The sequence below is a fragment of the Geobacillus sp. CAMR5420 genome (assembly GCF_000691465.1).
GTDB lineage: Bacteria > Bacillota > Bacilli > Bacillales > Anoxybacillaceae > Geobacillus > Geobacillus thermoleovorans.
Genome location: NZ_JHUS01000054.1, coordinates 1 through 57,671 on the forward strand (window position 1 = coordinate 1; position 57,671 = coordinate 57,671).

A 57,671-nucleotide genomic window follows, 5' to 3' on the forward strand; every position below is an offset into this window, starting at 1 on the left:
CTCTTTGCGGCTCTAGGGCTGGAACCTCCTCCGAAGATCCTAGGCATCCATCCTCGCCCCTAGATACACGCCCGAAGTGTGCTCAAATGCCTCCCTTCCCTTTTGTATCAAGGGTCGAGAGGCATTTTGTTTGCCTAGTCACTGTCGAACTCGGGTGGCTGCATCGCCATATGTTTTTTATAGCCAGCGCTCGCCGAAGTTTTCGGTCCGGGGCATCCAGCGAATGATCGAAAGCTACAGCCTGCCGAATAAAAAACTGACGCCCCATATGTTCCGGCATACGTTTTGTAAGTGGATGCTAAAGGCGACGAACAATGATATCGAGAAAGTGCGGAGGTTTGCTGGGCATAGTAATATTGCCACTACGTCTCGATACTTAAAAGACAGTTATAGTGATTTGGCTGATGCTATGGAGACGTTGCCAAAATTTTAACAGAGTTTGTTGTGCTTAGGCGTCACCGATAACAATTTGGATAGTCCAGTACGGCCATGGCATCTTTGAATCCTTCTTCGAGGATTGCCATGGCCTTTGGCGTTTTCATCCCAATTTAACCGGCACTTACTCCAGCCAAAGACGGTCAAATCTCCCTCTGCTTAATTAAAAACAAGAGGTAATTCTTTGATGCGAAGATAATTCACAAAAAACAAAACATAGTGCATGAATTTCCTGCTAACTTACGGATGATGAGGAGATATGGATGATCTCAGGATGATGATGTTTTTATTTGGACAAATTTCTTTGATCAACAAAACAACAACTTCTTTTATCTTACTTTAGGAATTCCGTCTATCATTGCAGTTTGCAGTAATTTTATTTATGGTGATTTTTTTTGCCCTCTTGAAAAAGAGGGGTTTTTTATGTATAAGACACTTCTCAACGGAATCTACTATGATATAATGAAATGTAATAGAATTCTAGAAAATGTAAGAAGGACGTGTAGTGGAGTGTCTCAGTTCCAGGGATCTCGGTTTGTGGTTCAGTTTAAAGACGAGAAACGATTGACCATTGACGAAATTATTGTTTTGGAAAAGCGTCAAATTGAGCAAATTCGTAAAATTGCCGCTGAATACACTATGGAAGAACTTCAAGAATTCGAAGAATACGGAAAAGACCTTGAATACTTAACGGATGAACAAAAACAAACCGTCTTGGATGTTAAAAATTCAATCGTCGGAGGTATCCCGTCTGAACAATTGTACAAAAATAAAGTGGTGAGACCGGGAAGGCATTCGCTGAAAAGAATGTTTGAGAGGGTTGGTTCTGATTCCGTAGAAATCATCATAAGTATTATTGATAAAATAAAGGAAGCGGATACCGTCCAAAAAGCACAATGGAAGGGGTTTCCTCAGCTATCTTATACCCTCAGAAAAAATGCCGATCCAGAGCAGTATAAAATATCTTTAGGATTTGCAGCTGTTAACAATCAACGACGAATCATAATCGTCACTGTCAGCAAGCCTTCAAGCGAATCTTCACCACCAAGGATGGAACAAAGACTGGGTAATAATCCACATCTTGCAGAAAAGTTGAAAATGGCGAAGAAACTGATGAAGGAACGATTAAACAAACGTTGAATATAAAAAGTAACAAAAAGGTACAAGACATAAAAAGGGACGACGTTTAAAAAAACCACAAAAGGGAAAAATGGTAGGTAAAAAAAGTAAAAGGGAGTGACCAAGGGTGAGTGTTATGGCCACTACAATCGGGGAGGTACCCGTAATGAATGAAAAAACCGAAAAAATCGTTAGAAAAGAGTTTGCGTGGACTATTGATGGCGAAAAGTATAAAGTCCTTAACGTCCCTTTTTATAAAATGAACGCTGAAGAAAAAGAATATGTCGATTTTGAAACAGCATTAAAATTATCTTTAATCCGGGATTTAATGGTGGCTAACGAAATTCCTCAAATTGTCGATTTTGAAGAAGTTGCTGATATCGAAATATGATGTATTGTACTTTTCGTTGTTTTTTCTTGTCACATAATATATGATATACACTTCAACCTTTAATAATACCATTAACAAAAAAATTCGATGTAAAAAAGAGGGATGGCTTTTTATGGCTCCCTCTTAATTTATTTGTTTTGGAGTAAACATACGTTGTAATTCGATGAATCTGTTTTCTGTTTCAATTATATTTCTTACCCTTTCCAGAATTCTGTCTACTTTCACCCAAAGTTCAATATTTGTATCCTCGACATTCTCAATTGCTTCTTTTAGTTTGTCTTCTCCGAGTCTTTCGAGTTCCACTAAAATCAATGCTTTTCATTTTTTGGTTCTATATAAGTTGAAACTTTGTTTTACATCCAGTAGAGCGCCCACCGCATTCTATCAAAATGACTTGTTATGAAGGAAAACAGAATCGAACAATCGGAAAATCTTTATTGCAACTTATATAGATGCAATTTAAAGCTTTAACATTTTTCGTCTTTGCCGGTCATTGCATCCGACTGTCGAGTGACCGAACAGCGCCGCTTCCAGACCCATGAATGGGTCTGTGAAGCGGCGTTGTTCGGTCTTCCGTCACGCTAAGGCGTGACGGAGGCAAGCCACACGCTTGCCGACTACGGCAGAAAAGCTAGGAATAGGACGATGTCAACTGGTTTTTAATGGTTAATCAACACATCTGAGCCACTTTTTTCTTAGGCGCTTTGCTGCTGCAACTCAGCGATGTATTGTTTTCCTTGTTCTTCGTTATATTGCCCTTCCCATTTCGACATCACAACCGCCGCCAGCGAGTTGCCGATGACGTTGACCACTGTGCGCGCCATGTCCAAAAGGCGGTCGATGCCGGCGATAAACGCCAATCCTTCAACTGGAATGCCAACCGTGCCAAGCGTCGCCAATAAGACGACAAACGATACGCCTGGGACGCCGGCAATCCCTTTGGACGTCACCATTAAAACGAGCACAAGCGAGATTTGCTGCGAAATCGGCATGTCGATGCCGTACAGTTGAGCGATAAAGACAGCCGCCAGCGCCTGATAGAGCGTCGACCCATCCAAGTTGAACGAATAGCCGGTCGGAACGACAAAGGATGTTACAGCCTTTGAACAACCGAATTTCTCCATTTTTTCCATAACCTTAGGCAACACGGTTTCCGAGCTCGACGTGCTATAGGCAAGCACTAATTCATCCTTTAAGATTTTTATAATATGGAAAATATTTGTACCTACCAATTTGGCCACAGCGCCAAGCACCACCAACACGAAGAACGCCATGACCGCATAAACGAGCACAACAAGCTTGCTGAGCGGAAGGAGCGAAGCGACGCCGAATTTCGACACCGTCACGCCGATCAAGGCGAAAACGCCAAACGGCGCAAACTTCATCACTTGGTTCGTCACATAAAACATCGCTTCCGCTGTGCCTTGGAAAAAGCGAAGCACCGGTTTCCCTTTTTCACCGATCGCGGCTACGCCCAACCCGAACATCACCGAGAAGAAGATGATCGGCAGCATATTCCCGGTCGACAGCGCTTCAAACACGTTTTTCGGCACGATGTTGACAAATGTTTCAACCATCGAATGGTGCTGCACTTCGTTCGTCGTATCGACATACGACTGGATATCCGTTTTCTCAAGCGACTTCATATTGACGCCGACGCCTGGTTGGAAAATGTTCGCTGCCAAGAGGCCGACGATAATGGCAATCGTCGTAATGATCTCAAAATAAAGGATCGTTTTGCCGCCCAACTTTCCGAGCTTTTTCACATCACCGACGTTGGCGACGCCGACAATCAAGCTCGAGACGACGATCGGGATGACGATCATCTTAATTAAACGGAGAAAAACATCTCCGATCGGCTGCAAATACGTCGCTACTTTAGGGCTTCCGTAAAAAATGGCCCCAACCATAATCCCGAGAATAAGGCCGATGAAAATTTGCCATGCCAAGCCGATCTTGCGCATGATGCTTTTTCGCCTCCTTTAGACAAATTTAGACAAAAGACGACAAAATTATTTTACTTTTAAAAATAAAATCTGTCAATATTTTTGATTGAAATCGCTTCATCAAAGGATATAAATGAAAGAATTCAGTTTTTTAAAATAATTTCTATTCTTCCACTACTGAAAAAGCGGGTCGCTGCACCAGCAACCCGCTTTTGTTATGACCGCCGTTTTTCTTTTTCCTGCCGATAAAACTCGTGAAACATTTTCATTAATGCCCGTTTTTCAATGCGCGAGACATAGCTTCTCGAGATGCCGAGCTCTTTGGCGATTTCACGCTGCGTTTTTTCCCGCTGCCGACCGAGGCCAAAGCGATTGATGATCACCTCTTTTTCCCGCTCATCAAGCACGCTGATATATTGTTTGACTTGTTCGAGCTCCATGTTCAAGTGGATTTCATCGACGATGTCTTCGCCTTCGGCTTTTAAAATATCAAGCAGGCTGATTTCGTTTCCTTCTTTGTCCTGGCCGATTGGCTCATGCAACGAGACGTCTTTGCGCGTTTTTTTTAATGAACGCAGGTGCATCAGGATTTCGTTCTCGATACATCGAGCCGCATACGTTGCCAGCTTCGTTCCTTTGCCCGGCGAATAGCTTTCAATCGCCTTGATCAAGCCGATCGTGCCAATGGAGATTAAATCCTCGACCTCTTCTCCCGTATTTTCAAACTTTTTCACAATGTGGGCAACAAGGCGCAAGTTGTGTTCGATGAGCCGGTTGCGGGCTTGCTCGTCGCCTTTTGCCATCAGCGCCAAATACTTTTCCTCTTCTTGAGCGCTTAACGGCTGGGGAAACGCATTGTTTTTAATATACGAGACAAGAAACGTCAGCTCTTTCAACAGAAACGTAAACGCCGTGAAAATGCCGGACATGCTCTCACCCCCGCCTGCTGTCATCGGCGGAAACCGCCTATCGTTATGTATATGCAGGGGCGATGTTGTCCGTGTCTTTACGACAAAAATAGACCGGCCCGAAATGAGCCGGCAATGACCTGACCAATCAAAAACGATTGATGCCAACGTTCTGCTGATGCGGTCCGCCTGCTTATCCCCCTCCCGATGCAGAAGAACCGCCGTGCTTACGCTCTTGCCTCAACGCTGACTTCCGCGGCGACAACAAGCGCAATCGACGCGGTAATGATGATCGACATGACAATGGCGAACATCCCCGTTCCCTCCTTGACCTTCTCTTCTAGATTTTATTTTACCAAAGAAGACAAGGAGCGCTTCCGCCACATTTTGAACAATTCGTGAAATTCGACCGTCAACAACAGCACGCGGAGCACCGATATCCCCCCTTTAGCCTGAGTCAAGTCGAGTCTCCCGTCTGTTTCATCCACATCACAAGCCATACTGGTACAATTGACATGAATCTTCTCCCCTTTCATCTCCATTGTTTTAAAACAACCGTTGATGAGCGGAACATTTGCGGTCAAGCAACTCCTCCTCAGCTGCACGCGCGAACCGCTCCTCTTCGATGTTCCGTTGCCGCGGCTTTCTCCGCTCAATCGTGATCGTGATAAAAAACAAATGGATCGTCATACCCCCTCACCTCCTTTCCATGCAAAAAAACCGCAGAAGGAAGGCGTTTCTGCGGCTAAGCGTACAAAAAGGCCGCAGAAAGCGAGACTACTCCCCTTCTGCGGCCTGATCGCTGTTTTTCGTCATCGGTGCACGTTCATTCCCGGTCGGCGGAAGGTCGAATAGCCGTTTGATAGAATGGATGCGTTACTGTTGTCCACATCATCATTGTCATTGTCTTCGACCTCCCTTTGGAAATGATGCTACGTAGGCAATTATATCCAAAATTATTTCCATTGTAAACCGTTTTTTTGCAAAATAGGCAAAAAGCTTGCTTTCCCTTGAATGCCAGCATGGTGGCTAAACAAAAACCCGCCTTTCGGCCAAAAGGCAGGTTTACGGTTCGAACCGCTTTTCTTCTTCCTCAAGACGGCGGGCATAGCGGGCGGCTTGGCGCAAACAGGAAAGCGACGCGGTAAAACAGACGGCGACTGCCAATAGGGCGAACGGCTTTTTCGCTGTCTCAACCGCTCCTGGGATGATCGTTCCGAAATAGAGAAACGCTCCAAACGCGAACAAGACGAGACTGTATGTTTTAAAGTCGCCCGCCTTGGCCCGCAGCTCGTTTCGTTGCTGCTCGTTCAAGCCCGATCCCTCCTCTCCCCTTTCACTGTATCATACATGGACAGAAGGGGGGAGCGGCAATTTCAGCCAAGCGCCTTCGCCAAATCGTCAAGCAGATCGTTGACATCTTCAAGCCCGACCGACAAACGGATCAGGTCATCGGTAATGCCGAGCTGTTCGCGCCGTTCCTTCGGGATCGAGGCGTGCGTCATTTTCCCTGGCAACGAAATTAAACTTTCGACCGCCCCTAAGCTTTCGGCAAGCGTAAAGTAGCGCACGCGCGACAGCACTTTCTCGGCGCGCTCCAAGCTGCCGACATCAAACGAAATCATGCCGCCAAATCCGCGCATTTGCTTTTTCGCCAACTCGTGGTTCGGATGATCCGGAAGACCTGGATAATGGACGCGCTTGACCGCCTTGTGTTCAGCCAAAAAAACAGCGATTTGGCGCGCATTTTCTTCATGTTCCTCCATCCGCACGGCGAGCGTTTTCATCCCGCGCATCAATAGCCATGAATCTTGCGGCCCGAGCACGCCGCCGGTTGAATTTTGCACGTAATGGAGCCGCTCGGCAAGCTCCGGCGTGCGGACAACCGCCAACCCAGCGACGACGTCGCTATGGCCGCCTAAATATTTCGTCGCGCTATGGATGACGATATCGGCGCCAAGCTCAAGCGGCGTCTGAAAGTACGGAGTGGAAAACGTGTTATCGACGATCAATAGCAGCCCATGCGCACGGGCAATGGCGGCGGCGGCTTGCAAGTCAGTGATTTTCAACAGCGGGTTCGTCGGCGTTTCAATATAGATGGCTTTCGTATTCGGCCGGATGTGCGCCTCGATGTTGGCGACATCGCTCGTATCGACGAACGTCGCCTCAAGCCCGAACCGATTCAGCACGTTCGTCATGACGCGATACGTGCCGCCGTACACATCGTCAGTGAGCACTAGATGGTCGCCGCTTTGAAACAACATCATGACGGCCGTAATTGCCGCCATACCGGAAGCGAACGCAAAGCCGGCTTCGCCGCCCTCGAGATCAGCGATCAGCTTCTCAAGCGCCGCGCGCGTCGGGTTGCCGGTGCGCGAGTATTCAAACCCTTTATGCTTTCCAACTTCTTCTTGCTTATACGTACTCACTTGATAAATCGGGACCGACACCGCTCCAGTATGCGGATCCCCCGGAATGCCGCCATGAATGAGCATTGTTTTCCGCCTCATCGTTACCTCCCACCTTCATAAATGTGTTTGCTTAAATAGCGTTCGCTCCCGTCCGGAAAAATGACGACGATATTCGTCCCTGGCTTTGCCTTCTCTGCTTCCATCAAGGCGGCATGAAACGCGGCGCCGGACGAACTGCCGACCAAAAGCCCCTCCTGTCTCGCGAGTTCGCTGACGCGCCGGAACGCGTCATCGTCCGCGATCGTGTAGATGGCATCAAAATAATCCGGATCCATAAACGGCGGCAAAAACTCCATGCCGATCCCTTCCGTCCGATGCGGACCCGGCTTGCCGCCGCCTAAAATCGAGCCTTCCGGTTCCACGATGACCGTTTTAATGGCCGGGTTTTTTTCTTTTAAAAACGTCGCTGTCCCCATAAACGTGCCGCCGGAGCCGGCGCCGGCGACAAAAATGTCGATCTGTCCGTCCAAATCGTCCCACAGCTCCGGACCGAGCGTCTTGTAATACGTCCTTGGATTGGCCGGGTTTTGGAACTGCTGGGGGCAATAGGCGCCTGGAATCGTGCGGGCGAGCTCCTCCGCTTTGCGGATTGCTCCTTCCATTCCCTCTTCAGTCGGTGTATGAACGATTTGCGCCCCGAGCGCCTTCATCAGCTGTTGTTTTTCGATGCTGAATTTTTCCGGCACACAAAAAATGATGTTCACGTTTTTGCCGATCGCCGCCAGCGCCAGACCGATGCCGGTGTTGCCGGCCGTCGGCTCGATGATCGTGCCCCCCTCTTTCAGTTTTCCTGATGCAAACGCCTCGCGCAACAGCTCTTGTCCGAGCCGGTCTTTAATGCTTCCGCCAGGATTGAAGTATTCAAGCTTGGCGAACAGCCGAACGCCTTCCGGGAGGGGGAAGCGCGTAATTTCGACAACCGGCGTATGGCCGATCAACTCATGGATGCTTTTTGCTACGCGCATACAAGTCACTCCGTTTCTTCACGCTCAGTTTAGCAGCAAAACGGCGGTGTTCTGTTGTCTATATATAGATGCAATTTAAAGCTTTAACATTTTTCGTTTTTGCCGATCATTTCATCCGACTGTCGAGTGACCGAACAACACTGCTTAAAGACCCATTCATGGGTCTTTAAGCGAGTCGTTGTTCGGTCTTCCGTCACGCCTTAGTGTGACGGAGGCAAGCCATAGGCTTGCCTTCGACAGTCGAGAAAATAGACAAGCTGCTTTTTCGCTGCATCTTAATAGCGCTTCTGTTTCATAACGGAAAGCATCGACAAGACAAGTTCAGCCGAATGTTTCGCCGCCGTCTCCAAAAACTGTTCAAACGACACGTCCGACTCCTCACCAGCAATATCAGACAACGCCCGGATGATGACAAACGGCGTTCCAAATTGCACGCACACTTGGGCGATCGCCGCCGCTTCCATTTCGACGGCGCACAATTCCGGAAACTGACCGCGCACAAATTCGACTCGTTTTGGATCGTTCATAAACGAATCGCCGGTGGCGATCAAGCCGGTCACTGCCTGCAGGCCATCAAGCCGCGCCGCCGCCTGCTTGGCCGCCTCAACAAGCGCCTCATCCGCCCGGTAGCGCGCCGGCAGGCCAGGCACTTGCCCGTAAGCGTAGCCGAACGCGGTCACATCGACGTCATGATGGACGACTTCCTCGGAAATGACAAGATCTCCGACACGAAGCGAAGGCAAAAATCCGCCGGCCGAACCGGTATTGATCACGAAATCAGGGCGAAAGTGATCAAGCAGAAGCGTCGTTCCCATGGCGGCGTTCACTTTGCCGATCCCGGATTTCAACAACACCGCCTCCACGCCGTCAAGGCGCCCTTTGGAAAATTCGCACCCGGCGATGACCGTTTCCTCGCGCCCTTCCATGCGCGAACGCAAAATCGCCACTTCCTCTTCCATGGCTCCAATAATGGCTGCTTTCATCGTTCTCCCTCTTTCTATGTCGTTTGTTTCACCGCCTCCATCACCCAGACGAACGCGTTTTGCTGCGCAAAGGAGGCGGAAAAGCCATGCTTGGAAAACAGTGATGCCAATACGTCAAGCGTCGTATAATATTCGCGTTCCAAATCGTCGGCCAAATCGTGGAAGCCGCGCGCTCGGGCTTCCTCAATCGCCTGGCGGAACGCCTCTTTGTCGCGAAACGCCGTATCGGCAAACACTATTTTACCACCCGGATGGAGCAATTGACTATATTTGGCCAGCGCTTCGTCTTTTTCCGCATCCGTCAAATGATGAAACGCATACGTGCTGGCGATCGTGTCGATCGGCTCCGGCGGTGTCGGAAATTGCAAAAAATCGCCGTCCAGAATGACCGCTCGCCCGCTGAGCTTTTCCGCCGCTTTTTTCCTCATCGGCGCCGATGGCTCGATCCCGTACACCTGCTTGCCGCGCTCAAGCAGCTTTTTCGTCAAGTTGCCTGTGCCGACGCCAAACTCGAGCACGACTTGGCCGGCTTTGTCGGCGACCGTGCTTAAAATGCGGTCATAACCGGCAAACACGTCTCGATATTGCTCATCGTATCCTTCGACCGATCGGTCATACGATTCCGCCCATTGCTCAAACAAGTCAAGAAACTCTCTGCCCATATGGTCACACCCCAAAAAAGTTTATAATTCCTATAAATATAGTATGTTTTTTTCGTATTGCCTGCTCTTACTGTAGCATATGTTTTTCCCTTGTTCAACGATCATGTTCGTTCGTATTGTTCCCCCTTGTACTCCGGTGGATGAGGGCGGGAAAATTTGCTACACTGACAATGGAAAGGAGGAAGAACGATGCCGAACATTTCTCTTGATTTGATCGAGGACAAAATCGAATTTTTTGAAGCGGACGACTTGCGGACGCTCGAGAAAAAAATCAACGAACAAATTGAACATAACAAGGCGCTCTTGCTTTCCGTCCATCATGTATCCCATCAAATGCACGTCATGGAAAACGGAAAGCGGTGGTACAGCGCAGTCGTTCATTTCAAAGCGAAAAAATAACAGGCGCCCTTCGTTTTTGGGCGCCTGTGTATTTTTCCGCCGCTAATGAACCGCCATTGTTTCACTGATGCCGCCAAAGTTTCGAATATCTCCGCTTCCCCTCATCATGCCGCTTATGGCTTTTGCTTCAACTTTTGCACTTTCGTCGGCTTCCAGCCTTCGTTCGTCACCCATTCAATGTACACTTTGTAATGGGCGGTTTGATCTTTCGTCGAAATCGTCGCGACTGCTTTGTTCGGCCCGTTGTTGCCGATGAACCAAACGATCATCTCCTCCGGGGCGATGCCGGTCGCATAGCTGACGGCATCGAGCATTTCCTTCCAGTCGACCGAATCTTTCTTAAACACCGTTTCATGCGGCTCCGTTTGCGTCGTACCGATCGGCTGCCATGCCGGGTTGACGATTTCTTTTTCAACGTTGGACCCCGGCGGGCCCGGCGTTTCTGTCATGCCCGCTTCGCTCGTTTCATCGGTGGAAGCAGCATCTTCTTCCTCGGCGGGCGTTTCGGCTTCCGCCGGCGCCGCCGCTTCGCCTGTTTCCACTTCCACCCGCTTCGCATTGGCCGCTTCTGTTTTGGCTTCGCGATCAACCGCCTTCTCGCTCGGCTGATCGCCAAACAGCAAGTTCCCGCCGACAATCAAAATGAGCAGCACGACAACGGCAATGGCTCCATTGAGCCAACGGTTGATTCTCCGCCGCTTGGCGCGGGCGGCAAAGCGTGTCCCCATTTGCGCCACCGTCTCCTCTCCCTTCTTTGGATGATGTTCGTGCTGGAAACATGGATTCCCCTTACATTTGGTTCGTCACTTCACTTCATTTTTGGCGTGGTCATAAGCATAAAGCGCCTCGACTGCGGCGGCGAACACATCATTCGTCGAGGCCCGCCCGCTCGGGCAGTCGAGCTCAACGACAGCGAGGGCGTATTTCGGGCGGTCGGCTGGAAAATAGCCAGCAAACCATTTATTAATGAATTCAGCACCGCCGTCCATTTTTCCTGTCTCCGCCGTCCCGGATTTGCCGGCGACCGGATACGGCAGCGAACGGAAGCGGCGGCCGGTGCCATCCTCTTTGGTGACAACGCTGCGCAAAAGCCGCTGCAGCTCTTCGGCCGTCTGCGGCGCGATCGGCGCCATGTCTGAAGCCGGTTGAGGCGGAAACGAAAAGAGGGTCGCACCGTTTTTATACAGCACTTTGTCAACGGCCCGCACCTGAAGCGCTTCGCCGCCGCGGGCGATGGTCGCCATCATGTTGGCGACGCCAAGCGGCGAGACGCGTACATTTTTTTGCCCGATCGCCGTTTGCGCCACCGCAAGCGGCACCCTCTTGTCGCGCGGATCATGCCAAATCGTTCCTTTCTGCTCCTCCGGGAACTGACGGAAATGCTCTTCATGGTACACCGCCCCTTCCCAGCCGGCCGTCGGATACAGCCCAAGCTTTCTCGCATACGTTTCAAACGCATCGGGATCGTGCTCGATCAACTGCTTGCCGAGCGTGGCGAAAGCATTGTTGCAACTGACGGCAAAGCTGTCCGCTAAATCAAGCATGCCGTAATCATGCTCCTCATCGCGGGTTTTGCCGTCAATTTTTCGGCTGCAGTCAAACGTTGTCTCAAGCGAGGCGAGCCCCTCATCAAGCGCCGCGGCCGCAATGACTGTTTTAAAAATCGAGCCAGGGATTTGCGGCAACACTATTTGGTTTTCCGCCCCGCGGTTTTTGTACGGATCACGCGGATCCATGTTTGGGCGGCTGACCATGGCGAGCACACTGTTTGTGTCAATATCCAGCAAAACGAGACCGCCTTTTTTCAACCCGTATCGGTCAACGATCTGCTCCATCTCTTGCTGCAAGTCACGGTCAAGCGTCGTTTGCACGGTGACGGGATAAAACGGGTTGCCCGTATCGCTGTATTTGACATCGAGCCCAAACAGCGGCCGCCCTTCGGCGTCAACGTGATAAAGCAGCTTCGTTTCGCCGTCGGCGAGCAAAAACTCATCAAACGCCTTCTCAAGTCCTTGAATGCCCACTTCGGTCTTTGGCGGCAGCGGCCGTTTTGGATAACGCTTCTTGATGAGCTCCTGATCTGGGCGGGTGAAGCCAAGCAAATGCGGAGCGTACACCACCTCAAGAGAGTATTGTTTATTGACAGCTAAGACGCCCGGAATGCGCAAATCGTTAATTTGCTTCATTTGCTGGGCGCTCAAGGCGAGCGGCTCTCCATCCTTCTCTAAGACGAACGGACCGTCCGCCTGCCCAAGCTGGCGGCGGATCTCTTCTTTAGAGACGCCGGTGATGCGGGCGACTTGTTCCATCGGCCATTTCATCGTCGTTAAAAACGGGAATAAGACAAGCGACGGCACGTATCGCTTCGTGAGCGGCGCGCCATTTCGGTCGACGAACGAGCCGCGCCCGTCGTCAATGATCAGTTCTTGTGTCCGCTGGGCGACGCTTTCGGCAATTAAATTATGATTGGCGAACGACTCGGCGTCAATCAGCTGGATCTGCGCCAATCGCCCGACAAGCAACAACAAGCCCAGTTGAATGAGGGCGAGCATGGCAAGCGTTCGTTTTTTCCACATAAAGAAAACACCTCATCATCAGTGTTGACGAGGTGTTTCCGTTTGAAACGTCAAGCGGCGGCAATTTTCTTCGCTTCGCACACCGCCGCTTGTTCAGGTCGGCCGCCTCCTGCTTCTTATTTCACAGCCACGATTTTCACAAGCATTTCCCCGCCCGGCGTTTGCACCGTCACCTCATCGCCGACGCGGCGGCCGAGAAGCGATTTCGCAATCGGCGAGTCGTTGGAAATTTTCCCTTCAAACGGATCGGCTTCAGCGCTGCCGACGATCGTATACGTCTCTTCCTCGCCGTCTGGAAGTTCAATGAACGTGACCGACTTGCCGAGCGAGACGACGTCCGGGTTTTCTTTGTCTTCTTCAATGATGACGGCGTTGCGGATCATGTTTTCAAGCATTTGGATGCGCGATTCGACAAACGCCTGCTCATCTTTGGCAGCATCGTACTCCGAGTTTTCCGACAAATCCCCGAACCCGCGCGCAATCTTAATGCGCTCCACCACTTCTTTCCGCTTGACCGTTTTTAAGTACTCAAGCTCTTGTTCCAGTTTCTCTTTTCCCTCTTTCGTCATCGGATACTGCTTTTCGTTCGCCATTCATCTCACTCCTCTATATATTCTGCATTATGTAAAACGTACGAACAGCAAAAACGGCTGTTCGTACGCTTACTTGTTATATAATATATTGTTTTGTCTCTGTTATGTTATTACAAAACCGCTTTTTGTTCAAGAACTGTGCGAATTTTTGCCACCATTAAATCGATGGCGACGACGTTCTGTCCGCCTTCCGGAATGATCACATCCGCGTAGCGCTTCGTCGGTTCGACAAACTGGTTGTGCATCGGCCGGACGACGGACAAATATTGCTCGATGACCGAATCGAACGTGCGGCCGCGCTCTTTAATATCGCGGATGAGACGGCGGATGATGCGGATGTCCGGGTCGGTGTCGACATATACTTTAATGTCCATTAAATTGCGGAGTCGCTCATCCTCCAAGACAAGAATGCCCTCCACGATGATGACATCCTTTGGCTCCACGCGAATGACGTCGCTTGAGCGAGTGTGCAGCGTATAATCGTACACCGGCTTGTCAATCGGCTCATAGCGAAGCAGCTTATGAATATGCTCAATCAACAAATCGTTGTCAAACGCCAGCGGATGGTCATAGTTCGTCTTCAGCCGCTCTTCAAACGGAAGATGGCTTTGATCTTTATAGTAAAAGTCTTGCTCCAAAACAAGGATCGAGCGGTCGCCGAAATGGTCGTAAATCGCGCGGGCGACGCTCGTCTTCCCCGAGCCGGAGCCGCCGGCGACGCCGATGACAACGGGCTTCTTCCCCATCTTAATTCTCCTTTCTCATCATGTTGTACGGGAAGAGAGGGCGCTTGACCTTAAACTTCACGATTTGCAGCGGATGGCGCGCCGCATCAAGCTCGTTGCCGTCTTCGTCCCAAATTTTCTCAATCACTTGGGTGAAGTTTTCAATTTCCGGACCGAAAAATTCGACTTCATCGCCCGGGCGGAAATGGTTGCGCTGCTGGACGGTGGCGATGCCCGTCTCCGGGTCATAGCCAAGCACCAAACCGGCGAATTCATGAGTCGTTTTCCGGCTGTGCGTCCCGTACATATGGTTCGTATAATCCGGGAAGCCGTCAAAGAACGACGGCGCCGTCTCGCGGTTGGCGCATTTCTCCAGCTCCCGCACCCACTCTTCGCGGATCGTGAAATGGTCTGGGTCAGCGCAGTAGGCATCAATGACTTTCCGGTAGACACTGACAACCGTCGCCACGTAATGGATCGATTTCATCCGCCCTTCAATTTTCAAGCTATCCACACCCAATTCGATCATCACCGGAATGGCGCGGATTAAGTTCAAATCTTTCGCGCTCATCGCAAACGGAGCGTCCCCTTTTTCAAACAACGGAATTTCCCGGCCGTCCGAGAGCTGATACAAATCGTAATCCCAGCGGCACGACTGGCAGCATCCGCCGCGGTTTGAGTCGCGCGCCGTCATATGGTTGCTCAATACACAGCGGCCGGAGTAGGCGGAACACATCGCCCCATGGATGAACGCCTCGATTTCAATATCGACTTTCTCTTTGATCTGCCGGATTTCTTCTGCGCCCACTTCACGAGCGAGCACAACCCGCTCGAGCCCTTCCTCTTTCCAAAATTGGACCGCTTTCCAGTTGGTAAGCGATTGCTGCGTGCTTAAATGCACTTCAAGCTTCGGCGCCACCCGGCGCGCCGTTTCGATGATGAGCGGGTCGGCGACGATGATGCCGCAAACACCGGCATCTTCAAGCGCCCGCAAATAGTCATCAAGGCCAGGGATGTTTTCGTTATGGGCGTAAATATTGGCCGTTACGTATACTTTGGCTCCGTATCGATTGGCAAATTCGACCCCTTCGCGAATTTCCTCGATCGTAAAGTTGTCGGCGTTGGCGCGCAAGCTGTACTCTTGGCCTCCGATAAAGACGGCGTCTGCGCCGTAATGGACGGCGATTTTCAGTTTTTCCAAGTTGCCGGCCGGGGCGAGCAGCTCTGGCTTTTTCACAATGACGCGCTTGCCGTCAATGATTTCGGAGATGCGATCATTTTTTAAAAGCATGCTGCTTCCCTCCTTTTCTCAATAAATGGTCTCTTTGAAGAAAAATCCGGTGTCGATGCGGCGATGCGGCGGCTGAAGCGCTTCAACGGCCGCAAGCAGCTCCTCTTTTTCCCGTTCGTACCGCTCGCGGTCATCCGCGCATAAATCGATGGCGCGGCGGTACAGCTTCGTCACTTCGGTAATGTAGCGCGGCTCGTGCAAAATCCCGTCAATTTTAAAGCTGTCGATGCCGGCCTCGACCATGTCGCCGAGCTCATCGATCATGCAAACATCGTTCGGGCTCATAATATGCGTGCCGTTTTCGTCTTCAAAAATCGGATATTTGTTGTCGCGCTCTTTGTCGTAAAGAAACATCCCTTTTTCGTACTTCTTCCGTTCAACTTCCATCACTTTCCCTTGATATTCAAAATAGCTGCCGATCAGCGAGCGCTTCGATTGGTACATGCACATCGCGCCGTGCACTTGCACCTCGATTTCCACTTCGGCATGGGCTTTGATTTCCAAAATGGCGTCCATGTTCAACTCGCGGGCCAAGACGGCGCGCTTCGCCCCTTTCCGGCCCCAATAGTTGCACGCATACCAGTTCGTCGCTGTCGTCTCCGTGCTCCAGTGGAGCTTCATGTGCGGCGCCGTTTCTCGGACAGTCAAGAGCACCGCGGGATCGCCGAAGACGATGGCATCGGCGCCGACATCAGCCAAAAACGCGACGTAGTCGCCAAGCTCGTCCACTTTATCGTTATGGAAAATGGCGTTCATCGCCACATACACGTTCATGCCGCGCCGGTGGGCGGCTTTGACGGCGGCAGCGACATCATGGCGGGAAAATTCGCCGGCAAGCCGCAAACCGTAGCGCTGCTCGCCAATGATGACCGCGTCCGCTCCGGCTTCAGCCAGCTCGTCGATATGGGCAACGCTCGTCGGCGTCACGAGCAATTCGGGTTTTTTCACTGTTCTTCACCTCGTTTTTTCGATATGGCGAGCCCATCGCCGACCGGAATGATGACCGTATCATAACCGCTTCGACTCATGAGCCACTCATTGTAGCGGCGAATTTTTCGGGCGATGTTCCAAAGCCGTCGATTGTCCGCCGGCGCTTCGGCGGCGACGAGCCCCTTAAACAAGACGTTGTCGCTGATGATGAGGCCGCCTGCAGCCACAAACGGCTCATAGAGCGTAAAAAAGCGCTCATATTGCCCTTTGGCGGCATCAATAAACAGCACATCAAACGGCGCGGCGGCCGCCACACCGGCCTCGACCGCGAGCGCATCGCCCAACACCGCCTCGATTTGCCGCTTGGTGTTCGTCTTTTCGATGTAAAAACGGGCGCGCTCATACCGCTCCCGGTCTTTTTCGATCGTCACAATGCGCGCGTCCGGCAGCGCCTTTGCCATCCGGATCGCCGAATAGCCGATCGCCGTGCCGATTTCCAAAATGCGGCGCGGCCTGATCAGCTTCAAGATGAATAACAGCACTTCGACGCTCACCGGATCCATGATCGGTATGCGGTGCCGATAGGCGTACTGCTCCATCTCCTCAATGTCCTCATCCGGCGCCGGACGCAGCTTTTGCAAGTACGAAACAATGTCATTGGAAAGCAAGAGGAATTCCTCCCTGCCGTCAGCAAACTGAAAAGCGCTCGCCAAAGTTGAACTATATAGATGCAACGAAGAAGTTTAATATATCCTTGACGGAAAAGCGGTTTGCCCATTTTCGACTGACGGAGGCAAGCCTGTGGCTTGCCTCCGTCACGCCTTGGCGTGACGGAAGACCGAACAACCGGCCTGCTTCACAGACCCATATATGGGTCTGGAAGCGGCGTTGTTCGGTCGCCCGACAGTCGATCAAATACTCGGGAAAAACTACAAATGGTAAAGCTTCAAATTGCATCTATATACAACCCGGCATTTGCGCTTTGTCGTCATGAAAAATAAGAGCCGCAAAGGACTCTTATCGTTGGTCTGTTCAACTATACTACCATAAAACAGCGGAAAAGCGAAGCCGTTTCACCCCACCGGCCATTACCTTCCGTTTTGACCTATTGTTTTCCAATATGCTTCGCCTTTTCCCGGTTATGCTCGGCCAACGTTTTCGTAAAAATGACCTCGCCGCCCGGTGTCGCCAAAAAGTATAAATAGTCGGTCGCCGCCGGTTCAAGCGCCGCTTCGATCGACATTACGCCGGCGTTGGCGATCGGCCCCGGCGGCAGCCCTTTATGAATGTACGTGTTGTACGGCGAATTGACCTGCAAATCTTTATACAACACACGCTCTTTATGTTCGCCAAGGGCGTACAAAACGGTCGGGTCGGTTTGAAGCGGCATGCCGCGGTGCAGCCGATTGTAAAACACGCTGGCGATTTTTTGGCGGTCAGCTTTTTCCGTCGCCTCTTCCTCAATGAGCGACGACATCGTCAACAGCTGATGCGGCGACATGTTCTTTTCTTTCATCGCTGCCTTATATGTGTCAAGCACAGCTGCCGTTTTCGCCACCATCGCCTCAATGATCTCTGAGAGCGGCGGCTTTTCGTCAGCAAACACATACGTCGCCGGGAACAAGTAGCCTTCCAGCGGATAGCGGATGCCTTTGTGAAAAATATCATCAGTCAACAAATCCGGGTGCATTTTCATCAGCCGTTCGATATACGCGCGATCGTTAAGCAATTTCATAATTTGTTCTTGTTTGTACCCTGTTTTCGCGGCAATGAGGTCAGCGATTTGCACCAATTGCGACCCTTCCGGAACGGTCAGCTTCAATCCGATTTTTAGCGATTTCCCCGTTTTTAACAGCTCAATGATGCGCGCCATTGGCATCGCCCGCGTCAACTCATACTCCCCAGCCTGGAAGCCGGATTCATTTTTCCAGCGGACATATAAGCGAAACACGGCCGCGCTTTTAATGAGCCGCTTTTGTTCGAGCTGCTCGGCAATCGCCGCCGCCGATGAACCGATCGGAATCGAGACATGGACCGGGGTGCGGTCATTCGGGTCGACGGGCTTAAGCGCTGAACGGATGTATAAGAAACTGCTGGCGCCGGCAATGACAAACGCCGCCAGCAGAACAGCACAGACAATCAAGACGATTTTCCGCACAAGCCGCGCCTCTGGCGCCCTAAAATCGTTCTGTTTCATCTTTGTCCTCCTTTCACCCGGCCATATTATACTACAAAGTTCCGCATTTTTCGCCCTTGACGGTCAAAAAATGCAAAGCCAGGGGAGGATACGCGCCGGTCAATCGAAGCCCTTCGCAACATTTGTCGGACAAACAAGAAGATGTCTGAACCATTGCATGGAACACAACTTATCGTTTCTCAGCGCATAATACGGCAATAAGAAAAGGGGCCCCGATCCTTTTGGCCCCCCTCTGCTGTCCGTTATTCGTCGTCTTCCTCTTCCTGTTCAGCGCAAAACGTATTCCATACTTCTTCGATCATGTCCCACTCTTCTTCCGTCTCGATTGGGAGCAGTTCGCCTTCTTTGTTCTCATCCCCAGGGATGAAGGCGGAAACGTGCACTTCCGTCTCGCCGTTTTCATCTTCCGCCTCGACGCCGACCGGATAGTAAAACACATACGATTTGCCGAAATCATCTGATTCAAACGTAAACAAAATTTCGCACAGCTGCTCGTTGCCATGTTCGTCGACAACGGTAATATGACGGTCTCCGTGTTCCATGTTTTCTCCTCCAATTTATCGTTTACTGTCCAAATATGACTGCAAAATGACGGCCGCCGCCATTTTGTCGATCACTTTCCGCCGCTTTTTCCGGCTGACGTCGGCAGCGATCAACATCCGTTCGGCGGCCATCGTCGACAGCCGTTCATCCCAAAGCACAACGGGCAAAGAAAACTCCTCTCGCAATTTGGCGGCGAACCGCTCGCTTGCCTCAGCGCGCGGCCCGAGCGTGCCGTTCATGTTTTTCGGCCACCCGACGACAATCGTATCGACGCCGTACTCATCGATGATGGCGCGCAGCCGCTTTAAGCCGTAGTCGCCGCGCTCCGTATCAATGGCGATCGTCTCCAATCCTTGCGCTGTAAGGCCGAGTTCGTCGCTAACGGCAACGCCGAGCGTTTTCGTTCCCAAATCTAATCCTAGCGTCCGCATTAGGTTAATCCTTTCGTTGCCCCTGTAAATAGAATTTCACCAATTCCTCGATTAATTCGTCGCGTTCAATTTTGCGGATGAGCGCACGCGCATCTTTATGGCGCGGAATGTAAGCTGGGTCGCCGGACAACAAGTAGCCGACAATTTGATTGATCGGATTGTAGCCTTTTTCCTGCAAGGCGCCATACACCGTCAACAACACTTCGCGAACGTTCGTCTCGGCCGGCTCCTCGGAAAAATGAAACTGCATCGTTTGGTCAAACGAGCTCACCGTTTCCACCTCGCTCCTTATTCAGGCACCCCGTCCTTTTACATCCATTGTACACGATCCGCGCCAATTAGGAAACGGATTTCACCCATGTTTCGACATAACCGAGCGCTTCGCCGACCTTGCTTGGGTCCTTGCCGCCAGCTTGCGCCAAATCCGGGCGCCCGCCGCCGCCCCCACCGCAACGCGACGCTACTTCTTTCACCAGCTTGCCGGCATGGAATCCTTTTTTCACCAAATCGTCCGTTACTGCGGCAATCAGTTGCACTTTTCCGCCCTGGGCGGACGCCAACACGATGACCGCCGTGCCGAGCTTTTGTTTCAAATCATCAGCCATGGCCCGCAGTTGATTCATGTCATTGGCCTGCACTTTTGCCGCCAACACCGGCACGCCGTTTACATCTTTCACTTGACGGGTGAGGTGCTCAGCTTCCATATGGGCGAGGCGGGCAGCAAGCGATTCATTTTCGCGCTCGAGCTCTTTCAGCTCGGCAAACAGTCCGTCAAGACGCGCATTCAATTCTTTCGGGCTTGTTTTCAGTTTTTGCGCCGCCTCTTGCAAAATAGCAAGCTGTTCGCTCATAAAGCGGTATGCCGCTTCTCCGGTCACCGCTTCAATCCGACGCGTGCCGGCGCCGATGCCGGACTCGGAGACGATTTTAAACAACCCGATGGCTGATGTGTTGGGCACATGGCAGCCGCCGCACAGCTCGAGGCTGTAGTCGCCGACTTTGACGACGCGGACGATGTCGCCGTATTTTTCGCCAAACAGCGCCATCGCGCCCATCGCTTTCGCTTCCTCGAGCGGTTTATAAAAAATGTCAACCGGGAGGCTTTTCCAAATTTGTTCGTTGACGATGGCTTCGATGCGCTCGAGCTCCTCTGGCTTCACTTGCCCAAAATGGGTGAAGTCAAAACGAAGCCGGTCCGGGGCGACAAGCGACCCCGCTTGGTTGACATGGCGGCCGAGCACGTCTTTTAGCGCTTGATGGAGCAAATGGGTCGCCGTATGGTTTTTTACGATGCGCATCCGCTTTGCTTCATCGACGCGCGCCGTATAGCGGGATCCTTTTTTCACCGTTCCGCGTTCGACGATGATCGCATGAAGATGTTGGCCGTTCGGCGCTTTTTGCACATCTTTGACGACCGCTGTTCCTGTTTCGCTTTCAAACACGCCTTGGTCAGCGATTTGTCCGCCGCTTTCGGCGTAAAATGGCGTCACATCGACGATGATTTGCGCCTCTTCGCCGGCTTTCACTTCCTCGACAAGCCGCCCGTCTTTGACGATGGCGATGACCGTCGATGCGGCAACAAGCTCATCGTAGCCGACAAACCGGCTTTCATCTTTAATGTCACCGAGCACTCCGCCTTGGACTTGCATCGAATCGACATCTTGCCGGGCCGCGCGCGCCCGTTCGCGTTGCCGCTCCATCTCGCGCTCAAATCCGGCATGGTCGACCGTCATGCCCGCTTCAGCGGCGTACTCTTCCGTCAGCTCGATCGGAAAGCCGTACGTATCATACAGGCGGAACGCTTCCTCGCCCGGAATGACGTCGCTTCCTTGCTCTTTCGCCTTTTCGATCACCTCCGCCAATATGGCGAGCCCTTCATGGAGCGTTTCATGGAACCGTTCTTCTTCCGTCCGGATGACGCGGGCGATGAAATCGGCTTTTTCTTTCACCTCCGGATAGTAGTCGTGCATAATCTCGCCGACGACCGGGACGAGTTCGTACATAAACGGACGGTCAATGCCGATATGTTTCGCATAGCGCACCGCGCGGCGGAGCAGGCGGCGCAGCACATAACCGCGGCCCTCATTTGACGGCAGCGCCCCGTCGCCGATCGCGAACGTCACGGCTCGAATATGGTCGGCGATCACCTTAAAGGCGACGTCTTTGTCCGGATCTTCGCCATACCGCTCGCCGGCGATCTGCTCGGTCGCGCGGATGATCGGCAGGAACAAGTCGGTTTCAAAGTTCGTCGGCACGTCTTGCAAAATCGAGCACATCCGCTCCAAGCCCATGCCGGTGTCGATGTTTTTCTTCGGCAGCGGCGTGTACGTGCCGTCCGGGTTATGGTTAAACTGCGAAAAGACAAGGTTCCATACTTCTAAATAGCGGTCATTTTCCCCGCCTGGGTACAGCTCCGGATCGTTCGGGTCGTTGCCGAACGCTTCGCCGCGGTCGTAAAAGATTTCCGTGTTCGGACCGCTCGGGCCTTCGCCGATGTCCCAGAAGTTGCCTTCAAGGCGAATGATCCGCTCTTCCGGCAAGCCGATTTCGTTGCGCCAAATGTTGTACGCTTCCTCGTCTTCCGGATGGACGGTGACGGACAACCGTTCCGGATCAAAACCGATCCATTTGTCGCTCGTCAAAAACTCCCATGCCCAATGGATCGCTTCACGCTTGAAGTAATCGCCGATCGAAAAGTTGCCGAGCATTTCAAAAAACGTATGGTGGCGCGCCGTTTTCCCGACGTTTTCGATGTCGTTGGTGCGGATCGATTTTTGCGCGTTGCAAATGCGCGGGTTTTCCGGAACGATGCGCCCGTCAAAGTATTTTTTCAACGTCGCGACGCCGCTGTTGATCCACAACAGCGACGGGTCGTCGACCGGAATGAGCGATGCGCTCGGCTCAACCGCATGGCCTTTTTCTTGGAAAAACTCTAAAAACATGCGCCGCACTTGGGCGGATGTCAGCTTTTTCATGATGATCCTCCCCTTTCGCCTTTTATATAAAAAAACTCCCATCCCCTGCAGGGACGAGAGTTATGCTCGCGGTACCACCCTGTTTATGGGCAAAAAACGCCCATCACCTCTTTGGCCGTAACGCAGCCTTGCGTCAGGTTTTGCCTGCGCTCCGGATTAGCCTTCTGTTGCCCTTCATCTGGAATTTCTTTCAGCCGCGGAAATTCCTCTCTGTGCGCGAGCTCGCGCGTTAAGATGGACTGCAACATACTCGATCCGTCATCGCGTTATGTATTCGCTTTTTTCATTGAAAGATTATAGACAAGCAGAGAGCATTTGTCAATGCGAAGCATAATGCTCTTTCCAATGGGCGAGGGCCACTTTCAGCACCGCCGCCGTCGGAACGGCGAGAATGAGGCCGAGCACGCCGGCGAGCTCGCCGCCGGCAAAGAGGGCGAGCATAATGACAAGCGGATGCATATGCACGCTTTTGCCGACGATCAACGGCGACAAGATGTTCCCTTCTAAAAACTGCAAGGTAAAAATGATGACAAGCACGATCACGACCATTTTCAGCGAGACGGTGGCAGCCAAAATGACCGCTGGAACGGCGCCGATCAGCGGGCCAAAATACGGGATGATGTTCGTCACGCCAATGACAAAGCCGAGCAACAGCGGATAATCCATGCCCGCAAGCCACAAGCCGAGCGCCGCTGCCAGACCGATCGCCGCACAGACGAACAGCTGGCCGCGAATGTAGCCGCCGAGCGATTCATCGACATCCTTCAAAAACGCCATCCCCGGCCCACGCCACCGCTTCGGTGTCATGTACCAAACCGCTTTTTTCAACACATCGATGTCTTTTAACATATAGAAGACGATAAACGGAATGATCAACAGCGTCGCCGCCGAACCGATGAACGATTTGGCGGCGTTGATCGCCATCGCGACGGCGGCCGCCGCTGCCTGCTCGATCTCGGCAAACATCGCCTCGATGCGTGTGTGCACCTCAAGCGGCCAATTCGACGTCTCGTCGTGGATGTGGCGCACCCATTGGCGGTATGTATTCATCAAAGACGGCAGCTGTTCATCCAGTTCACGCAACTGGGCGATGAATAGCGGCACGCCGCGGTACAAGCCGTAGCCGACCAAACCGAAAAACAACAAATAAATCAACAAAATGGCAAGGGCGCGCGGCATTCCTTTGCGATGGATGGATTCCACAAGCGGGTAGAGCAAATACGTAATAAACGACGCCAGCAAAAACGGCGTCAACACCGTTGCGATAAAATCAATGACCGGCCGCCAAACGTCTTTCATCCGAACGATCAAATAGATGATTGCCGTCATGAGCAGCCATTTTCCGATGCGAAAGAACGACAGCCATTGTTGCTCGCCCATCGCCACACCTCCTACCGTTTAGTGTAGGAGATGCGGCGGGAAATATGCCTTCACCGCTTTTAGCACTATTTGACAGCCACAAGGCGACGCCCCCGCGCAAAGGCGAGGGCGAGCGCCGTCAGCGGATCGCTTGCATCAAGCGGCGGCGCATCCTCCGCATCGTGCGACCGTTCATCCAATCGTTTCGTTGGGCGAGCTGATAAGCGGCGACGCCTAATCCGACTGCTAACAGCGACGTCATCATCCGGTTCATGCGTGTCCCCCCTAAAATTGGATCGTGCGTTCGTGGTCGTCAAACAAGTCGTCAAGAGAACTCAACGTTCCGTCTTCTTCCACTTGATGGGCGTGGATCATCCCTTTCGAGACGGACAGCTCAATAAAGCAATCCCAGCAGTAGTACTGGTTGACGCCGATTTTCCCTAAATTTTTTCGTTTGCAATTCGGGCAAATGAGCATGGACAGCCACTCTCCTTACATCGTTGTTTCCACGGTGACCACGCCTTCTCTGGCGGTAAACGGAGCGAGCTCCATTCGTTTCTTTCCTTCGGTCAAATCGGAAAAAAATCCCTCGCTGATCTCGTATCCGTCAATTTTGCCCAATTGCCCGTCAAAATATACGTCATCCAACAGTCCGATCGTTGTTCCGTCCGCGGCGACAACCATGCTGCCGGCGAGGCCGCGTTCGCCGTAAAGAGAGTGGCCGCTGTCAGAAGAAGGAAACGGCTGGAAGCTATCGGCATCACAGATGATGACTCGGTCGTTTTCGAACGACTGCACGGCTGAAAGCGGCAAATAGCGGCGGCGGCCGAACAAACCGCCCTGTTCCGCGACAAGCCCTTTGACCGCGCCGTGGCTGGTAAACCAAATGTCAGCGATCGTTCCGACCATTTTTCCCGTCGTTTGTTCATAAATGGGAAGGCCCTTGATGTCGGAAAACGTCCGCATCGTTCTCCCACCTTTCCAGCCACCTTTAGCTTGGCTCATCGCCCATAAAGTCATACGGCGTAACGTTTTCCATCCCCATGTTCGCCTCTTCAAACGGCAGTTCGACCTCGACAAACGGCGCCGCCGCCCCCGCCAGCTTCTCAGCGAGCGCCGTCTGGCGCGCTCCGTCGCTTTGTTTTGCGACGCCGAATCGAAACGCTTCCTCTTCCCCGCATAAAACGAGAAACTGCTTGCTTCTTGTCACCGCAGTATACAACAAATTCCGTTTCAACATCCGGTAATAGCTTTTGACGACGGGCAAAATGACGATTGGAAACTCGCTTCCTTGCGCCTTATGAACCGAACAGCAGTACGCATGGGTGATTTGTCCTAAATCTTGCCGTGTGTACGTCACTTCAATGCCATCAAACGAAACGACGAGCAAGTCTTGCTTTTCGATATTTTCTTTGGCGTAAAAAATGGCAACGATTTCGCCGATGTCGCCGTTAAACACATTGTCTTCCGGTTGATTGACGAGCTGCAGCACCTTATCGCCGACGCGGTAGACGACCTCACCGACCGACAGCTCCCGCTTCCCCTCAGCCGGCGGGTTGAACAGCTCTTGAAGCGCTTTGTTCAATTGGTCAATGCCCGCTGGACCACGGTACATCGGGGCGAGCACTTGAATATCTTTGACGGAAAACCCTTTTTTGCGCGCGTTGTCCGCGATTTGCCGCACGACATCGACGACCTGGCCCGCACGGCAGCGGATGAAGGAACGGTCTGCCTTCGGAGCGGTCAAATCGTCCGGCACGACGCCGCGCTTCATCTCATGAGCAAGCTCGATGATCGATGATCCTTCCGCCTGGCGATACACCTCGGTCAACCGAGCGAACGGAATGACGCCTGAAGAGAGCAAGTCTTTCAGCACTTGCCCTGGCCCGACGGATGGCAATTGATCCTCATCGCCGACAAAAATGACTTGCATGCCGTTTGGCACGGCTTTTAACAGCTGGTTGGCGAGCCACGTGTCGACCATCGACATCTCATCGATGACAAGCAGCTTGCCGGAAATCGGTTCGTTCTCGTCGCGGCTGAACCCTTCCGCCCCATTCCAGCCAAGCAAGCGGTGGATCGTCGCCGCCGGCAGCCCGGTCGCCTCGCTCATCCGCTTCGCCGCTCGGCCGGTCGGTGCGGCCAGCAGCACCGGAAACGGCTCGCCTTGTTTGTAGTCAGCCGGGTCAAGAGACAGGCCGTTTAGGGCGGCAAACAGCTCGACGATGCCTTTGATGACCGTCGTTTTCCCCGTTCCCGGACCGCCGGTCAAAATAAACAGCGGCGAAGAAAGCGCTTGTTGGATCGCTTCCCTTTGCTGGGGGGCATATTGCATGCCAAGCCGTTCCTCAAGCGCCCCAAGCGCCAGCAAAAACTCCGACTCGGCAAACGCCGACGGCGGCGTCTGCCCGAGCAGCCGCTTAATGTTGGAGACGATCCCTTTCTCGGCGAAGTAAAGGGAAGGGAGATAATAACGCCCTTGCTCGGCGATCAGCTTCCCTTCTTCGCTTAACATCAGAAGCGTTTGGCTGATCGCTCGTCCATCCACCGCACCGCTCAGCCTTCCGTCAAGCAGCTCCCCGACGCGCTCCATCAGCTCTTCCTCGCGCAAATAAACGTGCCCTTCCTGCAAGCACGCCTGTTCAAGAACAAACAACGAGGCGGCGCGCAGCCGGGCCGGATGGCTGCCGGAAATGCCGAGCTGGCGCCCGATTTCATCAGCGCGGCCAAAGCCGATCCCTTCGATATCCTCAACGAGCTGGTACGGGTTCTCGTGGATGATGTCAACCGCTTCTTCGCCATACGCTTGGTAAATTTTCATGGCCAGCTGCGGGCCAAAACCGAGCTGGGCGAGGGCGATCATCGTTTGCTCAAGCCCTTCGTGGGCGCGAAGCGCATCGTACAGCTGCTTCGCCTTTTTTTTCGTCAGCTTCGGCACACGCTCTAGCGCCCTGGGGTCGCGCAAAATCGCGGCGATCGCGTTTTCGCCGAGCGTCTCGACAATCGCCGCAGCCGTTTTTTTGCCGATTCCTTTAAACAAACCGCTCGATAAATAATGAATGACTCCTTCTTTCGTGTTCGGAAGCTGTTTGCGGAACTGACTAGCCGCATATTGGCGGCCAAAACGCGGATGTTGGCGGAATTGTCCGTAAAAGATGTAGACGTCCCCTTCGTTTAAACGCGGAAAATAGCCGGTGACGACGACTTCCTCCTCAACGGGCGCTTCGTTCGTTTCCTCAACGCGCACGCGGACGACCGTGTACAATGTTTCCTCATTATGAAAAATGACCGCCAAGCACACTCCTTTAATGAACGTGCGTCCGTCAAGGGCGAGGATTTGTTGCTCTTGCAACAGCCATCCCCCTGCCTTTTTACGGCGCAAGCCGCTTTTCCATCAGTTTCTTTCCGTATCCGGCAAGCACGTGATCGGGCTTGGCTTCCAAGGCAGCGGCAAACATATTGCGGGCGGCATCGAGCTCATCTTTGTACGCATAAATGACGCCTAAATTGTAGTACGCATCAGCGTGGCGCGGATCGAGTTCCAACGTTTTTTCGAAATAACGCTTCGCCTCATCGACATAATCGAGCGTGGCGAGGCAAAGGCCAAGCTGAAACAGCGCTTCGGCATCCGTCTCGTTCAGCTCAGCCGCGCGCTGCAAATACGGCAGCGCCAGCCGCGGCATCTCGAGCCGCCATAAGGACATGCCGAGCATAAAATGCGTATCGGCATCGTCAAGACCAAGCCCTAGCGCGCGCTCAAACATATCTTTCGCTTTCGCGAACTGCTCACGCTTATAATGCACTGTACCCATGCCGTAATACGCGGCCGCCGCCTTCTTGTCAATTTTCAACGCCTGCCGGAAACAGTCAAGCGCCTTCTCTTCTTCACCGGCAGCAACGAGAACCGTGCCAATGTTAATGTACCCGGCTGGATCGTCCGGATGCTGTTCGACCGCAGCGGAAAAACAGCGGATGGCTTCCTCATACTTCCCCTCGCGCATATACCCCAAGCCTTGTTCGTTGAAATTGGCCACCGCCCATCCCCTCCCTGATTCAACGTGATTTTCAAGCAACGGCCTCCAGCCTAATAGCCTGATTGAAGATCGTGCGCACCGGCACATCCGTCAACCAACATACCAAAGCTTTTCGCCGTTGCGGAACACCTCATCGATCGTACCGCCGCCGAGGCATTCCTCGCCGTTGTAAAAAACAACCGCCTGCCCCGGCGTCACCGCCCGCGCCGGCGCATCAAACACGACTTCCGCCCCGCCGTCCGCAAGCGGGTGGACCGTCACGCCGACATCAGGCTGACGATAGCGAAATTTCGCCGTGCAACGGAACGGCGCTTCCGGCTTGCGGTCAGACACCCAGTTGACATCGACCGCCTTTAGCGAGGTGGAATACAAATATTCGTTTTCAAACCCTTGGGCGACATACAGCACATTTTCGCGCACATCTTTGCCGACGACAAACCACGGTTCGCCGCTGCCGCCGATGCCAAGGCCGTGGCGCTGGCCGATCGTGTAATACATGACGCCGTCATGCCGCCCTTTCACTTCGCCATCGAGCGTTTTCATCACTCCTGGCTGAGCCGGCAAATAATGGCTCAAAAATTCTTTGAAATCGCGTTCGCCGATAAAGCAAATGCCCGTGCTGTCTTTTTTTCCAGCGGTGGCGAGCCCAGCCTCTTTGGCGATCCGGCGCACGTCCGCTTTCTGCAAATGGCCGATCGGAAACATCACTTTCGACAGCTGAGCTTGGCCGAGCTGGTTTAAAAAGTACGTTTGGTCTTTGTTCGGGTCGGCTCCACGCAGCATTTTATATTCGCCATCGCGAAACTCGACGCGGGCGTAATGGCCGGTTGCGATGTAATCGGCGCCGATCGACATGGCGTGCTCTAAAAACGCCTTGAACTTAATTTCCTTATTGCACATCACGTCCGGGTTCGGCGTGCGCCCGGCTTTGTATTCATTCAAAAAGTACGTAAACACTTTGTCCCAATACTGTTTTTCAAAATTGACCGCATAATACGGGATGCCGATTTGATTGCAAACGCGCACGACGTCTTCGTAGTCCTCAGTCGCCGTGCAAACGCCGTTTTCATCGGTGTCATCCCAGTTTTTCATAAAAATGCCGATCACATCATATCCTTGTTCTTTCAATAGCAACGCAGCGACCGACGAGTCGACCCCGCCGGACATGCCGACGACGACGCGCGTTTCGTGCGGCGCTTTGTTCATGCTGTTTCCCCCCTTTAGCGGTTTGTGAGCCGCTTTATGATCTTCACGGTTTCCTCGGCCGCCCGCTCAATTTGTTCCATCGTATTGCCGAGCCCGAAGCTGAAGCGCACAGACGAACGGATGCGCTCCGACTCTTTTCCGCACATCGCGACAAGCACGTGCGACGGGTCGATTGACCCGGCGGTGCATGCTGACCCGCTCGAGGCGGCAATGCCGGCTAAATCCAAGTTCACGAGCAGCGATTCGACATTCGTTCCCGGGAAGGCGACATTCAAAATATGCGGCAGGCCATCCGGGCGGCCGTTGACCGCATAGTCGATCCCTGAGGAGCGGAAAATCGCAAGCATCGCCTCGCGCCACGCCGCATATTGCCGACGTTTCTCTTCCCTTGTTCGCTCAGCGATTTCCGCCGCCTGCGCCAAGCCGATGATGCCGGGGACGTTTTCCGTGCCGGCGCGCCGCTTCCGCTCCTGTTCGCCGCCGAAAAGGAGCGGAGTGATGCGGACCGTTTCCCGGACATAAAGCGCGCCGCTTCCTTTCGGGCCGTTGATTTTATGAGCGGAAATCGACAGCAAATCGATCCCGTATTCATTCACATCGATCGGAAGAAGCCCGTACGCCTGGACGGCGTCCGTATGGAAATAAGCCGGATGATCGCGAAGCAGCGCCCCGATTTCGCGAATCGGCTGGATCGTGCCGACTTCGTTGTTGGCAAACATGACCGACACCAAAACGGTCTCATCGCGCAGCGCGGCCTTGACATCCTCGACCGATACCGTCCCTTGTTCGTCAACGGGCAAATACGTGACCTCAAACCCTTGCGTCTCTAAATATTCACAAGCGCGCAGCACCGCATGATGCTCGATGGCGGTTGTAATGATATGATTGCCGCGGCCGCGGTTCGCTATGGCCGTTCCGATGACCGCAAAGTTATCTGCTTCCGTGCCGCCGCTTGTAAACACAATCTCCGTCTCTTTCGCCCCAATCGAGCGGGCGATGACAGCCCTCGCTTCATCGACCGCGCGGCGGCTCTGCCGTCCAAAATGATGGATGCTTGACGGGTTGCCGAACTGTTCCGTCATCCACTGGACCATACCGGCAGCCACGTCTGGATGGACCGGGGAAGTTGCCGCATGGTCCAAATAAATCCGTTCCAACGGCCATTCTCCTTTCCTTTCTGTATGCTTAAATATAAAACATATATGCCCCTTCATCCCCGTCGCTATACTTCGCCAAATCTTCGAGCGTTGTGCTGTCGAGCACTTCCTCGACCGCATCGCGGATGCGAATCCATAGCTCGCGCTTCGCCGGCTCTTCCTCCTCGAGCTCCTCGACCGGGGCCAGCGGCCCCTCCAACACGCGCAAAATGTCGCCGGCGGTGATTTTCGCCGGATGTTCAGCAAGCACATAGCCGCCATACGCTCCGCGAATGCTTTTGACGAGCCCGGCGTTGCGCAGCGGCGTGACGAGCTGCTCTAAATAATGTTCGGATAAATTGTTCGCCTTGGCGATCGAACGAAGCGAGATCGGACGATCGCCATATTTTTTGGCCAATTCAATCATAATCGTCAAGCCATATCGGCCTTTCGTCGAAATCTTCATTCATATCCCTCCTAACGGCTTAACCCTTGCGTCCGAGTGCCGGCGGCCGGTCCAAGCAGGCGGCTTGCGACCTTTTGGCATTGCGGCAGCGCCAAGCCGGCAATCGAACCGATCGTCACACAAAAAAGGAACGTGCCAAACGACACCGGGCCGCCGAGCAACCAGCCGGCCAACAGCACGAACGCTTCGATCCCGATGCGAATGTACGCCACGTTCCATCCGGTCAGCTCGGTCAAAGCGAGCATGAAACGCCTGTGTTATTATATCATAAAAATCCCTTTCCCTTCACGGCTGAACCTTGACCTCTTGTTTCAACTGCTCAAGCCGCCGGTACACTTTGGCGTAATGTTTTTCCTCGCCATGCTCTTTCGGTTCATAATAGCGGACGCCTTCCAGAGCGGAGGGCAAATACGTTTGCGCCACCCAGCTGTTCGGATAATCGTGCGGATACAAGTAGCCTTGTCCACGCCCGAGTGCAGCCGCCCCTTTGTAATGAGCGTCTTTTAAATGATCCGGAATATCGCCAAGCTTGCCGGAACGGACATCGGCAATGGCAGCGTCCAGCGCCTTGTAAGCACTGTTGGATTTCGGGCTTAAACAGAGTTCAATCGTCACAACCGCGAGCGGAATGCGCGCTTCCGGCAGCCCGAGGCGTTCCGCCGCTTCGACCGCTGCCTGTACTTTCACTCCCATCATCGGATTGGCAAGTCCGATGTCCTCATAAGCCATCACAAGCAATCTCCGGCAAACGGCCGCCAAGTCTCCGCCTTCAAGCAGACGGGCCAAATAATGAAGCGCGGCATCGGCATCGCTGCCGCGCACGCTTTTTTGAAACGCGGACAACAACGAATAATAATGATCGCCATATTTGTCATGGGTAAAACCGCGGTTTGCGGTGCATGAAGCCACGATATCCTCATCAATATACAAGCGGCCGTGGCGCTCATCGGCAGCCGCAACCGCCGCCTCCAGAAGCGAAAGCGCGACGCGCGCATCCCCACCGGCTGCCTCGGCGATGCGCCATAACAACGACTCGTCAATGACAACCGGCGGCTCGCCGACCCCTCGTTCCGGATCAGCGAGCGCCCGTTTCAGAATGATCAAGAGGTCATCCGGCGTGAGCGGTTTCAGTTGTTGGATTTGCCCGCAGCGGCTGCGAATGGCGGGATTGACCTCGTGAAACGGGTTTTCCGTTGTGGCGCCAATCAAGGTCACGAGCCCGGATTCGAGATGCGGCAACAAAACGTCTTGCTGCGCTTTATTCAGCCGATGGATTTCGTCGATAAATAAGAGGACATTGCCCGACCAACGCGCCGCTTCGACTGCCTCTTCGATTTCCTTTTTGCCGGCGGTCGTCGCATTGATGGCGACCCATTCGCGCCCGGCGGTGCGGGCAATGGCGTAAGCGAGTGACGTCTTCCCTGTCCCCGGCTCTCCGTAAAGCAAAAGCGAGGGAACATGACCTTTTTTGACCATTTTATAAAGCGGCGTACTAGGGCCAATGATGTGCTGTTGCCCAACGATCTCATCGATCGTCCGCGGCCGCATCCGCCAAGCAAGCGGCTCCGTCGTTTTGGGCATGCCGACCCCCTCCTTGAGATTGATGACGCTATGTTCACAGACATCCTCCGATGCCGCCTATTCATTTTCGGCGAATGGGGCGTCTCCCCGTGGGAAGAGCGGTGGTTTTAATCAAAATAGCGTTCAATGGCCTCCTTCAACTCATTGTACAGCGGAAGCGAGTATTTCGCCAAATAGAGCAAAAGCGCCTCCACCATAAACCGCCTAGCTGTCTCCCCTTTCTCGAGTTCTTCCTTCAATAAGCGCAGCGAGCGAAGAATATCGTCTTCAACCGGACGCAGCACCGCCATGCGCTCTAAACAGCTGATGGCCCGTTCTTTCCATTGACTCCGCTCTTGGGTCGCCGCAGCAATGTAATCCGCCATCATCGTTTCATCGAGCAACCCCGTCTTGCCGTCAAGCAGGCTGGCAACGATGGCATCAAGCCGATCGAGCAAGAAGGGGGCAAGCTTCTCAGGAAGCAGCGGCTTTCGGTCTACCGCCAAGTAAATCAGATATTCTTTCAGCATTCCGTTGAGCATCGTCGCGCAATCAAACGAAACTGGACGCACTTGTTCGCCGTATATGTCTTCAATCGCCCGGCGATACCAGTGGAGCGTATGGGCGCGGATGCGAAACACCAGATGCTGCACCTCATGGCTCACCTTCACAGCTTGTTCGCCCAACTGCATTTGCACCAGCTCTTTATGTTCGTCAAACAGCTGGATTTGTACAGTCAACTGACGGCAAAACCGCTCGCGCGCGGTTAAGGCGGGATCAGCCTCGATTTGTTTAAGCTGGTGAAACAAGACTTCATAATGGTAGCGGAAAATCGATACAGCCAACTCTTCTTTTGATTTGAAATAATTGTAAATCGAACCTTTGGCTACTCCGCTCCGTTCGGCGATTTCCTGCATGGAGGCAGCGTGATAGCCTTTTTCGGCGAATAATTTCATCGCCGTTTCAATGATGTCCTCTTTCCGTCCCAATGTTTTCTCCTTCCTTACTCCTTCTTCATGTCCATTATAGTCGATCTTGCCATGAAAAAAAATGCCGGACGGCCCGTTATCCGGCCATCCAGCCCTGTCATTTTGCCATCGGTTCGCGTTTTGCCGTCCGGAAGAAAAACGCCTCATACATCGCAGGAATGAACACAAGCGTCAATAACGTCGACGACGTCAGGCCGCCGATGACCGTGATGGCCAGCCCTTTCGAAATCAACGTGCCGGCCTCATTCGTCAGCGCAAGCGGAATGAGCGCTGTCACAGTCGCAAAGGCTGTCATTAAAATCGGCCGCAGCCGTGTTTTGCCGGCTTCAATGATGGCGCTTCGCACCGTCATCCGTTTTTGTTCGCGGTTTTGTCCGATTCGATCCACCAGCACGATCGCATTGGTCGTCACGATGCCAATGAGCATCAACAAGCCGATCATGACGCTGATGGAAAGCGGCTCATCGGCCACATACAAAGCAAACAGCGAACCGATGGGAACAAACAAAAGGGAAGATAAAATGATCAGCGGCACCCGCACTTTGCCAAATGTAATCAGCATCGTCAAATACACAAGCCCGATGGCCGCCGCCATGGCCACACCGAGCTCGCGGAACGTCTGCACCGTCTCATCGCTTCCGCCGCCCGTTTTCACTGTGACATCGGATGGGATCTTCAAATCATTTACATGTTTCGAAATATCATTCGTTACTTTCTGAATGTTGTCGCCGACAATCTGGGCGGATACGCGGGCAAACACTTTTCCGTCCAGCTTTTGAATGGACGTATACACGTCCGCCTCTTTCACTTCGGCGACAGCTGAAAGTGGAATCACTCCGTTTCTCGTCACGATCGGAAGCTCTTTCAACTCATCGATCGATCCCAACGTTTCATCATACGAAAGTTCGACTTGCTCATCCTTGCCGCCGAGTTTCAGCGTCCCCACATCGACCGGTTTGGTCGCATCGGCCACCGCCCCCAGCAATTGCATGCCCGAAACGCCATAAGCGGCCGCCTTTTCCGGATCAATGGCGACAATCACTTGTTTTTGCTTTTCCGTCAAGTTATTCGTCACATCTTTGACATCATCGCGTTGTTTTAAATACGTCTCGACCTGTTTGGCTGCTGTTTGGAGCGCCTCCAAATCATTGGAGTATAAGTCAATATTCACGTTATTATTCGTTGGCGGCCCTCCGCTCGACATCTCTTGCACGCCCACTTTGGCCCCGGGCGCGAGCTGATTCGCGATGCGGCGCATTTCTTTTTCGAAAACGGCCACGGTTTTCGCGGTGTCAGCGCTGTCCTTTAATAGAATATAATAGCTGGCTTGATTGGGCCGCTTCAATCCTGTGCGGAAATCGCGGCTTCCCACCGCGGCGGTGACGCTCTCGACATCGCTTCGTTTTAAAAACATCTTTTCCATCTCCAACGACACATCATTCGTTTTGGCCACCGATGTGGAAGCCGGCAGTTCAATGCTCGCCACCAGCGTTTTCTGCTCTTCGTTCGGCAAAAACGTAAATCCAAGTTTCGGCACGAGCGTCAATGAACCAACCAATAGCACAACCGACAACACAAAGACAATCGCTTTATGGTTGAGCGCCCATTCAATGATTCGGCCATACAGACGCTGAAGCGCTCCTTCTTTTTCCTCTGGCGGCACACGGCGGAACGAAAATTTCGCTAAAATCGGCACAACTGTCACGGCCACCAACAAAGAGGCCAACAGGGCAAACGTAATCGTCAAGGCAAAAGGCAGGAAAAATTCCCCTGTAATGCCCCCAACAAGCCCGAGAGGCAAAAAGACGACAACCGTTGTGATGGTCGAGGACACAATCGCTTTGACAATTTCTTTCGTTGATTGCTCGACTAAATCATCGCTCATGCCTGTTTTCTCCCGGCGGACGCGGCGGAAAATATTTTCGATCACGACAATGCTGTCATCCACGACTCGGCCGACGGCGACGGCCATGCCGCCAAGCGTCATGACATTGAGGGTAATATCCATACGATTGAGAAAAATGGCCGATACAAGCAGCGAGAGCGGAATCGAGACGATGGCAATCACAGTCGCCCGAACGTTGCGCAAAAAGAGCAAGACGGCCAGCGAAGCGAACAGCGCCCCGAGCAGCCCTTCACGGACAAGCGATTCAACGGATTGTTTGATGCCAGCTGACGAATCAAACCCGATGGAATAATCAAACTGATGTTTGTAGGAATTCAGCACTTTGATCACTTGGTCTGCCACTTCAATCGTATTGGCATCTTGTTTTTTCGTCACCGCCATCGACAGCGATGGCTTCAAATTATAGCGGGTGAATTCGCTTTGCTCGTTGACTTCCTCAATCGTCGCAATATCCCCAAGCTTCACGGACGCAACGCGCTGCAATCCATTCGCCGCCATCGGAACAGCTGTCGGCACGAGTTTCAGATTTTTCAACTCATGGATGGTGTTCAATTTTTCCTCGACGCGAACAGGAATTTGCCATGTATCGGTTTGCAACGTTCCAGCCGGGAACGCCAACACCTTTTCATTGATTTGGTTTTTAATCTCTGACAAGTTCAATCCCGCCTGAGCAGCCTTTTTCCGATCGACTGTGATCCGGATGAGGCGCTCGCTGTCTCCACCGATCGAAACGGAATTCACCCCGTCGATTTTATTCAATTCTGGAATCACTTCGGTTTCCAGCAACGTTTGCAGATCGGTTTCGTTTTTGGCAAACAAGGAAATGTTGAAAACCGGGATGGAACCGAATGAAAACCGATTGACTTCCGTTTGGACATGATCGGGCAATCCTGCCTTATCAATGAGCGATTCGACCTGCCGCTCCATTTTCTCCATATCTGTCCGAAACGGGAATTCAAGATTGATAACAGCCATTCCTTCATAGGAAGAACTCTGCATTTGCTTAAGCCCGTCAAGGGACTTCAGTTTTTCCTCGAGCTTGGCCGTGACCTCCTCATTCACGTCTTGCGGAGAAGCCCCAGGATAGACCACTTCAATCGACAACTGGGGAAATTCAATGTTCGGCAGCAAATCGACCTTCAAGGAGGAGAAGGAATACAGTCCTAGAAACATGAGCAAAAACGAACATACAAACACAGCTGCCGCATTTTTCAAACTGAACCTGGTCAAAAACGTCATCATGCCACCTCTCATCCCACGATTTTGACCAATCAGTCTAATTATTTTGAACTGACCGGTCATACAAAACTATTTCTATGATACATGAAAATGGGAAAAATGAAAAGGGCGAAGTTTAAAGTGGAAATCAAACGGAAAAACTATGACCATATCAACATTACCATTTGATGGGGTGGACAACATGAAAACAAGACAGGATGCTTGGTCACATGAAGAAGATGTACTGTTGGCTGAAACGGTGCTGCAATATATACGCGAAGGAAAAACGCAACTTGCCGCTTTTGAAGTCGTTGGGAGACAACTGCACCGCACAGCGGCAGCATGCGGATTCCGTTGGAACGCCGAGGTGCGCAAACGGTACCTTGAGGCGATCGAACAGGCAAAAAAGCAGCGGAAAGAACGGAAACGGGCGCTCGAAATGATGAAAAAGTGGCAAAAAGACAGTATGGTTGCTGTTTGGAGTCCTTCTGGAGAACGGGATGGCGCCGAAGGGTCATCGCCTTTTCTCCCGGCGGCCCCATTGACACTGGAGCAGTGCATTTCATTTTTGCAAACATTGCGGCGCGGCATCGAGGAGATGGAAGCGATCCGCCAGGACAACGAGCGCCTGAAACGCGAGCGGGCGGAATGGCAGACGCGGAACGAACAGCTTGCTCAAAAACTCGAACGCCTTGAAACGAGGCAGACCACCGTGCAAGAAGATTATGAAGCGCTCGTGAAAATCATGGCCCGCGCCCGCCAGCTCGCTTCCGAAGAAGGCGACCGCTTCTCTCTTGCCCAGCTGTTTGCCGCCGAGGCGAACGGATCGAACGAATCGCTCGCCCATTCATAAAAAAAAGAAGGTGCCCCAACAAGCATCGGGACACGTTTTCACCGCTGGAACGACGGACAGCGCCCGCAACAAACCGGTGAATGCACCGGATGTTTACAGGAACCTTCGCCTTCCCATTTTGTTCGAAGTCAACTACCCCCACTTCGCTCACGCTTGAAGTGGGGGCTTGCCACTCCCCAGAAGTGCGAGCGGACTTCGTCCTCCTTCCTTGACTTGGGGTTGCATCAGGGGGCAGGTTGACAGCTGCCCAACGACGCAGGTCATGCCTGCATCGTTACCGATTCTCTCGGTGTGTCTGTTGGCAGTACTTGGCTTCCACACACAACAGACAGACCTACGCTCGATATTTGACGGTTGCAACGTTTCCTGCAACCAACTCCATACATCGAGCAGCCGTTATTGGAGTGCCTTTATTGAACGGTTTTCTCCACGTCTTTATTCTATCATACCACAAAAGAAAGGGGGAACGCGCATTCCTCTCCCACTTCCTCCCTTTGGTCGTTGAAGTGGGAGTCTCCTGCGCGAAATAGGATGAAGGTGGAAGAGTTCAATCGTCGCCAACGCGCCTTATAGGAATTCCCTCTAATAGACGATTTATCACGTAGGAAGCCATAATGAGCCCGGCAACTGATGGAACGAAAGCATTCGAAGACGGCGGCATTTTCGCCTTGCGGATCGGCGAAGCGTCATTGCCGACAACCTGGCGGACATCTTCGCGGATTTTCACCGGCTTCTCGTCGGAAAAGACGACCGGAATGCCGCGGCGGATCCCTTCTTTGCGCAGCTTGGCGCGGATGACTTTCGCGATCGGATCGGTGTGTGTTTTCGAAATATCGGCAATGCGGAACCGGGTCGGATCCATTTTGTTCGCCGCACCCATGCTGGAGATGATCGGAATGCCGCGCTTGAGGCATTGTTTCATCAAATGCACTTTGTACACAATCGTGTCGGACGCATCGATGACAAAATCCAGATCATAGGCGAAAAATTGCTCATACGTCTCTTCCGTATAAAACATTTGCAAAGCGATCACCTCGCACGCCGGGTTGATGTCGGCGATGCGCTCTTTCATGAGCTCCACTTTCGGACGCCCGATGGTCGAGAGCAGCGCATGGATTTGCCGGTTGATGTTGGTGATATCGACGTTATCGCGATCCACAAGCACCAATCGGCCAATGCCGGAACGGGCGAGCGCCTCGACGGCGAACGACCCCACGCCGCCGACGCCAAGGACGGCGACGGTGGCGTTTTTTAAGCGTTCCAACCCTTCAGGGCCAATCGCGAGTTCATTGCGGGAAAATTGGTGCAGCATCGTTCTCCTCTCCGTTTGCTTCAAAATTGATGTTTATGCCGCTTTTTATCCTACCATCAAGACAGCAAAAGAGGCAACGGCATTTTGCTGGCAAAACAAAACCCCTATGCGGCCATCCGCATAGGGGAAATGTTGTTGATTCCTTAATGTCGCCAGTCCCAATCGTGCCGTCGATGCCTTCGTTTTGAACCCGCTCTCCCATAGGTGGGTGCCCTGTTCCAAGGTTTATGCTTCCCCTGTGACGAAGAGGCGTGCACGCCGCTTGGAAACCCCGAGCTCCCGGATCATAAACTGTTCGGTCAAAACGATCAGTGATCCGACGAACACATTAGGACGGTTGTTAGTTTTATTGTAACACATTTTTCAGCCTTTGTGAACATCTATTGCCAACGTTTCTTTTTCAGATGCCGCTGTTACTCGTTTTCCGGAAGCACAACCGCCAAGTGCAGCTCCTCGAGCTGCTTGTCGCTGACCGGCCCCGGCGCTTCGGTAAGCAAGCAGCTCGCGCTCGCCGTTTTCGGAAACGCGATCGTATCGCGCAAGTTCGTGCGCCCAGCGAGCAACATCACCAGCCGGTCAAGGCCAAGCGCAATGCCGCCGTGCGGCGGAGTGCCGTATTCAAACGCCTCAAGCAAGAATCCGAACTGGCGGCGCGCTTCTTCTTCGCTGAACCCTAAGGCGCGGAACATTTTTTCTTGCACGTCCCGCTCGAAAATGCGAAGCGAGCCGCCGCCAAGCTCATAGCCATTTAAGACGAGATCGTACGCCTGCGCGCGGACGGCGCTTGGGTTTGTCTCCAACAGCGGAATGTCGTCGCGCACCGGCATCGTAAACGGATGGTGGGCGGCGTAATAGCGCCCTTCTTCTTCGTCATACTCCAAAAGCGGCCAATCCGTCACCCACAAAAACGCGAGCTTCGCTTCGTCGATCAAGCCGAGCTCCTTGCCAAGCTTCAGCCGCAACGCGCCGAGCGCCGCTGCGACGATCGCTTTTTCGTCGGCGACAAACAAAAGCAAATCTCCGTCTTCGACAGCAAGCGCTCGACGCAGCGCCGCCTGTTCCTCATCGGTGAAAAACTTGGCGATCGGTCCTTTCAGCTCTTCTCCTTCCGCTTTCAGCCAGGCGAGCCCTTTCGCCCCGTAGCGGCCGGCAAATTCTCCTAAGGCGTCAATATCTTTACGCGAATAGCGAGGGGCAGCACCTTTCGCGTTGATCGCCTTCACTTGGCCTCCTTCTTTGACGGCGCGGGCGAACACTTGAAATGCTGAATTACGGACGATTTCCGATACGTCGACGAGCTCGAGGCCAAAGCGTATATCCGGCTTGTCCGAGCCGTAGCGGCTCATCGCCTCGTCATACGTGATGCGCGGAAACGGGCGCGGGATGTCGATCCCTTTTGCCGCTTTCACGACGGCAGCCATCATCCGTTCGGTTAAATCCATAATATCCTTTTGTTCGATAAACGACATTTCGATGTCGATTTGCGTAAATTCCGGCTGGCGGTCAGCGCGCAAATCCTCGTCACGGAAGCAACGGGCGATTTGGTAGTACCGTTCCACGCCGCCGACCATGAGCAGCTGCTTAAAAATTTGCGGCGACTGCGGCAAGGCGTAAAATTCGCCCGGATGGACGCGGCTTGGCACCAAATAGTCACGCGCCCCTTCCGGCGTGCTTTTCGTCAACATCGGCGTTTCAATTTCCAAAAAGCGTTCGCTATCCAAAAAGTCGCGCACCGTCTTTGTGATTTTGTGGCGAAGCGCCAGTGTTTGAAACATGACTGGGCGGCGCAAATCCAAATACCGATATTTTAAGCGCACGTCTTCCGCCGCATCCGTGTCATCGGAAATCGAAAACGGCGGCGTTTTTGCCTCGTTGATGATCTCGATTCGTTCCGCCTGAATTTCAATGCGGCCGGTCGCGATGTTCGGATTGACCGTCTCGGGCGCGCGGGCGACGACCGTTCCTTCGACGCTTAAAACGTATTCGCTCCGCACGCGCTCCGCTGCCGCCAGCGCTTCAGCCGACACGTCCGGGCTGGCGACAACTTGGACGATGCCCGTTCGGTCGCGCAAGTCAATGAAAATGAGGCCGCCTAAGTCGCGGCGCTTTTGCACCCAGCCTTTGAGCACGACGCGCTCGCCGACGGCCGTTTCCGGCACTTCTCCGCAATAATATGTGCGTTCCATTCGCTCACTCCTCCTTCCCGATCCGTTCATGCAAAAAGTGCGCCAACTCGCCGAGCGGTACATTCGTTTGCTCGCCGCTCGCCATATGCTTTACCGCCGCTTCCTGTCTCTCGAGTTCTTCATCGCCGATAATGGCGACAAACGATGCCCCAAGCCGGTCGGCGGCCTTCAGCTGCGCCTTCAATTTTCGGCCCAAATAATCTTGATCGACCCTCAATCCGGAGCGGCGCAATGCATAAACGAGGCGGACCGCCTCGTCTTTCGCCCGCTCACCGACAGCGACGACATAGCAGTCAAGCCCACTCTCCACCGGCAATTCCACTCCTTCGGCGTCAAGGGCGGCCAACAGCCGCTCGATGCTCAAGGCAAAGCCGATGCCCGGCGTCTCCGGACCGCCGATTTCTTGGACAAGCCCGTTGTAACGCCCGCCGCCGCACAGCGTCGCCGCCGCGCCAAATCCTTCCGCTTCGCTCATAATTTCAAACGTCGTGTGGTTGTAATAGTCAAGCCCGCGCACGAGCCGCGCATCGATGACAAACGGGATGCCGAGCGCTGTCAAGTATTGTTTCACTTTCTCAAAATAGGCGCGCGATTCGTCATTTAAATAGTCTAAAATCGACGGCGCCGTCGCCATCAGCTCATGATCGCGGTCTTTTTTGCAGTCGAGAATGCGGAGCGGATTCGTATGAAGCCTCGTCTGGCAGTCCGGGCACAGCTCGTGGATGCGGTTTGAAAAATGGCGAACAAGCGCCTCTCGGTGCGCCCGGCGGCTGTCAAGGTCGCCCAAGCTGTTAATGACAAGCCGGATCCGTTTTAAGCCAAGCGCTTCGTAAATATGCATCGCTAGCGCCATCACCTCGGCGTCAATCGCCGGATCGCTGCTGCCGAGCGCCTCGACGCCGAACTGGACGAACTGGCGGAACCGTCCCGCTTCCGGACGCTCGTAGCGAAACATCGGCCCGCTGTAATACAATTTCAGCGGCTGGTTCGGACTGCCGTACAGCTTATGCTCGACAAACGCTCTGACAACCGGCGCCGTTCCTTCCGGGCGGAGCGTCAGCGCGCGCCCCCCTTTGTCTTCGAACGTGTACATTTCTTTTTGCACAATGTCCGTTGTATCCCCCACGCCGCGCAAAAAAAGCTCCGTATGTTCAAAAATCGGCGTCCGGATTTCCTGATACCCATACCGGCTGCAGAGGCTGCGGGCAATGTGCTCGACATATTGCCATTTTTCCGAGTCACCCGGCAGCACATCTTGTGTCCCTCTTGGAATTTGAAAAGCCATGCTCATCCTCCTTTGCCCAAAATAAAACGCCCTTGTCCCTGTGATCGATAGGGACGAGAGCGTCATTCCCGCGGTGCCACCCTAATTGAAGCCGATCCGGCTTCCGCTTGTCGCCATTAACGCATGGCACACGTTCCCCTTTACTGGCGCAAAGCGCGTTCAAAGGGAAACCTACGGAGTGTCTTTCGTTAAGCCATCATGGAGAAGCGCTCGCAGCCTTGGGCGCTTCCTCTCTGGCCATGTGGACCTTAACTACTTTTCTCCATCATCGGTTGTTCCGTATGAGAAAGATGTAATTTTATATTACGGACAATCTCGCCCGTTTGTCAAGTTGTCCTAGCAGCTGTGATTCATGGTTGTTCGCAAAGAGAAAAACCTTGATGTCTCATCGCATTTTTCTCCTTGTTGTAAAAAAAGAGAGCCGATTCATTGAACCGCCCCTCCATGGGATCGAAGAGGCGGTCCACCTTCGGCTCTCTTTAATGGCGAATCAAATAATCAAACGCGCTTAACGCTGCGGTTGCACCCGAGCCCATCGAAATAATGATTTGCTTATAGGCGCTGTCCGTGCAGTCGCCCGCGGCAAAGACGCCTTCAATGTTCGTCGCGCCGCGTTTATCGACGATAATTTCACCGAAGCGATTCCGTTCCACCGTTCCTTCCAACCATTCGGTGTTCGGAACAAGGCCGATTTGCACGAACACGCCTTGCAATTCGATATGATGTTCTTCCCCTGTTTCCCGGTCAATGTACGTCAAGCCGTTGACTTTGTCCGTGCCGGTGATTTCCGTCGTTTGCGCGTTTTTAATCACCGTTACGTTCGGCAAGCTGTACAAACGATCTTGCAAAACAGCATCGGCCTTGAGTTCAGGGGCGAACTCAAGCAGCGTCACATGGCTGGCGATGCCAGCGAGGTCAATCGCCGCTTCGACTCCAGAGTTCCCGCCGCCGATGACCGCCACGTGCTTCCCTTCGAACAGCGGGCCATCGCAATGCGGGCAATAGGCGACCCCTTTGTTTTTGAACTCTTCCTCGCCCGGCACGCCAAGGTTGCGCCAACGGGCGCCCGTTGCGATCACAACCGTTTTGCTTTTCAACACGGCGCCGTTTTCCAACTCGACTTCAATCAAGTCTTTTTTCTCGAGTCGTTTTGCCCGCTGCGAGTTCATGATGTCGACGTTGTATTGCTTCACATGTTCCTCAATGCTGGCCGCAAGCTTCGGTCCTTCCGTATATTTGACGCTGATAAAGTTTTCAATGCCGAGCGTATCTAAAATTTGTCCACCGAAGCGCTCCGCAACAATCCCAGTGCGAATGCCTTTGCGCGCTGCGTAAATGGCTGCTGTCGCACCCGCAGGGCCGCCGCCGATCACCAACACGTCGAACGGCTCTTTGTCGGCGAAGGAAGAAGCATCCGGAGCACTCCCTAATTTGGCGAGGATATCTTCAAGCGACATGCGGCCGCTCGCGAACAGTTTGCCGTTTAAAAACACCGTCGGTACGGCCATAATCCCTTTTTGCTCCGCTTCTTCTTTAAACGCCGCCCCGTCGATCATCGTATGCGAAATGTCTGGGTTCAACACGCTCATGATGTTGAGCGCTTGGACGACGTCCGGGCAGTTGTGGCAGGTCAGGCTGACGTACGTTTCAAAATGATGTTTGCCTCTGATTTGTTGAATGCGGTCCACGACGTCTTGGCTGACTTTCGGCGGCCGCCCGCTCACTTGAAGCAACGCCAAAACGAGGGACGTAAATTCATGGCCGAGCGGCACGCCGGCGAAGGTGATGCCGGTGTTTTCGCCGACCCGGTTGACGCTGAAGCTTGGCGTTCGTTCCAGCTTCGCTTTTTCGACTTTGATTTTCGACGACATCGCCGTTAATTCATCGATTAAAGCAAGCATATCGCGGGAAACGTTGTCGTCTCCCGCGCTTACCGTCAAGACAATATCATTTTCAAGCAATTGCAAATACTGGGCTAGTTGCGCCTTGATGTCAGCATCCAGCAGCATCGCCTAAGCCCCCCTTAAATTTTGCCGACGAGGTCTAGGCTTGGCTTCAGCGTTTCCGCTCCTTCTTTCCATTTCGCCGGGCAGACTTCACCCGGATGGTTGCGCACATATTGGGCCGCTTTAATTTTATCAATCAGCGTGCTGGCGTTGCGGCCGATGCCGTCCGCATTGATTTCCACCGCTTGAATGACGCCGTCTGGATCGATGATGAACGTGCCGCGCTGCGCCAATCCTTGTTCTTCATCGAGCACATCAAACATGCGCGACAGTTGATGCGAAGGATCGCCAATCATCACGTATTCGATTTTGCTGATGGCTGGCGATGTATCGTGCCATGCTTTATGAGTAAAGTGAGTGTCGGTCGAAACCGAGTACACTTCCACACCAAGTTCTTTAAACGTCGCGTAATGATCTTGCAAATCTTCGAGCTCCGTCGGGCAGACGAACGTAAAGTCCGCTGGATAGAAGCAAACGATGCTCCATTTCCCCATGAAGTCTTGCTCTGTCACTTCGATGAATTCGCCGTTGTGATACGCTTGGGCACGGAATGGTTGTACTTTTTTCCCAACCAAAGACATTGCTTCATCTACCTCCTGCGACTGTTAATTTATAATAATTTTAAACCAATACTTATTATCATATAGGGGCATATGTTTGTCAATACATATGCAATGGATTTTTTCCTCTACCGAGCCGGATCAGTGTTGAGCGGATGCGCAGCGCTCATTCGCAGCTGTTTCGTCTGAACAGCCACACTGCCTCGGCCCACGAAACATCCGCACGCCCCGTGCGCTCCTTCCAACTCGCCATGTTTACGGACGGGGCTGCTGTTTTTTCAACATTTGTACGTCTTTCGGCGCCACACCGAATTCGGATGCCAACTCAAACGCTCTATATTGGGCCTCGAGCCGCACCCATTCGTGAAAGTCGACGGACAGCACATCGTTTGTCCGGTGCGCCTGCTCGCCTCTTTTGGTTTGCCGCATCGCGCTCCTCCTTTCTCTATCGCCGCACTTGTTTTCATCTTTCCCATTTTTCGCCGAAAATAAAAAAGAAACCGGGAAACTTCATCTGTTTCCCGGTTTCTCGCTGCTGTCGATGATCAAGGTGACTGGCCCGTCGTTTGTGAGCGATACGTCCATCATCGCACCGAATACGCCGGTTTCTACATGAACGCCTCTTTCGCGCAAAGCGGCGTTGAACGCCTCATACAGCGGCAAGGCATGGTCGGGCTTGGCCGCCGCCATAAAGTTCGGGCGCCGGCCTTTTCGGCAGTCGCCGTAAAGGGTGAACTGCGACACCGACAGCACCGCCCCGCCGACGTCAAGCAAGGAGCGGTTCATTTTTCCGTCTTCATCTTCAAAAACGCGCAAATGAGCGATTTTCTCAGCCAAATAGGCAGCATCGTCTTCTGTATCTTCATGCGTGATGCCAAGAAGGACGACAAAACCCGCATCAATGGCACCAACGACTTCGCCGCCGACGGTGACTTTGGCCTCTTTCGCCCGCTGGATGACCGCTCTCACTTGCATCCCTCCTTTCGCCGCCCTTAGTTGTTCATCAAGCGCTGGACGGAATAAATGTCGGGAATTTGTTTGATTCGTTCGACGACTTTTTGCAAGTGGCTCAAATTATGAATGGCGATTGTCATATGGATCGTCGCAATTTTATGTCGGTGGTCTGAGCGTCCCGAGACGGCGGAAATATCGGTGCGCGTTTCATTCACCGCCTGCAGCACCTCATTCAACAGGCCGCGACGGTCAAAGCCAGTGATTTCAATATCGACATTGTACTCACGCTCGCCGTTTGCTCCGCTCTCCCATTCAACGGCAATCAATCGATCGGCCGCTTCTTCGGTCTTGACGTTCGGGCAATCGGCGCGGTGGACGGAAATGCCGCGGCCGCGGGTAATGAAGCCGATAATTTCATCGCCCGGCACCGGGTTGCAGCAGCGCGACAAACGGATGAGCAAGTTGTCCATTCCTTGGACGCGAATGCCGCAGTCGCGCTTTTTGCCAGCTGGCAGCTTGGCTTCGAAGACCGCTTCGGCCAGTTTGCGCTGCTGTTCCTCGAGATCGCGCTGCTTTCGCCATTTTTCCGTCAACCGATGGGCGATTTGCGCCGCTGTGATGCCATGATAGCCGACTGCCGCATACATATCGTCTTCGTTCGAGAAGTTGAACTTTTCGGCGACGCGCTTTACGTTGTCCGCCGTCATCACTTCTTTCGGCTCAAAGCCGAGGCTGCGCACCTCTTTTTCGACCATCTCTTTGCCTTTTTCGATGTTTTCTTCGCGCCGTTGCTTTTTGAAAAACTGGCGGATTTTGTTGCGCGCCTGCGACGTTTTCGCCAGTTTCAGCCAGTCTTGGCTCGGACCGTACGAATGATTGGAAGTTAAAATTTCGACGATGTCGCCCGTTTGCAGCTTGTAGTCAAGCGGCACCATTTTGCCGTTGACTTTCGCCCCGATCGTCTTGTTGCCGATTTCCGAATGGATGCGGTAAGCGAAATCGATTGGCACCGATCCGGCCGGCAGCTCGATGACATCGCCTTTTGGCGTGAAGACGAACACCATGTCGGAAAACAAATCCATCTTGAGCGATTCCATGAACTCTTCGGCATTGCTGGCGTCGTTTTGCCATTCCAAAATTTCCCGAAACCAAGACAGCTTTTCTTCAAATGAGTTGGGTTTGATCGTCTTTCCTTCTTTGTACGCCCAATGGGCGGCAATCCCGAACTCGGCGATTTGATGCATTTCAAACGTGCGGATTTGCACCTCAAGCGGTTCGCCTTTTGGGCCGATCACCGTCGTATGGAGCGATTGGTACATGTTCGGCTTCGGCATGGCGATGTAGTCTTTAAAGCGCCCGGGCATCGGTTTCCAACATGTATGAATAATGCCGAGCACAACATAGCAGTCTTTGATGCTGTTGACGATGATGCGGACAGCGAGCAAATCGTAAATTTCGTTGAACTGTTTATTTTGCATCACCATTTTTCGATAAATGCTGTAAATATGTTTCGGACGCCCGGAAATTTCGCAAGGAATATGCACTTCGTTGAGCCGTTCGCGCACTTCTTGAATGACTTCTTCCAAATATTGCTCGCGCTCGGCCCGCTTTTTCTTCATTAAATTGACGATGCGGTAATATTGCTGCGGGTTTAAATAGCGAAGCGCCGTATCCTCAAGCTCCCATTTGATTTTCGAAATGCCGAGCCGATGCGCGAGCGGAGCGAAAATTTCGAGCGTCTCATTGGCAATGCGCCGCTGTTTTTCGGCCGGCAAATGTTTCAATGTCCGCATATTGTGCAGCCGGTCGGCGAGCTTGATCAAAATGACCCGGATATCTTGCGCCATGGCCAAAAACATTTTCCGGTGGTTTTCCGCCTGCTGTTCTTCCTGCGATTTATATTTAATTTTCCCAAGCTTCGTCACCCCGTCGACAAGCATCGCCACTTCCGCGCCGAACTCGCGCTCGAGGTCTTCTTTTGTCGCCTCGGTGTCTTCGATGACATCATGCAAAAACCCGGCGGCGATCGTCGTGGCATCCATCTTTAAGTCCACCAAAATGCCCGCGACTTGAATCGGATGGATGATGTATGGTTCGCCCGATTTCCGAAATTGGTCGCGATGGGCGTGCTTGGCAAACTCATACGCCTTTTTCAAAAAGGCGACGTCTTGTTCCGACAAATAACAGCTCGCTCGTTCAAACACTTGCTCCGCTGTCAGCACTTGTTCATTGGCCATAGGGTTGAATCACCTTTTTAATCGATTAAAATTGAAGCTGCAAAGCACAGAGGTCCGTTGCGTTCATACGGTTAATAAGAAAGAGCACTCATGTGTGAGTGCCCCTTTTTTCTTTATTGTATCCGAAGATGCGAACAATGTCGACTGTTTAAAACTGCATCAGCGTCAAAATATCGTAGCCTTCCAATTTTTTGCGGCCGCCAAGCTCGGTAAGCTCAATCAAAAACGCCAATCCGGCCACCACTCCGCCGAGCTGTTCCACCAAATCGATCGTCGCCCGCATCGTCCCGCCCGTCGCCAGCAAGTCGTCGGTGATCAACACGCGCTGCCCTGGCTTAATGGCATCTTTATGCATCGTCAAGACATCTGTTCCATATTCCAGGCCATACTCCACACGGACGACTTCGCGCGGCAGCTTCCCTTCCTTGCGCACCGGCGCAAATCCGACGCCAAGCGCATAGGCGACTGGGCATCCGATGATAAAGCCGCGCGCTTCCGGACCAACGACGATATCGATTTGTTTTTCGCGCGCATATTGAACAATTTGGTCGGTCGCATATTTGTACGCCGGACCGTTGTCCATCAGCGTTGTAATATCTTTAAACATGATGCCCGGCTTCGGGAAATCGGGCACAATCGTAATGTATTGTTTTAAGTCCATGATACGTTTGCCTCCTCGTGCGTTTGCGAACGTGTCATTTCCGCCAAACAGCGTTTCAATTGCTCGTAAGTGGAATAGACTAACTGATGCTCCGCCTCGAGCTCGTCCCGCCGCCGGCGGTACGTCGGCGATTCGTGCAAATCGCGCTTCGCCGGCTGATGAACGAGCGAAATGACGCCGTTTTGTTCGCTGATAAAGTCAAGCTCTAAAAATACTTTCGCCATAAAATGAACCGTCTCTTCCGTCCAACCGCGGGCGCGGGCCAGCTCACCGCCGCGCTTGGCGAGCGGAAACGAACGGTGTTGATGCAAAAAGGCGTAAAACCATTTAAAATGGTCGCGCGTCGGAAACGTGCGGAAAAATTGCGCCTCGGGCTGGGCAAACACCGCGTAAATGCGCGCCGGCCGCCCGCTGCCAAGAAGCGCCGACAGCAAGGCCAGCCGCGGCGGCACGTCAAGCAGCACGACATAGCGGTCGTCAATCGATAAGGCGCCCGCCTCTTCTTCGGTCGGCACGCAATGAAGCTCCCCGCGAAATGGCGCCACGTCCGGGCGCTGCCCAGTTTCACAGCGAAAGGAGACGACTAGCCGCTTCTCTTTTGGCAGCCGCTCAAGAAGTGGACGGACGTCGCGGCAGCCGCGGACGTCAAACAGCTGGCAGTCGCTGACCGCCAGATCACACAACGACAGCTGCGGCTTGGCGAACCCGTTCCATTCGTTCACCGACAGCTCCCCGACCGCCGAAATGCGCGCATCCGGAGCGATTTCTTCGCATAACGGCCCAAGGCCGAAGCCGATGGCATCGATCGCGGCCCCGTCTTGGGAAAAGACGGCTTTCATATGGGCTCCGTTCGCCCCGACGCGCCGCATGGTTTCAACGGACGCCCCTTCAATGAGAACAAGCGGCCGCGGATTGCCGACGCCAAACGGAGCGAACCGCTCAAGGCTGCGGGCGGCCGACAGCGTCAACTCAGCAATCGAACAGGAAGCATCAATGAACGTCGGCGGCGTAAAATCGTCCTCAGACAACGTTTCGGCGGCGATGTCGTTCAGCCGTTGCCGTAATTCTTCGACATCATCAAGCGACAATGTCATCCCCGCCGCCATCGGGTGGCCGCCAAAGTGCGGCAACAGGTCGCGGCATTGCGACAGGCTGGCGAATAAGTCAAACCCATGAATGCTGCGGGCTGACCCTTTGGCGATCCCTTTTTCCCGGTCGATTGAAAGCACGACCGCCGGGCGGTAAAACTGCTCGACAAGCTTAGAAGCAACAATGCCCACCACTCCGGCATTCCATCCTTCGCCTGCCACAACCAAGACGCGATGTTCCTCAGGAGGAAATTGGCGGCGCACCATGTCCGCCGCTTCTTCAGCGATTTGTGCCACAAGCTGCTGACGTTCGCGGTTTAACTCGTCCATCTCCGCCGCCAGCTGCACCGCTTCGTTCTCATCGTCCGTCATTAAGAGCGCCACTGCCGGATCGGCGCCGCCGAGGCGCCCCGCCGCGTTCAAGCGCGGAGCGATGACAAATCCGACCGTCTGTTCGTTGATGGCCGCCGCATCAATGCGGCATTGCCGAAAAAGAGCGCGCAGCCCGATGCGCTCCGTCGCTCGCAACGCTTCAAGCCCGTGTGCAACAAAGAGGCGGTTTTCCCCAACAAGCGGAACCAAATCAGCGATCGTGCCGATCGCGACCAAATCAAGCAAATGGCGCGGCACCCGCCCAAGCAAGGCATGGGCTACCTTAAACGCAACGCCGACGCCGGCTAAATCGCGAAACGGATATGTACTTCCCGGCTGCTTCGGATGAATGATCGCATGCGCCTCCGGCAACACCGGACCTGGCTCGTGGTGATCCGTTACGATGACATCCATCCCCCACTCGTTGGCGGCCGCAATTTCCTTGACCGCCGCAATCCCATTGTCGACGGTCACAATGACGGAAACGCCGCGCTCTTTTGCGGAGCGAAACGCCGCCATGTTCGGCCCGTATCCTTCCGTAAATCGGTTCGGAATGTAGAACTCGACCGACGCCCCCGCCTCCTTGAGAGCACTCACCATCACCGACGTGCTGCAAACGCCATCGGCATCGTAATCGCCGTATACCAACACGCGTTCACCCGCGTCGATCGCCCGCTTTAGACGCTGAATCGCTCGCTCCATCCCATCAAGCAAAAACGGATCATGAAACGGTTGGCGAAGCGGATTGAGAAACGCCGCCGCCTCCGAGGCCGTCCGCACCCCGCGGCGGACGAGAAGCCTCGCCAATAAGGGCGTGACGCCGGCTTCCTCAGCCAGCCGCCTCACCGCCTGCTCATCGAGGCGCTCCACCTCCCAACGCGTTTTCGCTTTCAACATGTCTCCCACCTCAACTCTCCTTATTATACAAAAAGGAGAAAAGGGCAGGCAACGACATTACGGTTTTTTTTCCGGGTTGTACGGGTTGATGTGAACCATGACATTGCGGACGCGCGGCAGCGTCAGCAGTTTTTCTTTCACTTTCTTTCCGATCCGGTGCCCCTCTTCGACCGTCAATTGCGGATCGACGGCGATTTTCAAATCGACGATGACGTAATGGCCGTGCTCGCGCGCATGCAGCTCATTGATTTGCCGCACATCGGGAATGGACAAGACCGCCTCGCGCAAATAGCCGGCCTCTTCCTCGTGAAGCACATGGTCGATCGCCGTATGGACCGACTGTCGGCCAAGGTCCCATGCCATTTTCAGAACAAGCAGCGAGACGAACAATCCGGCGAGCGGGTCGGCGTATACAAGCCAGTCAATCTCCCATTTTCCACCGACAATGGCGGCGCCGACGCCGATGAGCGCAGCAAACGACGAAAACACATCCGATCGGTGCTCATAGGCGTTGATGATCAGCGCATCGCTGTTTAGCTTTTTCCCGAGCCGGTATTTATAGCGAAACATCGCTTCTTTGACAGCAATCGACAACAACAAGACGTAAATGGCGGCCGCCCCGGGCGGCGACAGTGGGGCGAAAAATGACAGAAACGCCGAGCGCCCGATCTCGATCCCAACGAGAAATAGAAGAACCGCCACAATAATGGCGGCGATTGATTCCGCTTTCCCATGCCCGTACGGATGATCCTCATCCGGCGGGCGCGCAGCGGCCCGCAGTCCGACCCAAACGGCGAACGAGCCGGCAACATCGGACGCTGAATGGGCGGCATCAGCGATCAACGCTTGGCTTTGGCTCCACACGCCGACCGCCGCCTTGACAGCAGCAAGCGCCATATTTCCAGCGATCCCGACGATCGCTGCCGTTTTCGCCTGCCTGAACCGCTGTTCGTGTTCCATGGCCATCTCCCCCACCTTTGCATTCAGCAGCCTCACGCGCTGCCTATGTTGCATCTGACGGTTAGTGTATCCATTTTCCGCCCTAAGCATTGCACCGAACAAAAAGGCGCCGGAAAAGCACATTCGCTTTTCCGGCGCGCTGTTACACTTGCGGTTCGGCCTCGGCCGCCGCTTTTTTGGCTCCTTTCCCTTTTTTGAGCTCCTGTCCTTTCCAAACGACCCAAAGCTGAGAAGCGATGCAAAGCGACGAATAGACGCCGCACACAAGTCCAACGAGCAAGGCGAGGTTGAAATTGCGGATCGCTTCGCTGCCAAAGATGAGCAACGCGATGACCGTAAACAAGACGGTCAAGACGGTATTGACCGAGCGCGTAAATGTTTGCTGCAACGCCCGGTTGACGATATGCTTCAAGTCGTCGACCGTTTTCACTTTCCGCTTTTTCATCAAATCCCGGATGCGGTCAAACGTGACCATCGTATCGTTGATCGAGTACCCGATGATCGTCAGCACCGCGGCGATGAATGTCAAATCGACTTCAAGACGCGTCAAGCTGAACACGGTAATGATAAAAAACGCATCGTGCAATAAGGCGACAATGGCTGCGAGCGCCATTCGCCACTCAAAGCGGATCGTCACGTAAAGAATGATGCCGATCGAGGAAATCAGCACAGCAATGAGCGCGTTGCGAGCCAGCTGCTTGCCGACGACCGGAGAGACGGTGCTGATGTTTGGTTCGTTGCCATACGCTTGCTTCAATTCATTTTTCAGCTTGGCAATTTCTTGCTTATCGAGCACGCCAATCAAGCGGACGACGCCTGTTTTCCCATCCGTGCCGGACAGGACGACATCTTCCGGCTTGTAGCCGAGCCGCTCGAAATAGCGGCTCAACTCTTTAGCATCGATCGGCTGGCTGCTCGTCACCTCAACGCGCGTTCCGCTCGTGAAGTCAATGCCAAGATTCAGCCCCAGGGCAAACAACGAGATGACGCCGGCGATCGTCAATGCGCCAGAGAAAATGAAAAACTTTTTGCTATGTTTGACAAAATCCCAGCGGTCAAACTTCGTCGGCACTTCCGTTTCCTCGGTCGTTTCGGCAATGTTTAAGATTTCCGACTTTTTGACGCCAAACCACTCCGGCTTTTTATCGAGCCAGCGGCTTGACACAAGCAGTCCGAGCAACAGCCGCGTGCCGTAAACGGCGGTGAGAAAGCTGACGACGATGCTGATGATGAGCGTCGTCGCAAACCCTTTCACCGAGCTTGTCCCGTAAATAAAAAGAACAGCGCCGGCGATGATCGTCGTAAGGTTGGCGTCAAAAATCGTCGCAAACGACCCGCGGTTGCCAGCACGGAACGCCGACAGCATCGACTTGCCGAGCTTCAGCTCCTCTTTGATCCGTTCGTACGTAATAATGTTGGCATCGACCGCCATCCCAACCCCCAAAATCAGGGCGGCAATGCCTGGCAGCGTCATAACGACGTTCATCCAATCAAACAAAAGCAAAATCAAATAAATGTATACCGACAGCGTAATGACGGCGATGATCCCGGGAAGCCGGTAAAACCAAATCATGAACAAGAAGATCGCCGCCACACCGATGATGCCGGCCAACACCGTTTTTTGCAGGGCGTTTTTCCCAAACTGAGCGCCGACGGACGTGGAGTAAATTTCATGCAGCTCGACCGGCAGCGCGCCGGCATTGAGCAAATCGGCCAGCTGTTGCGCTTCTTTGACCGTAAAATTGCCGACGATCGACACATCCGTCTGATTGAACACTTGGTTGACTGAAGCGGCGGAAATAAATTTCGGATCAGCTTTGCCCGCTTCTTTCCGGTAGGAGTCCACCCCTTCTTTAAAATCGAGCCAAATGACTAAAATGTTGTTTGGCGGCCCCATTTTATATACTTTTTCCGTCACCTGGCGGAACTTGTCGGCGTCTTTCAATTTCAGAGCGACGCTCGGCCGGCCGTTTTCATCAAACGACAGCTTCGCTCCGCCTTGGACGAGGTCGCTTCCGTCCATAAGCACGTTGTCATTGACATCGCGGAACGTCAATTTCGCCTGCGTGGACAAAATTTCGCGCGCCTCATTTTGGTCTTTCACCCCGGCGAGCTGGACGCGGATGCGGTTTCCTCCCTCGATGTCAACGCGCGGCTCGCTGACGCCAAGGACGTTGATCCGTTTATTCAGCGCGCTGACGGTGCTTTGCAGCGTCTCTTGGTCAATCTTATCGCCTTTTTTGGCCGGCTTCACTTCATACAGCACTTCAAAACCGCCTTGCAAGTCAAGGCCCAGTTTGATGTTATGTACAATTCCTTGAATCGTCGGCCCCATCACTCCGGCGAACAAAAGCAGGAGCAGAAAAAAGGCGACGATGCGGCTTCGTTTTACCATTCTCCTTAAGATCCTCCTTCAACTTGCCTCGGCGCCGTCCGCCGCAGCGCCAAGCAAAACATTGGCCTCGCCTTCCATTATGAAACAGCAGCCGGCAAGTGTCAATTTTCCACTATAACAATTCCTTTAAAACCCGCTCCAACTCATCATCGCCGGCCGCCTGCTGCTTATACGAACGCATCGTCAAAAACATCATATACTCGCTCGGCGAAAGAGAGAAAATGTCGCTGACCAACTCATGCAGTTTTTTTTCCGCCGGCCGATGCTTCCACTTGCGGGAACATAAACATTCCCACAGCCCGTCCATCGTCACTTGCGTATAGCCGAGAAGACGAAACTCATCGCACTTCGACTCGAGCGCCGGCATGAGCTGTTCGCGCAGCTTCCGGTTTTCATCCATCCCCCATACCCCCTTGTATCCATTGCCGCCTGCCAATCTTGTCATGCTTGGCCATGGGCCTTGCATATATTGTATAAAAGATGGAGGCATTTGAGAAGGCAGGGGGAGAAAATGTCTAAATTTTTACAAGGTACGGTCATTTTAATCGCCGCTGGCTTTATTACGAAAATTCTCGGCTTCATCAACCGAATTGTCGTCGCCCGCATGATCGGCGATGAAGGAGTCGGGCTGTACATGATGGCCGTGCCGACGCTCGTTTTAGCGATTACCGCGACGCAGATCGGGCTGCCGGTCGCCATTTCCAAACTCGTCGCCGAAGCAGAGGCGGCCGGCGACCGGCAGCGGGTGAAACAAATTCTCGTCGTGTCGCTGGCCACCACCGGCGCGCTAAGCATCGTGCTTCTGCCGGCGTTGATCGCTGCTGCGCCATGGCTCTCCCGGACGATGTTCACCGACCCGCGCACGTACTATCCGCTTCTTGCCATCGCTCCAATTGTGCCGATCGTCGCCATCTCTTCGGTGCTGCGCGGCTACTTTCAAGGACGCCAGCAAATGAAACCGTACGCCTACTCGCTCTTGATGGAACAAATCGTCCGCATCAGCTTGATCGCTTTATGCACACAGCCGCTTTTGCCGTACGGCGTCGAGTATGCCGCCGCCGGCGCCATGGCGTCTTCCGTTCTCGGCGAGCTGGCAGCATTATTGTATTTGCTGTTTTTATTTAAGGTTAAAAAATCGATTCGCCTGCGGACAAAGTTTTTTCACTACGTCCAAGCCGGCAAAGAGACGTTCGTCCGCCTCATGCGCATTGCCTTGCCGACGACCGGCGGCCGTTTGATCGGCTCGCTTTCTTGGTTTTTTGAGCCAATCGTCGTCGCCAACAGCTTGGCATTGGCCGGCATCGCCGCCTCCACTGCCACAAGGCAATACGGACAGCTTGTCGGCTACGCGCTGCCGTTGTTGACGTTGCCGTCGTTTATTACGTACGCGCTTTCGACCGCCCTGGTGCCGGCCATCAGCGAAGCCATGGCGCAACGCAAGCTGCTTTTGGTCGAATACCGGATCGCCCAGGCGATGCGCTTGTCGCTTGTCACCGGCGGCCTTTCCACCGTCGTTCTTTACTTGTTCGCCGAGCCGCTCATGCGCTGGATGTACGGCACAAGTGAAGCCGCGATCTTTATTCAAGTGATGGCGCCGTTTTTCTTATTGTATTATTTCCAAGGCCCGCTGCAGGCGGTCTTGCAAGGACTGGACTTGGCGAACGCCGCCATGACGAACAGCTTGATCGGAGCAGTGGTGAAGCTCGTGTGCATCTTCGTCCTTGCTTCCCGTCCAAGTTTGGGCATTATGGGCGCGGCGCTGGCGACTGCAGTCAGCACCGTTCTTGTGACGTTGCTTCACTTTGCCACGGTCGTCAAGGTGGTGTCTTTTTCCATCGATGCGCGCGAGTACATCAAAGCGCTTGGCGCCATCATCGCTGCGGGCGCAATCGGCTATGCGCTCTCCCGCCATCCGCTTTTGGCGGTGCCCGCACCGCTTTGGACGCTGCTTGCCATGGCCGCGACAGCCGCCCTATATGCCGCCTGCCTCGTTCTGTTCCGGCTCATCCGGCGCGAAGAGCTCGTCTACCTTCCGGGGCTGCACTGGCTGGCCGGCAAAAACAAGCGAAAATAAACGTCTAAACCTGTCCGGCGGTGAATATATTGTGGTAAAAAGCGTTTGGGCCAAGGAGGGATCGCGGTGTCACGGCTTGGCAGCGCACTGGTGTATGGAATCGCCACAGTTTTTGTGTTGGCGGCGCTCGTCAGCTTCATTTTTTCGTTGTTGCTCAAATGGACGGACATTCACGAATCGTCGCTCACCTGGATCGTGTTTGCCGCCTCGGTTGTCTCGCTGTTTATCGGCGGCGTTGTCGCCGGCGGAAAAAGCCAAGAAAAAGGATGGCTCGCCGGCGGGCTGACCGGCCTCTTATTTACGGCGATCATCTTTTTGTTTCAATTTCTTGGCATGGAAAAATCGTTTACCGTCGAACAATGGCTGTACCACCTTGCCTTTTTCGCCGCTGCTTCCTTAGGCGGCATCGTCGGGGTCAATTTGTCATCGTCGCGCTATGAACGGACGTAAAAACGACAAACCAGCGCAAAAGCAAAAGGTGTCCTCAAAGCAAACGGGACACCTTTTGTGATGGAGAGCGCGATGGTAAGAAACGAGATTGCGTCTCGCTCGCGCTTTTCACACCGCCGTTCAAATCGGCGCTCAAGCTTAGACGCCGATGGCCGCGCTTTCGCTACGCCTTGCTTTCCGCCACCACTTCTCTCACCGCGGAGCGGTCGAACGTCAGTCGCGTGCCGTCGCCGGCGCGAACGATGATTTTGTCCTCATCGACCGAGTCGATGATGCCGTGCAATCCACCGATCGTGATGATTTTATCGCCTTTTTTCAAATTCGCCTGCATTTGCTGGATGGCGCGTTGCCGTTTTTGCTGCGGGCGAATGAGCAAAAAGTAGAAAATCACAAAAAACAGCACAATCGGCAACAAATTGGCGATCGCTGCGTTCATGCAATCCCCCTCCTTTCCGGTCGTCAAAAGTTTTTTGCATTCGGCTTGTTGAAGCCGTAGCGTTCGAAAAATTCCTCACGGAAATCGGCGAGTCGATCTTCGCGGATCGCTTGTCTCACCTGCTCCATCAATTTTATCAAAAAATAGACGTTATGGTAAGACGTGAGGCGGATGCCAAATGTTTCATCACATTTGATGAGATGGCGGATGTACGCGCGCGTATAGTTCCGGCACGTGTAGCAGTCGCAGTTCGGATCGAGCGGCGAGAAGTCGCGAGCGTACTGGGCATTTTTGATCACCACCCGTCCTTCGCTCGTCATCACCGTCCCGTTGCGGCCGATGCGCGTCGGCAATACGCAGTCGAACATGTCGATGCCGCGGATCGCTCCGTCGATGAGCGAATCCGGCGAACCGACGCCCATTAAATAGCGGGGCTTGTCCGCCGGCAGAAGCGGCGTCGTAAACTCAAGCACCCGATTCATGACCTCCTTCGGCTCGCCGACCGACAACCCGCCGACCGCATAGCCCGGG

The 57,671-nt window shown here is 53.4% G+C and carries 54 protein-coding genes, 1 other RNA gene, 1 pseudogene and 2 other annotated features (1 of these 58 running past the window's edge); of the genes and pseudogenes, 7 read left to right on the plus strand and 49 right to left on the minus strand.

Annotated elements, in window-relative coordinates; translation table 11 throughout:
- Positions 1-154: 154 nt before the first annotated feature.
- From DI44_RS18240 to DI44_RS04395, 3 genes and pseudogenes are all read left to right on the plus strand, one after another.
- Positions 155-433, plus strand: a pseudogene (locus tag DI44_RS18240) (site-specific integrase); the annotation flags it as partial.
- 539 nt (positions 434-972) lie between these two features.
- The gene (locus tag DI44_RS04400; protein ID WP_128723157.1) at positions 973-1,575 is read left to right on the plus strand and encodes a hypothetical protein; all 603 of its coding nucleotides are present in this window, start codon (positions 973-975) and stop codon (positions 1,573-1,575) included.
- Between the two features lie 145 nt (positions 1,576-1,720).
- On the plus strand, positions 1,721-1,945 hold the full coding sequence (locus DI44_RS04395) for a hypothetical protein (RefSeq protein ID WP_033025893.1): 225 nt from the start codon (positions 1,721-1,723) through the stop codon (positions 1,943-1,945).
- 695 nt (positions 1,946-2,640) lie between these two features.
- On the opposite strand, the gene DI44_RS04385 is transcribed toward DI44_RS04395, so the two are convergent.
- The 8 genes from DI44_RS04385 to DI44_RS04350 all read right to left on the minus strand — a co-directional run bounded on the left by DI44_RS04385 (position 2,641) and on the right by DI44_RS04350 (position 9,880).
- The gene (locus DI44_RS04385; protein ID WP_011232012.1) at positions 2,641-3,909 is read right to left on the minus strand and encodes a cation:dicarboxylase symporter family transporter; all 1,269 of its coding nucleotides are present in this window, start codon (positions 3,907-3,909) and stop codon (positions 2,641-2,643) included.
- A gap of 197 nt (positions 3,910-4,106) precedes the next feature.
- Positions 4,107-4,820 carry an RNA polymerase sporulation sigma factor SigK gene (gene sigK, locus DI44_RS04380; protein WP_020278372.1) on the minus strand — a complete coding sequence of 238 codons (714 nt, stop codon included), beginning with the start codon at positions 4,818-4,820 and terminating at the stop codon, positions 4,107-4,109.
- A gap of 525 nt (positions 4,821-5,345) precedes the next feature.
- Positions 5,346-5,489 (minus strand): YrzI family small protein, encoded by a 144-nt coding sequence (locus DI44_RS18245; RefSeq protein WP_011232016.1) that lies wholly within the window; start codon positions 5,487-5,489, stop codon positions 5,346-5,348.
- A gap of 375 nt (positions 5,490-5,864) precedes the next feature.
- Positions 5,865-6,113 (minus strand): YrhC family protein, encoded by a 249-nt coding sequence (locus DI44_RS04370; RefSeq protein WP_011232017.1) that lies wholly within the window; start codon positions 6,111-6,113, stop codon positions 5,865-5,867.
- 62 nt (positions 6,114-6,175) lie between these two features.
- Complete coding sequence (locus DI44_RS04365; RefSeq protein WP_033025895.1) at positions 6,176-7,309, minus strand: bifunctional cystathionine gamma-lyase/homocysteine desulfhydrase; 1,134 nt, start codon at positions 7,307-7,309, stop codon at positions 6,176-6,178.
- Between the two features lie 2 nt (positions 7,310-7,311).
- Complete coding sequence (locus DI44_RS04360) at positions 7,312-8,235, minus strand: cysteine synthase family protein (RefSeq protein WP_011232019.1); 924 nt, start codon at positions 8,233-8,235, stop codon at positions 7,312-7,314.
- 275 nt (positions 8,236-8,510) lie between these two features.
- A complete protein-coding gene (mtnN, locus tag DI44_RS04355; protein WP_021322000.1) occupies positions 8,511-9,218 on the minus strand; it encodes a 5'-methylthioadenosine/S-adenosylhomocysteine nucleosidase in 708 nt (235 codons plus the stop codon).
- A 14-nt stretch (positions 9,219-9,232) separates the two neighbouring features.
- On the minus strand, positions 9,233-9,880 hold the full coding sequence (locus DI44_RS04350; protein WP_011232021.1) for a class I SAM-dependent methyltransferase: 648 nt from the start codon (positions 9,878-9,880) through the stop codon (positions 9,233-9,235).
- 189 nt (positions 9,881-10,069) lie between these two features.
- Between DI44_RS04350 and DI44_RS04345 the strand changes: the two genes are divergently transcribed.
- Positions 10,070-10,279, plus strand: coding sequence for a YrzA family protein (locus DI44_RS04345; RefSeq protein WP_011232022.1), 210 nt, complete (start codon positions 10,070-10,072; stop codon positions 10,277-10,279).
- A gap of 113 nt (positions 10,280-10,392) precedes the next feature.
- On the opposite strand, the gene DI44_RS04340 is transcribed toward DI44_RS04345, so the two are convergent.
- The 25 genes from DI44_RS04340 to DI44_RS04225 all read right to left on the minus strand — a co-directional run bounded on the left by DI44_RS04340 (position 10,393) and on the right by DI44_RS04225 (position 36,435).
- Positions 10,393-11,016, minus strand: a complete 624-nt coding sequence (locus DI44_RS04340; protein ID WP_014196395.1) for a YrrS family protein — start codon at positions 11,014-11,016, stop codon at positions 10,393-10,395.
- A 66-nt stretch (positions 11,017-11,082) separates the two neighbouring features.
- Positions 11,083-12,855: a penicillin-binding protein 2 gene (locus DI44_RS04335; RefSeq protein ID WP_033025896.1), complete on the minus strand. Its 1,773-nt coding sequence runs from the start codon at positions 12,853-12,855 to the stop codon at positions 11,083-11,085.
- A 116-nt stretch (positions 12,856-12,971) separates the two neighbouring features.
- A complete protein-coding gene (greA, locus tag DI44_RS04330; RefSeq protein ID WP_011232025.1) occupies positions 12,972-13,448 on the minus strand; it encodes a transcription elongation factor GreA in 477 nt (158 codons plus the stop codon).
- 110 nt (positions 13,449-13,558) lie between these two features.
- Positions 13,559-14,194, minus strand: a complete 636-nt coding sequence (udk, locus tag DI44_RS04325; protein ID WP_011232026.1) for a uridine kinase — start codon at positions 14,192-14,194, stop codon at positions 13,559-13,561.
- Between the two features lies 1 nt (position 14,195).
- Positions 14,196-15,464, minus strand: a complete 1,269-nt coding sequence (locus DI44_RS04320) for a U32 family peptidase (protein WP_011232027.1) — start codon at positions 15,462-15,464, stop codon at positions 14,196-14,198.
- Positions 15,465-15,482: 18 nt separating this feature from the next.
- The gene (locus DI44_RS04315) at positions 15,483-16,412 is read right to left on the minus strand and encodes a peptidase U32 family protein (RefSeq protein ID WP_011232028.1); all 930 of its coding nucleotides are present in this window, start codon (positions 16,410-16,412) and stop codon (positions 15,483-15,485) included.
- The gene (locus DI44_RS04310; RefSeq protein WP_014196397.1) at positions 16,409-17,062 is read right to left on the minus strand and encodes an O-methyltransferase; all 654 of its coding nucleotides are present in this window, start codon (positions 17,060-17,062) and stop codon (positions 16,409-16,411) included. The genes DI44_RS04315 and DI44_RS04310 overlap by 4 nt, the downstream gene beginning before the upstream one ends.
- Before the next feature lie 437 nt (positions 17,063-17,499).
- On the minus strand, positions 17,500-18,591 hold the full coding sequence (gene mltG / locus DI44_RS04305; protein WP_033025897.1) for an endolytic transglycosylase MltG: 1,092 nt from the start codon (positions 18,589-18,591) through the stop codon (positions 17,500-17,502).
- A gap of 242 nt (positions 18,592-18,833) precedes the next feature.
- On the minus strand, positions 18,834-19,133 hold the full coding sequence (locus DI44_RS04300) for a DUF1292 domain-containing protein (RefSeq protein ID WP_011232031.1): 300 nt from the start codon (positions 19,131-19,133) through the stop codon (positions 18,834-18,836).
- A gap of 15 nt (positions 19,134-19,148) precedes the next feature.
- Entirely contained in the window at positions 19,149-19,565 is a 417-nt protein-coding gene (ruvX, locus tag DI44_RS04295) for a Holliday junction resolvase RuvX (RefSeq protein WP_011232032.1), read from the minus strand.
- 4 nt (positions 19,566-19,569) lie between these two features.
- Positions 19,570-19,836: an IreB family regulatory phosphoprotein gene (locus DI44_RS04290; protein ID WP_011232033.1), complete on the minus strand. Its 267-nt coding sequence runs from the start codon at positions 19,834-19,836 to the stop codon at positions 19,570-19,572.
- 67 nt (positions 19,837-19,903) lie between these two features.
- Complete coding sequence (gene alaS / locus DI44_RS04285) at positions 19,904-22,540, minus strand: alanine--tRNA ligase (protein WP_014196399.1); 2,637 nt, start codon at positions 22,538-22,540, stop codon at positions 19,904-19,906.
- A gap of 46 nt (positions 22,541-22,586) precedes the next feature.
- Positions 22,587-22,811 (minus strand) — a binding site (T-box leader).
- A gap of 47 nt (positions 22,812-22,858) precedes the next feature.
- On the minus strand, positions 22,859-23,920 hold the full coding sequence (locus tag DI44_RS04280; protein WP_033025899.1) for an AI-2E family transporter: 1,062 nt from the start codon (positions 23,918-23,920) through the stop codon (positions 22,859-22,861).
- 118 nt (positions 23,921-24,038) lie between these two features.
- A complete protein-coding gene (locus tag DI44_RS18260) occupies positions 24,039-24,173 on the minus strand; it encodes a YrzQ family protein (RefSeq protein WP_013144658.1) in 135 nt (44 codons plus the stop codon).
- Positions 24,174-24,184: 11 nt separating this feature from the next.
- Positions 24,185-24,376 (minus strand): hypothetical protein, encoded by a 192-nt coding sequence (locus DI44_RS04275; protein WP_008881018.1) that lies wholly within the window; start codon positions 24,374-24,376, stop codon positions 24,185-24,187.
- A 15-nt stretch (positions 24,377-24,391) separates the two neighbouring features.
- Complete coding sequence (locus tag DI44_RS04270; RefSeq protein ID WP_014196401.1) at positions 24,392-24,865, minus strand: PRC-barrel domain-containing protein; 474 nt, start codon at positions 24,863-24,865, stop codon at positions 24,392-24,394.
- Between the two features lie 25 nt (positions 24,866-24,890).
- Positions 24,891-27,251, minus strand: coding sequence for an ATP-dependent RecD-like DNA helicase (locus tag DI44_RS04265; protein WP_025039107.1), 2,361 nt, complete (start codon positions 27,249-27,251; stop codon positions 24,891-24,893).
- 19 nt (positions 27,252-27,270) lie between these two features.
- On the minus strand, positions 27,271-27,933 hold the full coding sequence (locus DI44_RS04260; RefSeq protein ID WP_033025900.1) for a tetratricopeptide repeat protein: 663 nt from the start codon (positions 27,931-27,933) through the stop codon (positions 27,271-27,273).
- A 90-nt stretch (positions 27,934-28,023) separates the two neighbouring features.
- Positions 28,024-29,139 (minus strand): tRNA 2-thiouridine(34) synthase MnmA, encoded by a 1,116-nt coding sequence (gene mnmA / locus DI44_RS04255; protein ID WP_011232040.1) that lies wholly within the window; start codon positions 29,137-29,139, stop codon positions 28,024-28,026.
- A 14-nt stretch (positions 29,140-29,153) separates the two neighbouring features.
- Positions 29,154-30,296, minus strand: coding sequence for a cysteine desulfurase family protein (locus tag DI44_RS04250; RefSeq protein WP_013524205.1), 1,143 nt, complete (start codon positions 30,294-30,296; stop codon positions 29,154-29,156).
- A gap of 28 nt (positions 30,297-30,324) precedes the next feature.
- Positions 30,325-30,741 (minus strand): Rrf2 family transcriptional regulator, encoded by a 417-nt coding sequence (locus DI44_RS04245; RefSeq protein ID WP_015375472.1) that lies wholly within the window; start codon positions 30,739-30,741, stop codon positions 30,325-30,327.
- Between the two features lie 11 nt (positions 30,742-30,752).
- Positions 30,753-30,986, minus strand: a complete 234-nt coding sequence (locus DI44_RS04240) for a hypothetical protein (protein WP_015375473.1) — start codon at positions 30,984-30,986, stop codon at positions 30,753-30,755.
- Positions 30,987-31,026: 40 nt separating this feature from the next.
- The gene (locus DI44_RS04235) at positions 31,027-32,322 is read right to left on the minus strand and encodes a replication-associated recombination protein A (RefSeq protein ID WP_015375474.1); all 1,296 of its coding nucleotides are present in this window, start codon (positions 32,320-32,322) and stop codon (positions 31,027-31,029) included.
- A gap of 107 nt (positions 32,323-32,429) precedes the next feature.
- A complete protein-coding gene (locus DI44_RS04230) occupies positions 32,430-33,290 on the minus strand; it encodes a TetR/AcrR family transcriptional regulator (RefSeq protein WP_033025902.1) in 861 nt (286 codons plus the stop codon).
- A 97-nt stretch (positions 33,291-33,387) separates the two neighbouring features.
- Positions 33,388-36,435, minus strand: coding sequence for an efflux RND transporter permease subunit (locus DI44_RS04225; protein ID WP_033025905.1), 3,048 nt, complete (start codon positions 36,433-36,435; stop codon positions 33,388-33,390).
- A gap of 181 nt (positions 36,436-36,616) precedes the next feature.
- Between DI44_RS04225 and DI44_RS04220 the strand changes: the two genes are divergently transcribed.
- Positions 36,617-37,267: an RsfA family transcriptional regulator gene (locus DI44_RS04220; RefSeq protein ID WP_033025906.1), complete on the plus strand. Its 651-nt coding sequence runs from the start codon at positions 36,617-36,619 to the stop codon at positions 37,265-37,267.
- Between the two features lie 547 nt (positions 37,268-37,814).
- Here DI44_RS04220 and DI44_RS04215 read toward each other — a convergent pair.
- From DI44_RS04215 to DI44_RS04160, 14 genes are all read right to left on the minus strand, one after another.
- Positions 37,815-38,579 carry a tRNA threonylcarbamoyladenosine dehydratase gene (locus tag DI44_RS04215; protein ID WP_020756171.1) on the minus strand — a complete coding sequence of 255 codons (765 nt, stop codon included), beginning with the start codon at positions 38,577-38,579 and terminating at the stop codon, positions 37,815-37,817.
- 151 nt (positions 38,580-38,730) lie between these two features.
- A non-coding RNA gene (gene ssrS, locus DI44_RS18265) (6S RNA) lies at positions 38,731-38,917 on the minus strand.
- 75 nt (positions 38,918-38,992) lie between these two features.
- Entirely contained in the window at positions 38,993-40,765 is a 1,773-nt protein-coding gene (gene aspS, locus DI44_RS04210) for an aspartate--tRNA ligase (protein WP_014196407.1), read from the minus strand.
- 4 nt (positions 40,766-40,769) lie between these two features.
- Entirely contained in the window at positions 40,770-42,050 is a 1,281-nt protein-coding gene (gene hisS / locus DI44_RS04205) for a histidine--tRNA ligase (protein WP_011232050.1), read from the minus strand.
- A gap of 46 nt (positions 42,051-42,096) precedes the next feature.
- Positions 42,097-42,328 (minus strand) — a binding site (T-box leader).
- A 201-nt stretch (positions 42,329-42,529) separates the two neighbouring features.
- Positions 42,530-44,059, minus strand: a complete 1,530-nt coding sequence (gene ahpF, locus DI44_RS04200; protein WP_011232051.1) for an alkyl hydroperoxide reductase subunit F — start codon at positions 44,057-44,059, stop codon at positions 42,530-42,532.
- A gap of 14 nt (positions 44,060-44,073) precedes the next feature.
- The gene (gene ahpC / locus DI44_RS04195) at positions 44,074-44,637 is read right to left on the minus strand and encodes an alkyl hydroperoxide reductase subunit C (protein WP_011232052.1); all 564 of its coding nucleotides are present in this window, start codon (positions 44,635-44,637) and stop codon (positions 44,074-44,076) included.
- A gap of 234 nt (positions 44,638-44,871) precedes the next feature.
- Positions 44,872-45,045 carry a hypothetical protein gene (locus DI44_RS19225; RefSeq protein ID WP_020756192.1) on the minus strand — a complete coding sequence of 58 codons (174 nt, stop codon included), beginning with the start codon at positions 45,043-45,045 and terminating at the stop codon, positions 44,872-44,874.
- Between the two features lie 81 nt (positions 45,046-45,126).
- Positions 45,127-45,585 carry a D-aminoacyl-tRNA deacylase gene (dtd, locus tag DI44_RS04190; RefSeq protein ID WP_031205947.1) on the minus strand — a complete coding sequence of 153 codons (459 nt, stop codon included), beginning with the start codon at positions 45,583-45,585 and terminating at the stop codon, positions 45,127-45,129.
- Between the two features lie 23 nt (positions 45,586-45,608).
- Positions 45,609-47,807 (minus strand): bifunctional (p)ppGpp synthetase/guanosine-3',5'-bis(diphosphate) 3'-pyrophosphohydrolase, encoded by a 2,199-nt coding sequence (locus DI44_RS04185; RefSeq protein ID WP_033025908.1) that lies wholly within the window; start codon positions 47,805-47,807, stop codon positions 45,609-45,611.
- Positions 47,808-47,955: 148 nt separating this feature from the next.
- On the minus strand, positions 47,956-48,468 hold the full coding sequence (locus tag DI44_RS04180) for an adenine phosphoribosyltransferase (protein WP_013144641.1): 513 nt from the start codon (positions 48,466-48,468) through the stop codon (positions 47,956-47,958).
- Positions 48,459-50,825, minus strand: a complete 2,367-nt coding sequence (recJ, locus tag DI44_RS04175; RefSeq protein ID WP_031205949.1) for a single-stranded-DNA-specific exonuclease RecJ — start codon at positions 50,823-50,825, stop codon at positions 48,459-48,461. Before recJ ends, DI44_RS04180 begins: the two co-directional genes overlap by 10 nt.
- Positions 50,826-50,882: 57 nt before the next feature.
- A complete protein-coding gene (locus tag DI44_RS04170) occupies positions 50,883-51,791 on the minus strand; it encodes a cation diffusion facilitator family transporter (RefSeq protein WP_014196411.1) in 909 nt (302 codons plus the stop codon).
- Positions 51,792-51,927: 136 nt separating this feature from the next.
- Positions 51,928-54,180, minus strand: coding sequence for a protein translocase subunit SecDF (gene secDF / locus DI44_RS04165; protein ID WP_011232059.1), 2,253 nt, complete (start codon positions 54,178-54,180; stop codon positions 51,928-51,930).
- 112 nt (positions 54,181-54,292) lie between these two features.
- Positions 54,293-54,580, minus strand: a complete 288-nt coding sequence (locus tag DI44_RS04160) for a post-transcriptional regulator (protein ID WP_013524218.1) — start codon at positions 54,578-54,580, stop codon at positions 54,293-54,295.
- A 111-nt stretch (positions 54,581-54,691) separates the two neighbouring features.
- Here DI44_RS04160 and spoVB point away from each other — a divergent pair, with 111 nt between their 5' ends.
- Both spoVB and DI44_RS04150 read left to right on the plus strand, forming a co-directional pair.
- Positions 54,692-56,254, plus strand: a complete 1,563-nt coding sequence (spoVB, locus tag DI44_RS04155) for a stage V sporulation protein B (RefSeq protein WP_033025909.1) — start codon at positions 54,692-54,694, stop codon at positions 56,252-56,254.
- 66 nt (positions 56,255-56,320) lie between these two features.
- Positions 56,321-56,704: a TIGR04086 family membrane protein gene (locus tag DI44_RS04150; protein WP_033006360.1), complete on the plus strand. Its 384-nt coding sequence runs from the start codon at positions 56,321-56,323 to the stop codon at positions 56,702-56,704.
- A gap of 163 nt (positions 56,705-56,867) precedes the next feature.
- Here DI44_RS04150 and yajC read toward each other — a convergent pair whose 3' ends face one another.
- Together yajC and tgt are read right to left on the minus strand one after the other, a co-directional pair.
- Positions 56,868-57,140, minus strand: coding sequence for a preprotein translocase subunit YajC (yajC, locus tag DI44_RS04145; RefSeq protein ID WP_023633728.1), 273 nt, complete (start codon positions 57,138-57,140; stop codon positions 56,868-56,870).
- Between the two features lie 23 nt (positions 57,141-57,163).
- A protein-coding gene (gene tgt / locus DI44_RS04140; RefSeq protein WP_033014797.1) for a tRNA guanosine(34) transglycosylase Tgt crosses the window boundary here: on the minus strand, positions 57,164-57,671 show its 3' end. It continues 635 nt past the right edge of the window; 508 of the gene's 1,143 nt are visible here — the last part of the coding sequence; the start codon falls outside the window, past its right edge; its stop codon occupies positions 57,164-57,166.

What these genes read in the sequence shown, in the direction of transcription:
- DI44_RS04395 (WP_033025893.1), top strand. Translation starts at nt 1,721, where the DNA reads ATGAATGAAAAAACCGAAAAAATCGTTAGAAAAGAGTTTGCGTGGACT.
- DI44_RS04385 (WP_011232012.1), bottom strand. Translation starts at nt 3,909, where the DNA reads ATGCGCAAGATCGGCTTGGCATGGCAAATTTTCATCGGCCTTATTCTC.
- sigK (WP_020278372.1), bottom strand. Translation starts at nt 4,820, where the DNA reads ATGTCCGGCATTTTCACGGCGTTTACGTTTCTGTTGAAAGAGCTGACG.
- DI44_RS18245 (WP_011232016.1), bottom strand. Translation starts at nt 5,489, where the DNA reads ATGACGATCCATTTGTTTTTTATCACGATCACGATTGAGCGGAGAAAG.
- DI44_RS04365 (WP_033025895.1), bottom strand. Translation starts at nt 7,309, where the DNA reads ATGAGGCGGAAAACAATGCTCATTCATGGCGGCATTCCGGGGGATCCG.
- DI44_RS04360 (WP_011232019.1), bottom strand. Translation starts at nt 8,235, where the DNA reads ATGCGCGTAGCAAAAAGCATCCATGAGTTGATCGGCCATACGCCGGTT.
- mtnN (WP_021322000.1), bottom strand. Translation starts at nt 9,218, where the DNA reads ATGAAAGCAGCCATTATTGGAGCCATGGAAGAGGAAGTGGCGATTTTG.
- DI44_RS04350 (WP_011232021.1), bottom strand. Translation starts at nt 9,880, where the DNA reads ATGGGCAGAGAGTTTCTTGACTTGTTTGAGCAATGGGCGGAATCGTAT.
- DI44_RS04345 (WP_011232022.1), top strand. Translation starts at nt 10,070, where the DNA reads ATGCCGAACATTTCTCTTGATTTGATCGAGGACAAAATCGAATTTTTT.
- DI44_RS04335 (WP_033025896.1), bottom strand. Translation starts at nt 12,855, where the DNA reads ATGTGGAAAAAACGAACGCTTGCCATGCTCGCCCTCATTCAACTGGGC.
- greA (WP_011232025.1), bottom strand. Translation starts at nt 13,448, where the DNA reads ATGGCGAACGAAAAGCAGTATCCGATGACGAAAGAGGGAAAAGAGAAA.
- udk (WP_011232026.1), bottom strand. Translation starts at nt 14,194, where the DNA reads ATGGGGAAGAAGCCCGTTGTCATCGGCGTCGCCGGCGGCTCCGGCTCG.
- DI44_RS04320 (WP_011232027.1), bottom strand. Translation starts at nt 15,464, where the DNA reads ATGCTTTTAAAAAATGATCGCATCTCCGAAATCATTGACGGCAAGCGC.
- mltG (WP_033025897.1), bottom strand. Translation starts at nt 18,591, where the DNA reads ATGAAACAGAACGATTTTAGGGCGCCAGAGGCGCGGCTTGTGCGGAAA.
- DI44_RS04300 (WP_011232031.1), bottom strand. Translation starts at nt 19,133, where the DNA reads ATGGAACACGGAGACCGTCATATTACCGTTGTCGACGAACATGGCAAC.
- ruvX (WP_011232032.1), bottom strand. Translation starts at nt 19,565, where the DNA reads ATGCGGACGCTAGGATTAGATTTGGGAACGAAAACGCTCGGCGTTGCC.
- alaS (WP_014196399.1), bottom strand. Translation starts at nt 22,540, where the DNA reads ATGAAAAAGCTGACATCCGCCCAAGTGCGGCGCATGTTTTTAGAGTTT.
- DI44_RS04280 (WP_033025899.1), bottom strand. Translation starts at nt 23,920, where the DNA reads ATGGGCGAGCAACAATGGCTGTCGTTCTTTCGCATCGGAAAATGGCTG.
- DI44_RS18260 (WP_013144658.1), bottom strand. Translation starts at nt 24,173, where the DNA reads ATGAACCGGATGATGACGTCGCTGTTAGCAGTCGGATTAGGCGTCGCC.
- DI44_RS04275 (WP_008881018.1), bottom strand. Translation starts at nt 24,376, where the DNA reads ATGCTCATTTGCCCGAATTGCAAACGAAAAAATTTAGGGAAAATCGGC.
- DI44_RS04270 (WP_014196401.1), bottom strand. Translation starts at nt 24,865, where the DNA reads ATGCGGACGTTTTCCGACATCAAGGGCCTTCCCATTTATGAACAAACG.
- mnmA (WP_011232040.1), bottom strand. Translation starts at nt 29,139, where the DNA reads ATGAACAAAGCGCCGCACGAAACGCGCGTCGTCGTCGGCATGTCCGGC.
- DI44_RS04245 (WP_015375472.1), bottom strand. Translation starts at nt 30,741, where the DNA reads ATGAAGATTTCGACGAAAGGCCGATATGGCTTGACGATTATGATTGAA.
- DI44_RS04240 (WP_015375473.1), bottom strand. Translation starts at nt 30,986, where the DNA reads ATGCTCGCTTTGACCGAGCTGACCGGATGGAACGTGGCGTACATTCGC.
- DI44_RS04235 (WP_015375474.1), bottom strand. Translation starts at nt 32,322, where the DNA reads ATGCCCAAAACGACGGAGCCGCTTGCTTGGCGGATGCGGCCGCGGACG.
- DI44_RS04225 (WP_033025905.1), bottom strand. Translation starts at nt 36,435, where the DNA reads ATGACGTTTTTGACCAGGTTCAGTTTGAAAAATGCGGCAGCTGTGTTT.
- DI44_RS04220 (WP_033025906.1), top strand. Translation starts at nt 36,617, where the DNA reads ATGAAAACAAGACAGGATGCTTGGTCACATGAAGAAGATGTACTGTTG.
- DI44_RS04215 (WP_020756171.1), bottom strand. Translation starts at nt 38,579, where the DNA reads ATGCTGCACCAATTTTCCCGCAATGAACTCGCGATTGGCCCTGAAGGG.
- aspS (WP_014196407.1), bottom strand. Translation starts at nt 40,765, where the DNA reads ATGGAACGCACATATTATTGCGGAGAAGTGCCGGAAACGGCCGTCGGC.
- hisS (WP_011232050.1), bottom strand. Translation starts at nt 42,050, where the DNA reads ATGGCTTTTCAAATTCCAAGAGGGACACAAGATGTGCTGCCGGGTGAC.
- ahpF (WP_011232051.1), bottom strand. Translation starts at nt 44,059, where the DNA reads ATGCTGCTGGATGCTGACATCAAGGCGCAACTAGCCCAGTATTTGCAA.
- ahpC (WP_011232052.1), bottom strand. Translation starts at nt 44,637, where the DNA reads ATGTCTTTGGTTGGGAAAAAAGTACAACCATTCCGTGCCCAAGCGTAT.
- DI44_RS19225 (WP_020756192.1), bottom strand. Translation starts at nt 45,045, where the DNA reads ATGCGGCAAACCAAAAGAGGCGAGCAGGCGCACCGGACAAACGATGTG.
- DI44_RS04185 (WP_033025908.1), bottom strand. Translation starts at nt 47,807, where the DNA reads ATGGCCAATGAACAAGTGCTGACAGCGGAGCAAGTGTTTGAACGAGCG.
- DI44_RS04180 (WP_013144641.1), bottom strand. Translation starts at nt 48,468, where the DNA reads ATGGACTTAAAACAATACATTACGATTGTGCCCGATTTCCCGAAGCCG.
- recJ (WP_031205949.1), bottom strand. Translation starts at nt 50,825, where the DNA reads ATGTTGAAAGCGAAAACGCGTTGGGAGGTGGAGCGCCTCGATGAGCAG.
- DI44_RS04170 (WP_014196411.1), bottom strand. Translation starts at nt 51,791, where the DNA reads ATGGCCATGGAACACGAACAGCGGTTCAGGCAGGCGAAAACGGCAGCG.
- secDF (WP_011232059.1), bottom strand. Translation starts at nt 54,180, where the DNA reads ATGGTAAAACGAAGCCGCATCGTCGCCTTTTTTCTGCTCCTGCTTTTG.
- DI44_RS04160 (WP_013524218.1), bottom strand. Translation starts at nt 54,580, where the DNA reads ATGGATGAAAACCGGAAGCTGCGCGAACAGCTCATGCCGGCGCTCGAG.
- spoVB (WP_033025909.1), top strand. Translation starts at nt 54,692, where the DNA reads ATGTCTAAATTTTTACAAGGTACGGTCATTTTAATCGCCGCTGGCTTT.
- yajC (WP_023633728.1), bottom strand. Translation starts at nt 57,140, where the DNA reads ATGAACGCAGCGATCGCCAATTTGTTGCCGATTGTGCTGTTTTTTGTG.